Origin of the sequence: Actinacidiphila alni (assembly GCF_900112845.1) — a bacterium.
Classification (GTDB): Bacteria; Actinomycetota; Actinomycetes; order Streptomycetales; family Streptomycetaceae; genus Actinacidiphila; species Actinacidiphila alni.
Map to the genome: position 1 here is coordinate 1 of NZ_FONG01000015.1, position 57,671 is coordinate 57,671.

The 57,671-nt window shown below is 73.2% G+C and carries 44 protein-coding genes and 1 pseudogene (1 of these 45 running past the window's edge); 15 read left to right on the forward strand and 30 right to left on the reverse strand.

Annotated elements, in window-relative coordinates:
- From BM076_RS36180 to BM076_RS23365, 6 genes are all read right to left on the reverse strand, one after another.
- The coding region (locus BM076_RS36180; protein WP_245796250.1) for a transposase at positions 1-252 on the reverse strand (252 nt) is incomplete at its 3' end.
- 37 nt (positions 253-289) lie between these two features.
- Complete coding sequence (locus tag BM076_RS23345; RefSeq protein WP_093715762.1) at positions 290-706, reverse strand: (deoxy)nucleoside triphosphate pyrophosphohydrolase; 417 nt, start codon at positions 704-706, stop codon at positions 290-292.
- Between the two features lie 39 nt (positions 707-745).
- Complete coding sequence (locus BM076_RS23350) at positions 746-937, reverse strand: hypothetical protein (RefSeq protein WP_093715643.1); 192 nt, start codon at positions 935-937, stop codon at positions 746-748.
- Positions 934-1,401, reverse strand: coding sequence for an RpiB/LacA/LacB family sugar-phosphate isomerase (locus BM076_RS23355; protein WP_093715644.1), 468 nt, complete (start codon positions 1,399-1,401; stop codon positions 934-936). Before BM076_RS23355 ends, BM076_RS23350 begins: the two co-directional genes overlap by 4 nt.
- Before the next feature lie 191 nt (positions 1,402-1,592).
- A complete protein-coding gene (locus BM076_RS23360) occupies positions 1,593-2,345 on the reverse strand; it encodes a GntR family transcriptional regulator (protein ID WP_093715645.1) in 753 nt (250 codons plus the stop codon).
- Between the two features lie 77 nt (positions 2,346-2,422).
- A complete protein-coding gene (locus BM076_RS23365) occupies positions 2,423-3,454 on the reverse strand; it encodes a DUF4190 domain-containing protein (RefSeq protein WP_093715646.1) in 1,032 nt (343 codons plus the stop codon).
- 81 nt (positions 3,455-3,535) lie between these two features.
- Between BM076_RS23365 and BM076_RS23370 the strand changes: the two genes are divergently transcribed.
- The 4 genes from BM076_RS23370 (at position 3,536) to BM076_RS23385 (ending at position 9,206) form a co-directional block, all read left to right on the forward strand.
- Positions 3,536-4,912 carry a glycoside hydrolase family 18 protein gene (locus BM076_RS23370; protein ID WP_093715763.1) on the forward strand — a complete coding sequence of 459 codons (1,377 nt, stop codon included), beginning with the start codon at positions 3,536-3,538 and terminating at the stop codon, positions 4,910-4,912.
- A gap of 336 nt (positions 4,913-5,248) precedes the next feature.
- Complete coding sequence (locus BM076_RS23375; protein WP_093715647.1) at positions 5,249-7,387, forward strand: hypothetical protein; 2,139 nt, start codon at positions 5,249-5,251, stop codon at positions 7,385-7,387.
- 102 nt (positions 7,388-7,489) lie between these two features.
- Positions 7,490-8,398 (forward strand): RICIN domain-containing protein, encoded by a 909-nt coding sequence (locus BM076_RS23380; protein WP_093715648.1) that lies wholly within the window; start codon positions 7,490-7,492, stop codon positions 8,396-8,398.
- A gap of 133 nt (positions 8,399-8,531) precedes the next feature.
- Complete coding sequence (locus BM076_RS23385; RefSeq protein WP_245796265.1) at positions 8,532-9,206, forward strand: S1 family peptidase; 675 nt, start codon at positions 8,532-8,534, stop codon at positions 9,204-9,206.
- Between the two features lie 68 nt (positions 9,207-9,274).
- Here BM076_RS23385 and BM076_RS23390 read toward each other — a convergent pair whose 3' ends face one another.
- The 3 genes from BM076_RS23390 to BM076_RS23400 form a co-directional block, all read right to left on the reverse strand.
- The gene (locus tag BM076_RS23390; RefSeq protein ID WP_093715650.1) at positions 9,275-17,026 is read right to left on the reverse strand and encodes a hypothetical protein; all 7,752 of its coding nucleotides are present in this window, start codon (positions 17,024-17,026) and stop codon (positions 9,275-9,277) included.
- Positions 17,027-17,099: 73 nt separating this feature from the next.
- Positions 17,100-21,257: a type VII secretion protein EccCa gene (eccCa, locus tag BM076_RS23395; RefSeq protein ID WP_245796251.1), complete on the reverse strand. Its 4,158-nt coding sequence runs from the start codon at positions 21,255-21,257 to the stop codon at positions 17,100-17,102.
- Positions 21,258-21,360: 103 nt separating this feature from the next.
- Positions 21,361-21,789, reverse strand: a complete 429-nt coding sequence (locus tag BM076_RS23400; protein WP_093715652.1) for a WXG100 family type VII secretion target — start codon at positions 21,787-21,789, stop codon at positions 21,361-21,363.
- A 156-nt stretch (positions 21,790-21,945) separates the two neighbouring features.
- Here BM076_RS23400 and BM076_RS23405 point away from each other — a divergent pair, with 156 nt between their 5' ends.
- Entirely contained in the window at positions 21,946-22,566 is a 621-nt protein-coding gene (locus tag BM076_RS23405; RefSeq protein WP_093715653.1) for a hypothetical protein, read from the forward strand.
- A gap of 25 nt (positions 22,567-22,591) precedes the next feature.
- Here the strand turns inward: BM076_RS23405 and BM076_RS23410 are convergent, their stop codons facing one another.
- The 9 genes from BM076_RS23410 to BM076_RS23455 all read right to left on the reverse strand — a co-directional run bounded on the left by BM076_RS23410 (position 22,592) and on the right by BM076_RS23455 (position 34,522).
- Entirely contained in the window at positions 22,592-22,915 is a 324-nt protein-coding gene (locus BM076_RS23410; RefSeq protein WP_093715654.1) for a hypothetical protein, read from the reverse strand.
- 130 nt (positions 22,916-23,045) lie between these two features.
- Positions 23,046-25,805: a right-handed parallel beta-helix repeat-containing protein gene (locus tag BM076_RS23415; RefSeq protein WP_093715655.1), complete on the reverse strand. Its 2,760-nt coding sequence runs from the start codon at positions 25,803-25,805 to the stop codon at positions 23,046-23,048.
- A gap of 106 nt (positions 25,806-25,911) precedes the next feature.
- Positions 25,912-27,258: an EsaB/YukD family protein gene (locus tag BM076_RS23420; RefSeq protein WP_093715656.1), complete on the reverse strand. Its 1,347-nt coding sequence runs from the start codon at positions 27,256-27,258 to the stop codon at positions 25,912-25,914.
- A 75-nt stretch (positions 27,259-27,333) separates the two neighbouring features.
- A complete protein-coding gene (locus tag BM076_RS23425) occupies positions 27,334-27,648 on the reverse strand; it encodes a WXG100 family type VII secretion target (protein ID WP_093715657.1) in 315 nt (104 codons plus the stop codon).
- Positions 27,649-27,668: 20 nt separating this feature from the next.
- Complete coding sequence (locus BM076_RS23430) at positions 27,669-28,034, reverse strand: WXG100 family type VII secretion target (protein ID WP_093715658.1); 366 nt, start codon at positions 28,032-28,034, stop codon at positions 27,669-27,671.
- A 109-nt stretch (positions 28,035-28,143) separates the two neighbouring features.
- Entirely contained in the window at positions 28,144-29,379 is a 1,236-nt protein-coding gene (locus BM076_RS35765) for a hypothetical protein (protein ID WP_107416981.1), read from the reverse strand.
- Positions 29,376-32,882 (reverse strand): hypothetical protein, encoded by a 3,507-nt coding sequence (locus BM076_RS35770; protein WP_107416982.1) that lies wholly within the window; start codon positions 32,880-32,882, stop codon positions 29,376-29,378. Before BM076_RS35770 ends, BM076_RS35765 begins: the two co-directional genes overlap by 4 nt.
- Positions 32,883-33,177: 295 nt before the next feature.
- Positions 33,178-33,582: an effector-associated constant component EACC1 gene (locus tag BM076_RS23450; RefSeq protein ID WP_093715662.1), complete on the reverse strand. Its 405-nt coding sequence runs from the start codon at positions 33,580-33,582 to the stop codon at positions 33,178-33,180.
- Positions 33,583-33,685: 103 nt separating this feature from the next.
- Positions 33,686-34,522 carry an oxidoreductase gene (locus BM076_RS23455; RefSeq protein WP_093715663.1) on the reverse strand — a complete coding sequence of 279 codons (837 nt, stop codon included), beginning with the start codon at positions 34,520-34,522 and terminating at the stop codon, positions 33,686-33,688.
- Positions 34,523-34,670: 148 nt separating this feature from the next.
- Between BM076_RS23455 and BM076_RS23460 the strand changes: the two are divergent.
- A pseudogene (locus tag BM076_RS23460) lies at positions 34,671-35,572 on the forward strand (LysR family transcriptional regulator).
- 19 nt (positions 35,573-35,591) lie between these two features.
- On the opposite strand, the gene BM076_RS23465 reads toward BM076_RS23460, so the two are convergent.
- Both BM076_RS23465 and BM076_RS23470 read right to left on the reverse strand, forming a co-directional pair.
- A complete protein-coding gene (locus tag BM076_RS23465; protein ID WP_093715664.1) occupies positions 35,592-36,707 on the reverse strand; it encodes a sensor histidine kinase in 1,116 nt (371 codons plus the stop codon).
- Positions 36,700-37,449: a response regulator transcription factor gene (locus tag BM076_RS23470; protein ID WP_218160110.1), complete on the reverse strand. Its 750-nt coding sequence runs from the start codon at positions 37,447-37,449 to the stop codon at positions 36,700-36,702. The genes BM076_RS23465 and BM076_RS23470 overlap by 8 nt, the downstream gene beginning before the upstream one ends.
- An 87-nt stretch (positions 37,450-37,536) precedes the next feature.
- Here BM076_RS23470 and BM076_RS23475 point away from each other — a divergent pair, with 87 nt between their 5' ends.
- A complete protein-coding gene (locus BM076_RS23475) occupies positions 37,537-38,727 on the forward strand; it encodes a lipid II:glycine glycyltransferase FemX (RefSeq protein WP_093715665.1) in 1,191 nt (396 codons plus the stop codon).
- A gap of 467 nt (positions 38,728-39,194) precedes the next feature.
- On the opposite strand, the gene BM076_RS23480 is transcribed toward BM076_RS23475, so the two are convergent.
- On the reverse strand, positions 39,195-40,562 hold the full coding sequence (locus BM076_RS23480; RefSeq protein WP_093715666.1) for a UDP-N-acetylmuramoyl-tripeptide--D-alanyl-D-alanine ligase: 1,368 nt from the start codon (positions 40,560-40,562) through the stop codon (positions 39,195-39,197).
- Between the two features lie 184 nt (positions 40,563-40,746).
- Here BM076_RS23480 and BM076_RS23485 point away from each other — a divergent pair, with 184 nt between their 5' ends.
- From BM076_RS23485 to vanX, 3 genes are read left to right on the forward strand one after another with little or no spacing between them, the layout of a single operon-like run.
- Positions 40,747-41,772, forward strand: coding sequence for an NAD(P)-dependent oxidoreductase (locus BM076_RS23485; protein ID WP_093715667.1), 1,026 nt, complete (start codon positions 40,747-40,749; stop codon positions 41,770-41,772).
- A complete protein-coding gene (gene vanA / locus BM076_RS23490) occupies positions 41,765-42,841 on the forward strand; it encodes a D-alanine--(R)-lactate ligase (protein WP_093715668.1) in 1,077 nt (358 codons plus the stop codon). The genes BM076_RS23485 and vanA overlap by 8 nt, the downstream gene beginning before the upstream one ends.
- A complete protein-coding gene (vanX, locus tag BM076_RS23495) occupies positions 42,838-43,446 on the forward strand; it encodes a D-Ala-D-Ala dipeptidase VanX (protein WP_093715669.1) in 609 nt (202 codons plus the stop codon). Before vanA ends, vanX begins: the two co-directional genes overlap by 4 nt.
- A 24-nt stretch (positions 43,447-43,470) precedes the next feature.
- Here vanX and BM076_RS23500 read toward each other — a convergent pair whose 3' ends face one another.
- The 6 genes from BM076_RS23500 to ychF form a co-directional block, all read right to left on the reverse strand.
- Positions 43,471-44,127: a response regulator gene (locus BM076_RS23500; RefSeq protein WP_093715670.1), complete on the reverse strand. Its 657-nt coding sequence runs from the start codon at positions 44,125-44,127 to the stop codon at positions 43,471-43,473.
- Entirely contained in the window at positions 44,124-45,512 is a 1,389-nt protein-coding gene (locus BM076_RS23505) for a sensor histidine kinase (RefSeq protein WP_245796253.1), read from the reverse strand. Before BM076_RS23505 ends, BM076_RS23500 begins: the two co-directional genes overlap by 4 nt.
- 134 nt (positions 45,513-45,646) lie before the next feature.
- Positions 45,647-47,857, reverse strand: coding sequence for an MMPL family transporter (locus tag BM076_RS23510; RefSeq protein WP_093715671.1), 2,211 nt, complete (start codon positions 47,855-47,857; stop codon positions 45,647-45,649).
- 199 nt (positions 47,858-48,056) lie between these two features.
- The gene (locus BM076_RS23515; protein WP_093715672.1) at positions 48,057-49,475 is read right to left on the reverse strand and encodes an ATP-binding protein; all 1,419 of its coding nucleotides are present in this window, start codon (positions 49,473-49,475) and stop codon (positions 48,057-48,059) included.
- A gap of 143 nt (positions 49,476-49,618) precedes the next feature.
- The gene (locus BM076_RS36185; RefSeq protein ID WP_143120623.1) at positions 49,619-50,605 is read right to left on the reverse strand and encodes a hypothetical protein; all 987 of its coding nucleotides are present in this window, start codon (positions 50,603-50,605) and stop codon (positions 49,619-49,621) included.
- Positions 50,606-50,904: 299 nt separating this feature from the next.
- A complete protein-coding gene (gene ychF, locus BM076_RS23520; RefSeq protein ID WP_093715673.1) occupies positions 50,905-51,993 on the reverse strand; it encodes a redox-regulated ATPase YchF in 1,089 nt (362 codons plus the stop codon).
- 194 nt (positions 51,994-52,187) lie between these two features.
- On the opposite strand from ychF, the gene BM076_RS23525 reads away from it, so the two are divergent.
- On the forward strand, positions 52,188-52,754 hold the full coding sequence (locus BM076_RS23525) for a DUF6542 domain-containing protein (RefSeq protein ID WP_143120624.1): 567 nt from the start codon (positions 52,188-52,190) through the stop codon (positions 52,752-52,754).
- On the opposite strand, the gene ppgK is transcribed toward BM076_RS23525, so the two are convergent.
- Together ppgK and BM076_RS23535 are read right to left on the reverse strand one after the other, a co-directional pair.
- A complete protein-coding gene (ppgK, locus tag BM076_RS23530; RefSeq protein WP_093715675.1) occupies positions 52,675-53,412 on the reverse strand; it encodes a polyphosphate--glucose phosphotransferase in 738 nt (245 codons plus the stop codon). The genes BM076_RS23525 and ppgK overlap by 80 nt on opposite strands.
- A 30-nt stretch (positions 53,413-53,442) precedes the next feature.
- Positions 53,443-54,432 carry a 4-hydroxy-3-methylbut-2-enyl diphosphate reductase gene (locus BM076_RS23535; RefSeq protein ID WP_093715676.1) on the reverse strand — a complete coding sequence of 330 codons (990 nt, stop codon included), beginning with the start codon at positions 54,430-54,432 and terminating at the stop codon, positions 53,443-53,445.
- Between the two features lie 97 nt (positions 54,433-54,529).
- On the opposite strand from BM076_RS23535, the gene xseA reads away from it, so the two are divergent.
- The 3 genes from xseA (at position 54,530) to BM076_RS23550 (ending at position 56,840) form a co-directional block, all read left to right on the forward strand.
- Positions 54,530-55,744, forward strand: coding sequence for an exodeoxyribonuclease VII large subunit (gene xseA / locus BM076_RS23540; protein ID WP_093715677.1), 1,215 nt, complete (start codon positions 54,530-54,532; stop codon positions 55,742-55,744).
- A gap of 76 nt (positions 55,745-55,820) precedes the next feature.
- Entirely contained in the window at positions 55,821-56,093 is a 273-nt protein-coding gene (locus tag BM076_RS23545; protein ID WP_093715678.1) for an exodeoxyribonuclease VII small subunit, read from the forward strand.
- A 153-nt stretch (positions 56,094-56,246) separates the two neighbouring features.
- Positions 56,247-56,840 (forward strand): malonic semialdehyde reductase, encoded by a 594-nt coding sequence (locus BM076_RS23550; RefSeq protein ID WP_093715679.1) that lies wholly within the window; start codon positions 56,247-56,249, stop codon positions 56,838-56,840.
- A gap of 27 nt (positions 56,841-56,867) precedes the next feature.
- On the opposite strand, the gene BM076_RS23555 is transcribed toward BM076_RS23550, so the two are convergent.
- On the reverse strand, positions 56,868-57,407 hold the full coding sequence (locus BM076_RS23555) for a DUF4245 domain-containing protein (RefSeq protein ID WP_322936168.1): 540 nt from the start codon (positions 57,405-57,407) through the stop codon (positions 56,868-56,870).
- Between the two features lie 171 nt (positions 57,408-57,578).
- On the opposite strand from BM076_RS23555, the gene glpX reads away from it, so the two are divergent.
- On the forward strand, positions 57,579-57,671 hold the 5' portion of the coding sequence (gene glpX / locus BM076_RS23560; protein WP_093715681.1) for a class II fructose-bisphosphatase. Its footprint extends 939 nt past the window's final position; only the first 93 of its 1,032 coding nucleotides appear in the window; it begins with the start codon at positions 57,579-57,581; the stop codon falls past the right edge of the window.

Genomic DNA, 57,671 nt, shown 5'->3' on the forward strand with positions numbered 1-57,671 from the left:
GTCGGCCTGGGCCAGCAGTGCGGTGAAGACCTTCTCCCAGGTCCCGTCCGCGGCCCACATCCGCAGCCGGTTGTGAGCGCCCTTCCACGATCCGAAGTGCTCGGGCAGATCCATCCATGGCGTCCCGGTGCGGTACTTGAACGCGATCGCGTCGATCACCTGCCGGTGATCCCGCCACCGCCCACCCCGCCGAGGCGTCCGATCAGGCAGCAACGGCTCAATCCGCGCCCACTGCGCATCAGTCAACGACACACCCAGACCAACGATCCGATGATCTGAAAGAAACGCCCTAGGGGGTGCCCTCTTCCGCGGGGGCGGAGATCATGGACTGGGTGAGCCAGGAGACGGCGGGGCGGTCAGGGGCGAGCCAGTCCAAGGAGAAAGCGTCCTCCGGGGTGACCCAGCGGAGCGCGTCGTGGTCCTGGAGAGGCGAAGGCTCGCCCGAGAGGAGGCGGGCGGTCCAGACGTGGAGGACGTAGCCGGGGGCGAGGGGCCAGGCCCCGGGTACGCGTTCGAGCGGCTCGACCAGCACGCCCAGCTCTTCCCGCAGCTCACGCACGAGAGCGGAAGGCACCGTCTCGCCGGGCTCGACCTTGCCCCCGGGAAGCTCCCAGCGCCCGGCGAGCGCGGGCGGCGCGGTGCGCCGCGCGGCCAGCAGCCGCCCGCCGTCGAGCACGGCCCCGGCCACCACGACGCGTTCGTCCATGGGCAGCAGGATACGGAAGCGGCGCACGGGCCAGGAGGATCAGGACGAGGGGACGGCGCGTGGTGTGAGCCGCTCGATGACATAGCGCCGCTGCCGCTGCTCGCGGCCGAGCCGGCCGCCCAGCCGGTCGACGACACGCTCGGCCTCGGCGCGGGTGGCGTACCGCCCGACGCGGTAACGGTTGCCGCTCTCGTCCTGCCGTATCAGCAGCCACACCAGATCGGTCGTCATCGGTCCCGGCCCCCTCGCGCCACGCCCGCTTCCACTTCGGCGAGATGCGCGACATTGTCGCGGTCGTCGGCGTCCTCACTCGCCGCGGCGTCGAACCAGGCGTCGAGGATCTCGCCGAGCACCGGCCCGGAGACCGAACGCAGGCTCAGCGCCAGCGCGTTCGCGTCGTTCCAGCGGCGCGCGCCGCGCGCGGTGTAGGCGTCGGCGCACAACGCGGCCCGTACGCCCGGGAGTTTGTTCGCGGCGATCGACGCGCCCGTGCCGGTCCAGCAGCAGACGACGGCCTGATCGGCCGTTCCGTCGGCGACCGCGCGGGCCGCGGCCTCCGCGCTCCAGGCCCAGTCCTTGCGGTCCCCGGGGCGCAGTGCGCCGTACGAGAGGACCGTGTGACCACGTCGGCGGAGTTCGTCGACCACTTGTCCGGCCACCGGTTCGTCCATGTCCGAGGAAACGGCGATGCGCATATGCCCGACCCTACGCCCGAGGTTCACGGGACGGGTACGGATTGACACGAAGAGGTACCGTTCCGGCCAGGTGTTCGACCAGAAGTTGACCGTAGGTCACACCCGGGAAAGGCTCCCGACGGTTACGCGGGCGTACGCCGGTGCCCGAACCGGCGCTTTCCGTACGGCGGTTGACGGATCGTCAACGACGGTCAGCGGACCGGCAGATGGTAGACGGCGCGGTAGCGCTCGGCCGGGATGACGACGTCCGCGGTCTCCACCGGCTGTCCCGAGCAGTAGTAGGTGCGCCGGATCTCGATGACGATGTGCCCCGGCACCCCGCCGAGCGCGGCGGTCTCCTCGGCCAGGCCCGGGCGCGCGCCGACCTCCTCGGCCATGTGGTCCACCACGAGGTCGATCGCGGCCATCCGCTCGACGACGCCCTGCCCGCCGACCGGCCCCTCCTCGGGCAGCAGGACGGGGGTGCGGGCGGTCAGCGCCAGCGGCTCCCAGGAGGTGGAGAGCATCGAGGGCTCCCCCTCGGTGCGGAAGAGGTAGTGGGTGCGCATCACGCGGTCGCCGGGCTCGATCCGCAGCCGCTCGGCGACCGCGGGCGAGGCGAGGTCCTGGACACTGCGCGACTCCCAGGTGCCCTTGAAGCCCTCGTCGGCCTGTTCCTGCCGGTAGGGGCTCGCGGTCCCGGCCGGCCGGTAGCCGCTGCGGATGATGCGGCGCGGGCGCGGCCGTTCGCGTACGTAGGTGCCGGAGCCGGACCTGCCCTCCACGAAGCCCTCGGCCATCAGCACCTTGCGCGCCTCCAGCGCGACGGTGTCGGAGACGCCGTACTCGGTGCGGATACGGGCCTGGGAGGGCAGCCGCGCGTGCGGCGGGAGCGTGCCGTCGAGGATCTTGCGCCGCAGGTCGTCGGCGACGCGAAGGTAGGCGGGCTGCTCACCGAAAGGCACGTGCCCCTCCCAAGGGGTTGACTGTCTGCGACAGCTTGACAACCGTCGGTGCCTGCCCGCAAGCCCTCCCCCGAGCGTCACACTCCGAATCCCTTGCTGGGTCCCCCGTCCTTCACCGAGCCGGTCACCTTGCCGTCCGTGGCGCCGAAGAAGCAGGTCACGGAGTGGTCGCCGCGCCGCCAGCCGTCCGGCGGCGGCATGTAGTAGTAGATGTCGACGCTGTTCTCCCAGGGCACCCCGGCCGCGTATTCGTCGGCGAGAGAGGCGCACTTCGATTCGGCGATGGCCGAGATCGCGTCCACGCCGGGGTAGCCGCCGCCGGATCCGGGCTCGACGCCGAAGATCGCGAACGCCTCCGCGTCGTGCTTCTCCGCGCACTTGACGACGTCGACGGTGGTGGAGCGCTCACCGTCGCCGCGGTAGTCGCCGAGGGAGCTGTCGACGGTGTTGAAGCACTGGCCGACCTCCAGCCGGTCCACCCGGGTGTTGCCGTCGTCGAGCACGCCCAGCACACCGAGGGTGATGACCAGCGCGAGCCCGAGGGTGCCGATGGTGCTGAGCACCAGGCCCGCGACGGCCAGCCCCTTGCCGCGCTCGCCGCGCCGCTTGATCTGCTTGAGGCCGACCAGGCCGAAGATCGCGCCGAGCAGCGGGATGCAGGTGAAGGACGTGACCAGCGAGGCGATGGCCATGCCGTTGGTGTTGGTCGGCGGCGGCGGGTACCAGCCCCCGGGGTAGCCGGGCGGCCCGGCGGGGCCGGGGTTGCCGGGGTGGCCCGGATACGGCCGCTGCGCGTACGGATTGCCGCCGCCCGCGCCGCTGCCGTACGGGCCGCCCGCGTACGGGTTCCCGGTGCTTCCGGGCTGCTGCGGCGGCGGATTGTACGGGCCGGGAGCGCCGTACGGCTGACCGCCCTGCGGCGGCCGGTCCTGGCCGGGGTACGACGGCTGTCCGGGGCCCGCGTACGGCGGTGTGCCCTGCTGGTCGTACGGCTGTTTCGCGTACGGCGGCGGCCCGGCGTACGACGACGGCGGCGCGTCGTGCGGCGGCTGCTGCGGCGGCGTGTCCTCGGGGGACGGCGGTGGCGGAGGCGGCGGAGGTATGTCCACTCCCGGATCCTACGGTCCGGGTCAAACGGGTTGCGCCGTCCCCCTTGACCGTTATTGGTCCAGACCAATACCTTCGCGCGCATGCGTCGAAGAATTCTCGGCCGTATGGCCGCAACCGCAGCCACCCTCTCCGTCGTCGCCGTCCTGCCCGCCGTCACCGGCGGCTCCGCCGCCCAGGCGCACGACCGCGGCCACGGCTCCTCCGCCTCCTCGTACAAGAGCGTCGGCTACTTCACCCAGTGGGGCGTCTACGGACGCAACTACCAGGTGAAGAACGTCCAGACCTCGGGCGCGGCGGCCAAACTCACCCACCTCAACTACGCGTTCGCCAACATCGGCGCCGACGGCAAGTGCTTCGAGGCCAATGTGCCGGGCGAGGGCGACGCCTGGGCGGACTACCAGCGCCCGCTGGACGCCGCGTCCTCGGTGGACGGCACCGCCGACACCGCCGAGCAGCCGCTCGCGGGCAACTTCAACCAGCTGCGCGAACTCAAGGCCGCCAACCCGAAGTTGAAGGTGCTGATCTCGATCGGCGGCTGGGGCTGGTCCACCCACTTCTCCGACGCGGCCCGTACCGCCGCCTCGCGCAAGGCCCTCGTCGCGTCCTGCCTGGACATCTTCATCAAGGGCAATCTGCCGCTGCTGGACGGCAAGGGCGGCCCGGGTTCGGCCGCCGGACTGTTCGACGGCGTGGACATCGACTGGGAGTGGCCCGCCTCCTCCGGTGACGTCGACACCGTCTACCGGCCCGAGGACAAGAAGAACTTCACCGCGCTCGCGGCCGAATTCCGGCAGCAGCTCGACGCGTTGGGCCGCAAGGCGCACAAGCACTACGACCTGAGCGCCTTCCTGCCCGCCGCCCCCGCCAAGATCGACGCGGGCTTCGAGGCGAGGAAGATCTTCAAGTACCTGGACTTCGGCACCGTCCAGGGCTACGACTTCCACGGCCCCTACGAGGCCACCACCAACCAGCAGTCCGCGTTGAAGGCGCCGCGCAACTCGCCCGTGCCGCACGACTTCAGCGACACCCAGGCGGTCGGCGACTGGCTCAAGCGCGGCGCGCCCGCGCGGCAGCTCGTGCTCGGCGTGCCCTTCTACGGCCAGGGCTGGACCGGCGTCCCCGACGGCGGCACCGCGGGCCTGTTCCAGTCCTCCACCGGCCCCGCCCCCGCCACCTGGCAGGCGGGCAACGAGGACTACCACGCCCTCAAGGCCCTCGCGCAGTCCGGCACTTACACCGTCCACCGCGACGTGCGCAACGGTTTCGCCTGGCTCTACGACGGCACCAACTTCTGGACCTACGACGACCCGCAGGTCATCGCCCAGAAGACCGCGTACATCAAGCAGGCCCACCTCGGCGGCGCGATGATGTGGTCGCTCGACGGTGACACCTCGGACGGCGAACTGATCAACGCCGTCCACCAGGGCCTGGCCCCGGCGCGCCACCACCACTGGTGACCCGCCGCCGGCGGTAGCCGCCGGCGCACCGCCCTGACCGGCCCGGCCCGCCCCGACGCCCGGTGCTCCCCCGCCCTCCCCCTCAGCGGGCGAGCACCGGGCCTTTGCGTGCGGGCGGAGCGCCGCGGACGTCCTTCCGCGAAATCGGCTGCCATTTTTTCGCGAATTGGCGGAACCAACCGGACGAAAATCCCATCCGCGCGACCGCGTGTCCCGCCGCGCCGAACTCCGGCCGCACACACGGCTTCTCCTGTGCAAATGCACGGCGGCCGCGCAACGGCCGCTATTGTCCGGGCGGTCACCCATTGCCGAATGAGTGGGTCTAACATCGACCCGATGCGGATATCCCCCACACCACCGCCGGCCGATTCCCACGGCCACGCGCTGGCGGCACGGCGGCGCGCGGTGTTCACCGGCCGGGTCGCCGAACTGCGCCTGCTGCGCGAGCTGATGCTCAGCGAGCGGCGGGCCTGTTTCGTGGTGTGGCTGCACGGCATGGGCGGCTTCGGCAAGAGCAGCCTGCTGCACCGCTTCGCCGACGAGGCGGCGGCGCACGGCAGGGCCGTGCGCACGGTCGACATGCGCGTCACGGACGCGACCCCCGAGGCGTTCCTGGCCGCGCTGGCGGCGCAAGGGCCGCCGGAGGAGGCGCAGTTGCTGCTGATCGACTCCGGGGAGGCGCTCGGCGGGCTCGAACAGTGGCTGCGCGACGAATTCCTGCCGCGCACACCCTCGCAACTGCTCGTGGTGGTCGGCAGCCGGCGGCCCCCCGCGGCCGAATGGCGCGCCGACGCGCAGTGGTGGCAGGCGCTGCGCCGGGTCGAACTGCGCGACCTGGACACCGCCGAGGCCACCCGGCTGCTGCGCAAACGGGACGTCCCCGAGGCGGCCGTCCCCGGCATCCTGCGGGCCGCGCACGGCGTGCCGCTGGCCCTGGCGCTCTTCGCCGACGCGCGCGGCGCCGAACCGGAGGCCGCCGCATGGGAGTCCGCCGGACCGGAAGCCGCCGGGTCGGAAGCCGCCGGACCTGAAGCGGCCGAACCGCCGGGCGCCGCCTGGGAGTTGGCGGACTCCCCCGACCTGGTGCGCGAACTGCTGCACCTGCTGCTGCGGGAGACCCCCACGGCCGCGCGGGCCGGCGCGCTGCACGTCCTGGCGCTCGCCCGCGCCACCACCGAGGATCTGCTGCGGCACGCGCTTGAGGTGCCGCCGGACCGGGCCGGTGAGCTGTGCGGCTGGCTGCGCGGACAGTCCTTCGTCCGCAGCACCGCCGACGGTCTCGTCCCGCACGAACTGGTCAGGGAGGCGCTGCTGGCCGATCTGCGCTGGCGGGACCCGTCGGCGTACGAACGCCTCTTCGTCCGGCTGCACACCCACCTGACCGAGCAGGCGGCGGGCCGCACCGGCAGCCGCTGGGCGTACGGCGCGGGCCTCGCCCATCTGGGCCGGTCCGGCCGGGTCGCGCTGCCGGCGGTCGACTGGCGCGGCACGGACCGGCTCCGCTCGCGCGCCGCACGCGCCGAGGACCTGCCCGAGGTGCTGGCCGCGATCGGGCGGGAGCACGGCGCCGCGGCCCGCGCGCTGGCCCGGCAGTGGTGGGACCGGCAGCCGGCCGCCTTCGTCGTCACCGAGGACGGCCGCCGCGGGATCACCGGCGTCCTCGTCGCGCCCTGCCTCGGTCCGGCCGCGGCCGGGCCGCCCGACGACCCGGTGGCGCGCGCCGCCCTCGCCCACACCGCCGGCCGGTGGCCGCTGCGGCGCACCGAACGGCTGCTGCTGGCCCGGTGGAGCACCGGGGACGCGGTGGCGACGGCGGGCGCGCTGACCACGCTGTGGGCGACCACGCCCGGCCTCGCGGTGAGCTGGACCTGCGCGGCGCCGGACCGGCCCGGCCTGGCGGCGCTGCTCGACCTGTACGGGCAGCAGCGGGTGGCGCCGGGCGGGACGGCGGGCGGACCAGCGGGCGGTGAGGAACCGTACGGAGAAGGGCCGTTGTCCTTTGTGCAGGACTGGCGCGGTCTGCCCTTCGACCGGTGGGCGGCGGCGCTGCGGGCCCGGCTGCTGGCCGACGAGCCGGTGCCGGGCCCGGCACCGGCGGACGCCGCGGCGGAGGCGGCCATGCCGTGGCCGGAGTTCGCGGACGCCGTCAAACACGCCTACCGCAGCCTCCAGGATGCCCGGGAACTCGCCGGGAGCGCGCTGCTCGACACCCGCCTGGTGACACCGGACGCGGACGCCGCGGCGCTGCGCAGAGTCCTCACCGAGACGGTGGTGCACCTGCGGTCACAGCCGGAGCAGCGGCAGTTGGGCACCATCCTGGAGATCACGTACCTGAGCGGGCCGCGCAGCCAGCAGGCCGCGGCCAGCCGGGCGGGGCTGTCCTTCAGCACCTACCGGCGGCGGCTGTCCACCGCGCTGACGACGGCCGCGGAGGTGCTGCGCGAGCGCGAGCGGTACGGACCCGTGCCGCGGTGAGCCGGGACCGCGGCGGGCCCGGCAGAGGACGGCGAGGGCAGCGAGGCATGAACGGGCCCGCGTACAGGGGCTGTTGGACCGATCGGAAGCAGGGAGCGGGCGTTGAGCGAGAGTGACCGGGACGAGACGGAGCGGCGACGCCGGGCGCGGTTCATCGACGCGCTGACGGCGCACACCCGCCAGCCGGGCGAGCACTCCCGGCTGGGCACCAGGGTCGCGGGCGCCACGGCCGTACTGGCCCTGGCGGCGGGCGCCACCCTGGGGCTCGGCGCGTGGCGCAGCTACCAGTCCGACGAGCACGACAAGAAGCAGGAGCTGGCGGCGCGGCAGGCCGCCGCGTACTCGAACATCACCGCGTCCGCGTCGGCGGCCTCCCCGACACCCACGCCGAAGGCGACGACGACCCGGCCCAAGCCCGAGAAGAAGCCCGTCCCGCACACCACGTCGCCCAAGCCGCGCATCACACACACCGCAGCACCGCCGAAGAAGAAAAAGGCCGCCGATCCCGACAGCCAGAAGCCCAAGGACCTCACCGCGCACAACCGCAAGGTCGTGCTGTGGAACGCCCTCAGCGGCCAGTGCGCGGACATCCCGTACTACGGCCCGGGCAAACTGGGCCTGGCGATCGAGCAGTTCACCTGCGACACCACCGACGCGGACAACCAGAGGTGGAACATGACGGTCCAGGTCCGCGGCGGCGGCCCCGGCGGCTCCGATCTCGTGCAGTTCGCCAACACCAAGGACGGCCTGTGCATCGACCTGCCGGAGCGCGGGCCGCAGCCGGGCGGCACCGACCTGTCCGAGGCGAACTGCACCGGCACCGAGGCCGACAACCAGCTGTGGTGGTTCGCGTCGGCGGGTGACGGCACCGTATGGATCCGCAATTACGCGAGCAACCACCAGTGCCTGCGCGTCGAGGGCTCCGACAAGAAGGCCGCCGCGGCGCGGCTGGACATCGGCACCTGCGCGGCGAAGGACGACACCCGCTGGCTGGTGGTCACCGTCAAGTGACCGGCCGGGCCGTACGCTCTCGTCCGTACGACAGGCATCGGCCCGAGGTGAGGATCTGTTCCGGATGGCACGTCCCGTACGCCGTGTTCGTGTGCCCCTGCTGACCGCGCTGCTGGTGGTGACCGGCCTGCTGATGTCGTCCGCGCCCGCCTCCGCCGTCATCGGCGGAGCCCGGAGCCACTACGGACCGTGGGCGGTGCGGATGCTCGTCGACGGCAGGCCGACGTGCACCGGGACGGCGGTCGCCCGCCGCTGGATCATCACCGCCTCGCACTGCTTCTTCGAGCAGGCCGAGCCGGTCGCCGACAAGCGGATCACCTTCCGGGTCGGCAGCCTCGACGTGCGCGAGGGCGTCACGGTGCGGCCGGTGCCCGGCGGCCGGGTGGGCAGCGCGGACGCCGACATGATGCTCGTCGAGGTCCCGGCCATGAACGTCCCCACGGCGCGCCTGGCCATCGCGGCGGTACGCCCCGGCCGGATGGTGCGGCAGTACGGCTGGGGCGCCACCTGCACCGGGGACGAGAACAGCTGCCAGTCGCCCGTGCTCAAGCAGGCGGACCTGCGGGTGCTGCGGCCCGACGACCCCAGGTGCGAGGGCTTCACCGCGCCGGGCGGATCGGACTTCTGCATGGTCAAGGTGTCCGGTATCCCGGCGGGCGGCGACTCCGGCGGACCGGTCATGAGCATCTCGCCGCAGGGCACGCAGACGCTGCTCGGTGTCTTCGACGGCTCCGACCGGGAGAGGATCGCCGGGGCCGGCGACGTCTCCCGGCAGCTTTCCTGGATCCGTTCGGTCATCCGGCGCTGAGCCCGCCCGGCGGGCGGGGGCAGGACCGACCGGCGCCCGCGGGCCGCGGGCGCCGGTCCGCCGCTGCCTCAACGCGGCGTGCCGGGGCGGGGGTCGGCGCCGAAGAACACCTCCGGGCCGGGGGCCGGTGCCGCGGCGGAGGCCCGCGGTACCGGGACCGACGCCGTGACGGGCCGCCGCTCGGCGGGCGCGGCCGGCCGGGCGGGTTCGGTCGCCGCCCAGTGCGCGGTGTGGGGGGCGGGGTCGTCCAGCCGCAGGATCACGACGGGGCGGCCGTCGGCGGGCCCCGCCGTCCACGGGGTGCCGTCCGGCGGCAGCACGGTGAGGTGCAGACCGAGTACGGCCGCCGCCACCGCGAGCAGCAGCCAGCCCGACGTGGCCGTGCCCGCGCCGCCGTCCGTGCCCGCGCCGCCGCCGGTACGCAGGGCGCCGACCGCGTCGTACGCGGCGCTGCCGGGGTCGTCCGGATCACCGGGGTCGCCGGGTGCGCCGCGCACCAGCGGCGCCGTGCCGCCGGGACGTGTCAGCCCGGAGAGCAGCGGCCACAGCCCGCGCTCCTGCGGCGGTCTGCGCAGGTCGGCCGCGAGCGCGTCGGCCAGCGCGTCCCGCAACTCCCGCGCGCCGGCGGGCCGGCCGTGCCCCACAAGCCGCCCGCTCTCCCCCGGCGCGACGGCCGTCAGCACATTGGTCAGCGGATCGCCCTGGTCGAGGATGTGCAGCGGCACCAGACCGCGCCCGGCCAACTGCTCCCGCGGGGACGCGGACACGGCGTCGGGTACGGCGGCGGGGACCGGGGTTGGAGCCGGGTCCGGTGTCCGGATCGGGGCCGGGGCCGGGGACGGGTTCGGCGTCGCGGCCGGGGCCGGGTTCGGAGTCCGCCCAAGAGCCCGAGCGGGAGCCGAAGTTGCGGCCGAAGTCCGCCCACGAGCCTGAGCAGGAGCCGAAGTCGGGGCCGGGTCCGGTGCCCGGACCGGGGACGGGGTCGGGGCCGTTGCAGGAGGCGGGGCCCAGAAGCCGTCGCGGGGCAGCACCGGGACGTGGACGACGCGAGCGCCGGAGGAGGAAGCGGCGGGCACCATGTGCAGGCCCACCACCGAGGGCAGCGGGCGGTAAGCGGTCGCGAACGGATCGAACTCGTCCCACATATCGGTGACTTGCTCGATGTTCTGGACGCGGCCGATCCACCCGTCGTCCCCGCGCAGGATCGCGCCCGTCGGCGTATGGATGAAGTCGTCCCCGTAACTCCGCCAGCCGTCCGGCGACAGCTCCGTACCGTCCGGCAACCGGATCCGTCCGCCCGGATCGACCTCGTACCCCAGCGGACGGGACGAAGTACCCGTGCTCTCCGGCGGCAGCGGCAGGTCGAAGGCGCGGAAACCGCCCGCGGCGTCGCCGGTGGCGCCCCGGGGCGCCACCGGCACCGGGCCCCGTACCAGGGCCGTACCGACGCGCGGCTCCGTCAGGACGACCTCGCGGCCGACCGGCCACTGCTCCCGGATCGGGTCCCGGCCCACGTCCGGCGAACCGCCCCGCAGACCGCCGCCACCGTCCCAGCGCACGTCCTCCATCTCGTCCCGGGGATCGTCCCAGGGGTCGGCCGCCGGACCCGGCCGGGTCCCGATGTCCCGCCGGGGCATACGGTGCCGGCGGTACGCGTCCCAGCCGGGGGTGTCCGGGTAGCGGTACGGGTCCTGCACCGCGGGCGGCATCCGGTGCTCGTAGATGCTCGGCCGGGCCAGCACCACTTCCGGCGGCAGCGGCGCCCGGCCCTGCGGATAGCTCCGCTGGAGGCCCTCGAACGCCCCCGGCGCGAACGACGTATGGCCCTCCGCCATGTAGTCGCGGCCGTCCGGCAGCAGCTCCACCGCGCGCGGGGTGATCCGCGGTCCTGCCGGTGTGGGCACCAGGAACGGGAAGGAGAAGGCCGGGTCACCGGCCATGACCGGCGTCGCGTTCAGCTGCCACGCGTCGAGGATCACGATGTTGTACGGGCGGTCCGGATAGCCCACCGCGATGAACACGTGGTCGGTGTACGGGGCGATGGGGTTCTCCGGATCCTCGCCCGGGCCCCGGTTGAGGTCCGCGTACCAGATCCTCACGCCCTCCGGCAGCTGCCGCTGGTTGAGCAGGGTGTACGCCACGGCAGCGTGCTCACCGCAGTTGCCCGTCGCCACCGCCTGCGCCTGGGCGGCGCTCTGCCCCAGCCGCGCCCGGAGGTTGAGCGCCGGGGCCCGCGGCACACTGCGGGCGTGGTGGTTCAGTTCGAGGTTCGCGCCGCCCGACTGCGCGACCGGGGTCGCCTGGTTGGCCTGGCCCCGGTGCAGGATCGCGGACGTCTGCTGAAGGACGTCCTGCGCCACCTCCAGCAGCCGCACCTCCTCCGCCAGCGGCGTACGGATGAGCGTTCCGGACAGTCCGCTGCGCGCGGACGGCCGACGCCCCGGCACCGAACGCGGCGCGTACCGCGGTCCCATGCCGGAGGCCGCCCGGATCGGCGCGTCCCGGCGGCTGACCAGCCGGCCGGCGCCCGGCACCCGCGGCGCGGGCCGGGACGACGCCGGCCTGGCCGCGGGCGGGCGGGCGCCCGCCGCGTAGCCGGACGACGAGGACCGCGGTGGGTCCAGTTCCATGGCGTCCAGCGCACGCCGGTGCCGCTCCTGCGCGCTCCGCCGCGTCTCGTGGATGCGCCGCCGCCGCTCGTGCTCCAGATACCGGTCGGACCGGTCCGCGGGGGACGTATGAGAGGAGTGCGAGGAGTGCGAGGAATGGCCGGAGTACGGGCGGAACGGGGAGGAACCGACCGGCGTGTCGTACTCCCGAGGGGGCGGTGGCATGCCCGGGCCGTCGTCCACCTCCATCACCTCGGTGTAGTGACCGCCGCCACCGCCGCTGGACCACCCGTACGACGGTGAACCGCCGAGCAGCCGGAACGGGCGTCCGGCGACCAGGGTCTGAGCGATCGCCTCGCCCCGCGACCGCAACGGCGTCCGCTGCCGCCAGTCGGGCAGGGCGGCGTGCAGATCCGGTACGTCCGACGCCCGCACCGGCGGGTGCGTCGGGTCGAGCCGCCGCAGCTCGCGGTTGATGTCCACGGCCAGCACGGTCCGGTCGAAGTCGCTCAGGCCCGACGTCCCGGACGGGTGCGCGGCCTCTTCGGCGGACGGGGCCGGGTTCGGGGATGTGGTCGGGGTCGGGGATGTGGTCGGAAGGTCGCGGGGCCGGACCGGGATGTGCACGGCGTGCCCGCCGAGGTCCTCGGGCACCATGTGCAGTCCGGTGTCGGACAGGACGGGTGTGTGGGCGGTCGCGGCGGGATCGAAGTGGTCCCACATGTCGGTGATCTGCTCGATGTTCTGGACGCGGCCGATCCACCCGTCGTCCCCGCGCAGGATCGCACCCGTCGGCGTATGGATGAAGTCGTCGCCGTAACTCCGCCAGCCGTCCGGCGACAGCTCCGTACCGTCCGGCAGCCGGATGCGTCCGCCCGGGTCCACCTCGTACCCCAGTGGACGGGACGAGGAACCCGTCCCCTCGTGGGGCGGCGGCAGGTCGACGGGCCGGTAGCCGCCGCGCGCGCCCTCGCCGGTCGCGCCCCGGGGCGCTTCGGGTACGGGACCGCGTGCCAGGCCGGTCCCGGAGCGGGGCTCCGTCAGGACGACCTCGCGGCCGATCGGCCACTGCTCTTGGACCGGGTCCCGGCCCACGTCCGGCGAACCGCCCCGCAGACCGCCGAACCCGGGCCCCTGCCCGAACCCGCGGTCGGGTCCGCGGCCGAACCCGCGGTCAGGACCGCGCTCGAACCCGCGGTCGGGGCCACGCTCGAACCCGCGGTCACGGCCGCTTCCCGGTGGGCGCTCGTGGCCGTGCCTGCGCTGGTCCAGATATCTGTTCCACTCGGGTGAGTCGGGGAACCTGAACACGTCGGAGCCGGGCATCCGGTGCTCGTACATACCGGGCTGGCCCGGCATCGCGCCCACGGGCACCGGCTCGTAGCTGTAGTGCATGAAGTCGAGCGAGCCCGGGTCGAACGAGGCGTACCCCTGGCCCAGATAGTCCCGGCCGTCCGGCGTCAGTTCCACCGCGCGCGGGGTGATCCGCGGCGCCTCCGCGGGACCGACCAGGAACGGGAAGGAGAAGGCGCGGTCACCGGCCATGATCGGCCTGGCGTTCAGCTGCCACGGGTCGATGATCACGATGGTGCGCGGCCGGTTCGGGAAGCCCACGGCGATGAACACATGGTCGGTGTACGGCGCGATGGGGTGTGCGGGGTCCTCGCCCGGCCGCAGGTTGAGGTCGACGTACCAGATCCTCGCGCCGGGGGGCAGCTGCCGCTGGTTGAGGTAGCTGAAGCTCAGGGCCGCGTTCTCGCCGCAGTTGCCGGTCCCCACCGAGTGCGCCTGGGCGGCGCTCTGCCCCAGTTGCTCCTGGAGGCTGCTCGGCGGTATCCGCGGCACGCCGCGGGCCTGGTGGTTGATCTCCCGGCTCGCGCCGCCGGACGCCGCGACGGCGGACGACTGGTTGGCGGAACCGTACGGCAGGGCCGCGGAGACCTGGTGCATGACGTCCTGGCCCACGTCCATCAGGTCCAGCTCGTCCGCGAGCGGACGCGGCGGGATACGGCCCGACGGCGCCGCGTGCGCGGGCGGGCGCTGCGGCAGCGGCATCGGCCCCGGCCGCGGACCGACGCCGCGGCGCGGCGGAGGCGGCGGCAGGTCCCGGCCACCGGGTAGCCGCCCCGGCCCCGGCACGCGCGGCGCGGGCCCGAACGACGCTTGCCGGGACGGCGGTTGACGGGAGGACGGCTGCCGCGACGACGGTTGCCGTGACAGGGGCGGCCTGGACGACGACGGGCGCGACGTCGGCGGGCGGGAACCCGGGCCGAAGCCGGACGACGAGCGGGGCGGGTCCAGCTCCATCGGGTCGCCGGCGGTGGGCCGCCGGGAGAAGCCCGGCGCGCGCCGCTGCTGGTGGGCCTGCCGCTGCGCGTCCCTGATCTGCTGCTGGTCGAAGGAGAAGCTGGACGACCGGCGCCGCGGCGGGGCGGGCGGCGGCATGCCCGGGCCGTCGTCCACGTCCATCAGCTCGGTGTAGTGACCTCCACCGCCGGAGTGCCCGTACGACGGCGAACCACCCGGCAACCGCACCGGACGGCCGGTCACCAGCCCTTGCGCGATCGCCTCGCCCCGCGGCCGCAGCGGCATCCGCTGCCGCCAGTCCGGCAGCTCCGCGTGCAGATCCGGTACGTCCGACGCCGACACCGGAGGGTGCGACGGATCCAGCCGCCGCAGCTCGCGGTTGATCTCCTGGGCCAGCACCACCCGATCGAAATCGCTCAGGCCGGAGGACGGGGACGTATCGGATGTCACGGGGGTGCCGGAGGACTCCGAGGTGCCGGACGTCTTAGAAGTGCCGGACGTGTCGTGGCCCGCACCCGAACCACCGCTGTGCGTCTGGGACTTGGGCGCGGAGGAGTGGCTCTGACCGGTCCTGTCACCGCCGGAATTCGTCCGTGGCACCGGCTCGGGCTCCTGTGCTCCCGGCTTCGTCCCCGGCGCGGGCTGCTTCCCGTCCGGTGGCGGTACCGGGGTGGGCTCCTTGGTGTTCGGCCGCGGCTCCTGGGTGTTCGGCCCCGGTGCCGAGGCGGGTTCCTTCGCGCCAGGCGTCGGGGGCGGCGTCGGCTCTTTCGTGGTCGGCAGCGGCGTCGGCGTCGGCTCCTTCGAACCCGGCACCGGAGTCGGCGTAGGCGTCGGCTCCATGGTGTCGGGCTTGGACTCGCTCGCGGGCTGCTTCGTGTCCGGCTTCGGCTCGGGTGCGGGCGTCTTCGTCTCCGGCGCGGGCACCTTCGTGCCGGGTTCCGGCTCCGGCTTGGCGTTGTCGGTCTTTCCGCCGGGGCGCGTGCCCGGGTCGGCGCCCGGGTGGTTCGCGGGGTGTTCCGCGGGCGGCGGCGTCTCGGTGTAGGTCTGGCTGCCGTGGCCCTGGTTGGGGCGCAGATTGCCCTCTCCCGTGCCGCCGCCGGGGCCGCCGTGGGACGGCGACTTCGCGCCCGGAACGTCGTCGAGCGTGGCGGGCCGGTCGTAACCGGGGCCGTGCTGTCGCGAGGGCACCTGCGGTGCGGCGCCTCCCGGCCCCTCCCCGCCCGGGGCCTTGGGCGCCGGTTCGGGGCGCGGCGCGGTCGTGCCCCACGGGTCCTTCGGCGCGGCGCCGAGGCGGTGGCCGGGACCGGAGAAGTTGGAGCCGTCGCCAGTGTGCGCGCTCGTCTTCGTCCCGGGCCCGGGTGTCGGCTCTGGCTGGGGATCGGGGTGCCCGTACTTCGGCTGCCCGTACGGATTGTCCGGCGCGGAGCCCAGGGTCCGGCCAGGACCACGGTCCGGCACCGGACCGTCCCCCGAATGCGTCTTCGTCCCGGGCGTCGGGGCCGGATCGGGCTGGGGATCGGGATGCGCGTACTTCGGCTGCCCGTACGGATTGTCCGGCGCGGAGCCCAAGGTCCGCCCAGGACCACGGCCGGCCGACGAACCGTCCCCCGAATTCGTCTCGGACTTCGGCTCGGGACGCGCGTACTTCGGCTGCCCGTACGGATTATCCGGCGCGGAGTCCAACGTCCGCCCAGGACCACGCCCCGCCGACGAACCGTCCCCCGAAACGGTCTCCGTCTCGGGCTTCGTCTCGGGCTTCGGCTCCGGCTTCGGTTCAGGACGCGCGTACGTCGGCTGCCCGTACGGATTCTGCGGATCCACACCCAGCGTCCGCCCAGGACCACGCCCCGCCGACGAACCGTCGCCCGAAACCGCCTTCGGCTCGGGCTCCGGCTTCGGTTCGGGCTTGGGCTCCGGCCTCGGCGCGGGTCGCCCGGACGTCGACGACCCGTCCCCGTTCTGCCCGGAGCCGACCTTGTGGCCGGGCCCGTACTTGGCCCAATTGCCGTCCGCAGAACCGCTGTTGGTGGAGAGGGTGTCCCTGCCGGAAATGTTGTGCGTGTCCAGGCCGCCGGGCGGCGGCACCGGGTGCTCGCCGCCGCCGGTGAGCCGGGTGGGCGTCGGGACGACGCCGTGGCCGTCGCCGCCGACCGGGACGGGGTCGCCGCCGTGCGGGTTCGGCTTGGGGACGGTGACCGGCGGTGAATCGCCGCCGTGCGGGCCGGGTTTGGGCACCGAGTGCGGGCCGCCGCTGCCGTAGTGCCAGCCCGCCATGCCGCCGTCGTGCAGGCCGAAGGCGCCGCCGAGGCCCATGCTCAGGCCCTCCGCGCCCCAGTCGACGTCGTAGTGGCCGCCCGCGATGGCCGCGCCGGCCTCGCCGACGGCGATGTCGAAGCCGAGGTTGAAGGCCGCGCCGACGACGGCGCTGCCGACCGCGCCGACGACCGTGCTGCCGACGGTGCCGAGCCGTCCGGCGATCGTGGCCAGAACGGGGATCAGCCGGGCCAGCAACTGCCCGATCATGGTGAGCAGACTGCTGAGCAGCGGCCCGAGTCCGATCAGGACGAGCCCGGCGATGATGCCCAGGATGTTCGCCCACATCTCGGCGTTGAGCTGCTTGGCGTACTCCTCGGCCGCCTTGTGCAGTTCGTCGCCGTACCGGTTGATCGTCTCGCCGATGGTCCAGGCGGTCTCGGCGGCGTCGTCGACGGTCTTCTTCAGGCTGTCGTTCCAGGCGCGGCGCGCCTCGTCACCGGCGGCGCCGGTCATGCCGAGTTCGCCGACCTGCGTGGTGACGGCGCCCTGGCGCTCGTGGAGGTCGTCGCCGAGCTGGATCCAGGCGTTGCCCAGGGCGTAGATGTCGTCGAGCTTGATGGTGCCGAGTACGGAATTCGCGTCCGCCATGGTGGTCCCGCCTTCCCTGGGCGTCCTGGCCTGCTGGGCTCGCTGGTGTCCGGTGCGCCGACCGGCGAACGGCCTACGTCTGCACGGATTCCGTGCGTACGGACTCCGTGCGTACCGACTCCGCGTGTCCGGACTCCGTCACCACGGATTCCGCCGCCACGGTCCCTGCCGGCACCGGCCCGGCCGCTGCGCCCCACTGCTCGTCGTCCGGTACGTCCCGGGGGTCGACGGCGACCTGGACGAGGGTGGGTTCATGGCCGCGCCGGACGAGCGTGCCGCGGCCGGGCGGCCGGAGGTGGGCGCGCTGCTCGCCGATCAGCACGCCTTCGCGGTGATCGCCGGAGAGCAGCAGCGCGCCGGCGCCGATCTCCTTGAGCCGGCTCAGCAGCGGGTCCGACAGCAGGGCGCGCCCCGCGCCCCCGACCCGGCGGGCCAGGACCAGGTGGAAGCCCAACTCGGCGGCCTGCGGGATGAATTCGGCGAGCGGCGCCAGCGGACCGCGCCCCATGGCGCCGGCCGCCAGGTCGTAGTCGTCGGCGACGACGTACAGCTCCGGGCCCTGCCACCAGCCGCGTTCGGCGAGCTGGGCGGGGGTGACGTCGGCGGGCGGGATGCGCGAGCGCAGTGTCTCGGCCAGCGCCGCGGTCTGGCCGGCCACCAGGTCGGCGCTGCCGCCGCGGGCGCCGATGTACTCCTCGGGCAGCACGTCCAGCAGGCTGTGCCGGTAGTCGACGACCATGAAGCGCAGGTCGCGCGCGCTGTGCCGGGCGGCCAGGCCGCGCATCCAGGAGCGCAGGAAGGTGGTCTTGCCCGCCCCGGAGTCGCCGAAGACCACGAAGTGCGGTGCGCCGGAGGTCAGATCGAGGCCGACCGGGCGCAGGTCGGACTCGCGCAGCCCGATGGGCACATCGCGTTCTCCGATGCCGGGGCCGTGGCCCTCCCAGCGGTCGGCGGGCGCGGGGGCCCCGGCGGCGGCCAGTTCGCGGACGGTGAGCCGTTCGGGCAGCACCCGCAGCGCGGGCGCCGCGGGCCGCTGCCAGCTCGACGCGATGCGGGCGACCAGCCGCCGTTCGGCGTCGGCGATCGACTCGGGCTCGTCGAGGCCGTCGAGCCGGGGCAGCGCGATGTGGTGGCTGAGACCGGGCGAGGCCAGGCCGCGGCCGGGCAGGCCCTGTCCCATGGCGCGTGCGGCCGGGCGGCTGATCTCGGACTCGGACGGGTCGTTGAGCCGCAGTTCGAGGCGGCCGGGGATGTTGTCGCGCAGGCTGATCCGGATCTCCGCCCAGCGGTTGGCGGTCACCCACAGGTGGATGCCGACGCCGAGGCCGCGGGCGGCGATGTCGGTGAGGGCGGCGACGGCGTTGTCGTCGGTGGTGTGCAGGGCGGCGAGATTGTCGACGACGAGCACGACGTCGGCGGAGCGCACACCGTCGGGCAGGTCGCCCGCGGCACGCCGGGAGCGCAGGTCGGCCGCGGACTGGATGCCGAGGTCGCGGAACATGTGTTCGCGCGCGGTGACCAGCCGGCCGACCTCGGCCAGCACCCGCCGTACCCGTTCCTCGTCGCGGCGGCCCGCGACACCGGCCACATGGGGCGCGGCGGCCAGGCCGTGCAGCGCGCCGCCGCCCATGTCGACGGCGTAGAACTGCAGTTCGTCGGGGGTGTGGGTGAGCATGGCGCTGAGCATCGCGGTGCGCAGGAAGGTGGATTTCCCGCTCTGCGGGGCGCCGACCAGGGCGATGTGCCCCTGACGTCCCGTCAGGTCGATGACGAGCGGCAGCTGTTCCTGACGGGCGGGGATGTCGAGCACACCCGCCGGGAATTTCAGCGCGCCCGCGAACGGCCACATGGCGCAGCGCAGGCCCAGTTCGGGGTCGGTCTCCGGTTCGCCGAGCAGCGAGTCCAGGGTGAAGCGGGCGGGCAGTGGCGGCAGCCACACCTGGTGGCCGGGGCTGTCCTGGGTGAGCATCCGCTCGACGGCGATCTCGAGTTCGGTCGCGCCGCCGTCCTTGGTCCACTCCCAGCGGACGGCCTCCGGCTCCTGCGGGGCGGCCGGCGGGAGGTCGCCGTGCACCGCGAAGGGCACGGGCTCGGCCGCGACGGCGGTGCTGTCGGTGTCGCGTTCGCGATAGGGCGCCGAGACGTGCGCGACCCGGAAGCGTTCGTAGACCGACTCGTCGACCTTGAGGTAGGCGGAGCCGGGGATCGCGGGCAGCGCGTAGGCGTCGGGGGTGCCGATGACGGCGCGGGACTCGGCGGCGCTGAAGGTGCGCAGGCAGATCCGGTACGACAGATGGGACTCCAGGCCGCGCAGCCGGCCCTCCTCCAGTCGCTGGGTGGCCAGCAGCAGATGCATGCCGAGCGACCGGCCGACCCGGCCGATCTGCACGAACAGGTCGATGAAGTCCGGCCGCTGGGAGAGGAGTTCGCCGAATTCGTCGACGATGACGAGCAGATACGGCAGCGGCTCCAGCGGCTTGCCGTGGATGTCGGTGCCGCCGGCGGCCTGCCGTATCTGGTACTCGCGCACCGAGTCGACGTTGCCCGCCTCGCGCAGCATCCGCTGCCTGCGCTGCTGTTCGCCCTGGAGGGCGTTGCGCATCCGGTCGACCAGCGCGAGATCGTCGGCGAGATTGGTGATCAGGCCGGAGACGTGCGGGAGTTCGGTGATGCCCGCGAAGGTCGCGCCGCCCTTGAAGTCGACCAGCACGAAGGCCAGATGTTCCGGCGCGTGCACCATCGCCATGCCGGTGACCAGAGTGCGCAGCAGTTCGCTCTTGCCGGAGCCGGTGGCGCCGACGACCAGTCCGTGCGGGCCGATGCCGCCCTGCGCGGACTCCTTGAGGTCCAGCACCAGCGGTTCGCCGGCGCCGGTCACACCGATGGGGACGCTGAGCAGGTCACGCTCGTCGGGGGCGCGCCGTTTGGCGGCCGGGTCGAAGGCCGCGATGTCGGGGAAGCCGAGCATTCCCGACAGCGAGACGTGCTCGGACAGGACCTGTTCGCGCTCGCCGGAGAGCATCAGCGGCGCGAGCGCGCGGGCGGTGGCGGTGAGCACGGCGGGCTCGACGGTGTCGGCGGCGCCCTTGTCGACCGCCGCGTGCAGGGCGGGCGCCCGGCCCTCCAGAACGAGGCCGCCGCGGATGTCGGTGCGGGCCCGTACGTCGACCCGGCCGGGTTCGCTGCCCTCCTCCTCGACCAGGCACACCACGTGCAGGCCGAGGTCGGGGCCCGCCTCGGTGAGCAGGGCCGCCAGCAGGGCGGAGCGCGCCCAGGCCGCCTCGGGCTCGTAGTCGTCGAGGAACACCACGAGGTGGCGGCGGGGGCTGGTGTCGCGCTGGGTGACCAGGCGGCTCATCCGCTCGGCGCGGGCGGCCACGGCCTGGTCGAGGGTGCTCTGCAGATACTCCTGGAGTCCGGCGAGGTCATCGGCGAGCATCGGGACGGCCTCCTGCTCGCGGACCGGCGCCTCCTGGTCGGGGTGCTGGGCGTGCGGCAGCCATTTCGCCCAGTCCCAGGCGGAGTTGCCGCCGGTCACGACGGCGATCCGTACGTCGTCCGGGGCGTGCAGGACCGACAGCTGGAGCAGCAGGGTCTGGGCCAGTTCCCTGGTCCGGGGGCGCGGGCCGAGCAGGCTGACCACGCCGGAGGCGCGCAGGTCGAGCCAGGCGGCCTGGCCGGGCACCGTGCCGTACGCGGCGACGAGTTCGGCGGCGGCGTGCCGGCACTGCGTGTCGACCTCGACGGTCGGATCGTTCTGCTCGGGCATCCGCAGCGCGTCGGCCGCCGGTACGGTGCCGGTGCCCAGCCGCAGGCGGAGGAAGTCGTCGTCACCGGGGCGGCGTTCCCAGACCCGGCGGCGCTGGCCGGCGATCGCCCACAGCCGCTGCGGGTGCGGGTGCCGCCACGCGTCGGCGGCCCGCTGGCCGACCCGGGACCGTACCGCCTGCCTGCGGATCCCGGCCAGGTACTCCACATAGCGTTCGCGCTGCCGGAGTTGGTTGCGCCGCCTGCTGCCCCGCAGTTGCATCCGGACCCCGATGGTGATGCCCACGGACACCACGACGAAGGCGATGCCCAGCAGGATCATCCACGCCTTGCCGTAGGCGACCATGTACGCGGCCATGCTCATGCTGGACAGCAGCGGAAGCAGGAGCATCAGCCAGCCCGCCGCGCCCTGCGGCTGCGGCCGTTGGGGCGGTGCGGCCAGTTTCGTCACACCCTCCGGCATCGGCGGGGGTGTCATGCGGACGGGGCGGTGGAAGGGGATTCGACTCACGGTGGCTGCCTAGCTGGCTGGTGGGGCGCGGGGGGCGGGGGCTGGGGCGGTCCGCTCAGCCGGGGAAGGTCATGGTGACGGCCGTCTTGTTGGTGTCGGTGACCGCATCGGGTTTGTCCTTGCTGCTCCCGGAGGTGTCGGCGAAGTTCTTGAACAGGTCGGTGATGCCGTCCTCGGCCGCGCTGTAGTTGGCCGACACCATGCCGACGCCGTCGGCCAGCGTCGGCAGGACGCCCTTGCTCGGGTCGTCCTTGGTGCCGAAGAGTTCGGTCATCACCCGGACCCACTCCTTGTTGAGGTCGTCCGCGTCGCTGGCGGCCTTGCCCTGCCAGGCGACGCGCAGCCCGCTGAGGGTGTTGTTGATGGTGACGAGGCTGTCCGAGACGGCTTGGCCGAGGTCGTGCAGATTGCCGGCGACGGTGTTCATGCCGCTCGGGGAGATCTTGAGGACGGAGACGTCGTAGTTGGTGCTGTCGTCGGCCATGGACTCGCCTTTCTCGACCGGGAGTTGGGGCACACACGGTGCCGGTGCCGAAGAGGCGCAGGTGACGGCTGTGGTGACGATCCCCTGCTGACAATTCCTCATATAAGTGGTAAACCTGGCGGCGGTACTGTGCGGCCGCCGGACGAGGGAGACACCGTGACCAAGCCGATCACCTCGAAGTACGACCCGACGCCGCTGCCCGAGACGACGGACGACGGCTCGACCCCCACGCCGTCGCCCGACAACGGCAAGGACCTCAGCTCCCTGGTGCCGGAGACGCACGTCGCCTGGGACGTGCCGCCGTCCTTCAACACCGACCCGAAGGACCTGGACGGCGGGGGTGGCGACCCGAAGCAGATCACCGAGCCGTCCGGCGACCTGAGGATCGACCTGGGCGCGCTGCGCACCGCCGAGAAGGCGATGCTCACCGAGGCGCGCGCCGCGGTCGCGAAGTACGAGGAGCTGCGCGCCAAGGTCGAGGCCGTCAAGGGCCATGTCTTCGGGCAGGGCGCCCAGGACCCGAACGACCACAGCGGCTACACCTCGCTCGCGGCCGGGTACGACCCGCAGGAAGGCAAGACGCACGACAATCCGTTCGCCGCCAGCGGCGCGACGTTCGCCGCCGAGATGAACCCGGCACAGGAGCGGGCGCTGCTCCAGATCGGCTCCACGCTGGAACGGCTCGGCGAGTACATCGCCCTGCTCAACCACTCCGGGCAGGTCTACGCCGAGACCGACCGCAACTCCCGCTTCCCGGACCCGCCCGCGGCGGGCTGAACCCCGCCGCGCGGCCCGGCGCCGCTCAGCCACCGGACGACCCGTCGGTGAGGTTGTCGTGGTTGGCGTGCTCGGCGTTGTGGTAGTTGGTGTAGCTGGTGTTCATCCGGTGGAGGATGTCCGTCAGCAGCGCCTCCAGGTCGTGCTGGCTGCGGTGGTACCACGCGGTGATGGACTCGAAGGAGCCGTGCGACGGGCTGGCCCAGTGGTCGCCGACCTCCTTCATCTTGGCGTCGATCGACGCCATGTGCGCCGAGATCGTCGTGTGCTCCTTCTTCACCACCCCGATCGCGTCCTTCAGCGCCGCCAGGTCCGCGAGCCACTCCTGGAGCGTCGGTTCTTCCGCCATCGTCACCGCACCTGCCTTTCACCCGGTCCGTCGTCGTACGGGGCACGCCGCCGGGCCACCGGCAGCCCGGTCGCGCACCGTCCGGTCACGCGCTGTCCGGTCACGCGCTGCTCGGCCGCGCACCGCCCGGTCACAGGGCCTCCGCCGGCGGGAGGTCGGCGGGCAGCAGCGCGGTCAGCAGCCCGTCGTCGGCGGCGGCCAGATCGGCGACGCTCAGGCCGAGTTCGGCGACCCGCTGGGCGTGCCGCTCGGTCATCCGCTGGAAGACCTGCCGGGCGCTGCGCCCGTTGCCGAACTGCTCGCCGCGCGGCACCGTCGCGAAGTAGTCGTGCAGCGCGGCGGCGGTCTCCGGCGCGACGGTGTACTCGTGGCTGCTGGCCTGGTGCTCCACGATCCGCACCAGCTCCGGCGCCGAGTAGTCGTCGAAGTGCAGGGTGCGGGTGAAGCGGGACGCCAGGCCCGCGTTGGACTCCAGCAGCCGGTTCATCTCGGTGGGGTAGCCCGCCACGATGACGACCACCTCGTCGCGGTGGTCCTCCATCAGCTTCACCAGCGTCGAGACGGCCTCCGCGCCGAAGTCGCTCAACTGCCCCTGCGGCACCAGGGAGTACGCCTCGTCGATGAAGAGCACACCGCCGAGCGCCCGCCGGAAGACCGCCGTCGTCTTCGGCGCGGTGTGCCCGACGTACTCGCCGACCAGATCGCCTCGGTCGGCCTCGACCAGATGGCCGCGGCTGAGCAGGCCGAGCGCCGCGAGGAATCCGCCGTACAGCCGGGCCACCGTGGTCTTGCCGGTACCCGCGTTCCCGGCGAAGACCAGGTGCCTGCTCAGCGGCGGCGGCGCGAGCCCGGCGTCCTGCCGGACCTTGACCATCTGCATCAGCTTCGTCAGCGTCACCACGTCGCGCTTGACGCCGTCCAGGCCCACCAACCGGCCCAGCTCCGCGTGGAGTTCCTCCAGCCGAGCCTCCGCGGAGCCGTCCGCCTCGGCGCCGCCGGCGCCCTCCGCGGAGCCGGCGCCGGGTGAACCGGTCCCGGAGGAAGGGAGGTTGGGGCGGCCCGTCGGCGCCGCGCCGACGCCCGGCGACAAGGGGGCGGCGAGGGTCGGCAGCAACGGCTCGGCCACGTCCGCGACATGGCAGTCCACCGCGTACACCTCGGCGTCGGCGTCCCGCAGCAGGTCGGTGTCGGTGCCGTCCACGACGCAGCGGCGCAGCTCGAACCGGGAGCGGGCACCGGCGTAGACGGCGGGGAAACGGCTCTTGGTGAAGTGGCAGTCCTCGTACCGGCCCGCTCCGCCCTCCTCCACGTACAGCGCGTTCTTCGCGGCCGACGCGACCGTGAGACCGTGCACGGCGGGCCGGGCCCCGGCGCGTACGACGACGCCGCTGCCCCGGGACTCGCGCACCTCGCCGCCCGTCACGACGGCCGTGCTGTCCTCCTCCAGCAGCAGACCGGTGATGCCGCCGGTGACCGTCACGTCCTCCAGCCGGGCGCCGGTGCCGGGGCCGACGCGTACGCCGGTCTCGCCGCCGGCGGTGACGGCGCAGCCGGCCAGCAGCGGCCGGTGGGTGGTGGACAGCCGCACCCCCTCCCGGCCGCCATCGATCCGGCAGTCGCGCAGCGCCGCGTCGCCGCCCTCCACGGACACGCCCGCCAGCTCCACATCGCTCACCTCGCAGCCGTCCGCGAGGAGTTCGGCCCGCTCGGTGACGCGCACCCCGTACTCGGCGGAGCCGCCGACCGCGCCGTCGGTCACCGTCACGCGCGCGGCGCCGCCGAGGTGCACGGCGGTGTACGCGGTGTCCCGTACGGTGCAGCCGGTCAGCGCGACCTCCGCGTCGCCGGTCGCGTACAGCCCGTTGGCGCCGGTACGGGCGAAGGTGCAGTCGCGGGCGGCGGCCCGTGCGGTGGCGCTCACCACGAGCGCGGTGTCGGCGCAGTCCACGGCGCGGACCGACACGAGTTCGGCGAGCGCCTCGCCCGTCACCAGGACCGCGGCGCCGGTGGTGTGGTGGACGTGGCAGCCGTCCAGCAGCACCGCGCTGCCGTCCTCGGCCAGGACGCCGCCGCCCGCGGTCCTGAAGATCTCGCAGTCGTGCAGGCGGACGCCCTGGGACACCTCGCCGCGGGCGGCCTCGCCGCCGGCCCCCGCCGTACGGAAACCGTCGCCCGCCGGGCCGGTGACGCGGCCGGCCGTACCGCGCGTCCACACGCCCCTGCCGCCCGCCTCGTACAGCCGGGTCGCGCGCAGCACCGCGGTGGCATGGCCCTCCACCAGGACGGCGGCCCGGCCGCTGTCGCGGATCTCGCAGCGGGTGAGTTCTGCGTGCGCGCCCGCGGCGACCACGACGCCGCGTCCGGTGGCGCCGTCCACCAGGGAGTCGGTCAGCTCGGCGGCGGCCTCGTCCTCCACGACCAGGCCGTCCCCGGCGCAGCCGCCGACGGTCAGCCGGTCCAGGGTGGTGCGGCTGGTGCCGGTCAGCCGCACCGCGGCACCCTCGGCCTGCCGCACGCTGCACCCGCTCAGCACGGGCGCCGCGGCCCCGGAGACCTCGACGCGGCCGCCGGTGATCTCGCAGTCCCGCAGCACTGGTTCGCCGCCGCGCACCAGCACCCCCGGCTCGCGCGGCGCCGGGGAGATCAGGGCGAAGCCGCGCAGTTCGGCGCGGCCCGCGTGCACGGTGACGGCCGGGCCGCGCGGCGCGACCAGCCGCACCACGCCCTTGGCGATCAGGGTGACATCCTTGTCGAGCACCAGATTCTCGGTGTACGTGCCGCTCTGCACGGTGATCACGGCGCCGGCCTCGGCGCCCCTGACCGCCGCCGCGATGGAGCGGTGGCTGCCCCAACTGCCGGGCGCCACACGCTGCGTGCCCGCTCTCACCACGGCCGCCGCCGATCCGGGGCGGGCGACCCCACGGGCATCGGCGCCGGCACCGGTATCGGCACCGACGCTGGCACGGATATCGGCGCGGATGTCGGCCGTGGCGCGCTCACAGGCCGCTCCCCCGGTTGGCCAGCCAGCCGAACAGGCCGAAGACACCGGCCGCCAGCGGCAGGCTCACCACGACGAGGAAGGTGGCGGCGGACCCGGCCCACGCGGGGCGCTCCTGCTCGACCGGGCGCAGGGCCGCACCGAAGGCGAGGAAGAGCCCGACCGCGACCAGCACCACCCCGGCGGCGAAGGCGGCCATCGGACCGGCCGCCCGCGAGTCGACCAGATAGCCGGGCACCCGTACGGCCAGGCCCAGCAACCCCACCACCCCGGCGGCCAGTTGGGGCACCACCGCGGTCAGCACACGGACCGAGCCCGCCTGGAAGAGCAGCCCGACCGAGACGCACGCCACCAGCACCAGGCCGTAGACGCCGTCGAAGAACGTCAGGGTGAGCAGGGCGGCGGCGAGCACGGTCCCGGTCACGACGCTCAGGAAGGTGAGCAGTCCGTTGCCCCGGCGGACGACGGCCGCCACGTCCGCGTCGTCCAGGGCCGCGGCGCCGGTGTCGGGGCCGTCCGGCACCAGGACCGCGATCTGGCTGGTGATCCGGGGCAGCAGCCCGGTCACCAGGAACAGCGCCGTCGCCACCACGGCCGCCGAGCCGGCCGGCCCCGCGTGCAGCGCGGCCAGCGGCACCACGAACAACGCGGCCGCCAGCGCCAGCAGTTGGAGGATCACCGTGGACGGCGCGGGCAGCGCGACCACCGCGGCGAGCGCGCCGAGCACCGCGCCACCCGCCGCCAGCATCGGCGTGATCACCGCGCCGTGCACCGGCAGCCCGAGCCCCGTGCAGGCCAGCAGCGGGCAGGCCGCCAGCGCCAGGAGCTGCCGCATCGCGCGCGGCAGCGGCCAGTTCTTGCGCTCGGCGTACCACGCGATCAGCGCGCAGCACAGCGCGGCCGGGCCGAACAGCAGCGCCCACAGGCCCGCGACCCGCTGGGCACCGAACCAGACGGCCGCGCCGACCATGAACAGCAGCCCGGCGCCCAGCACGCACTGGGCGCGCCTGCGGGCGCTCCACAGGCCGCTGTCCTCCTGGGCCCCGGCGATCTGCTCGTCGAGGTCGGTGACCGTCAACTCGCCGAGTTCCGCCGCCCGTTGGTCGAGCAGGTACAAGGTGGCGCCGTCCACGATGCCCGCCGCCGCGAGCGAGTCGTCCAGCGCCAGCGACGGGCCGCCGGGCTCGGCGAGCGACCAGACCGCGGGCATGGCCTCGGACTCGGACTGGCCGCACATGGAGGCGAGCCGGGGGACGTACTCGGCTATCGGGGCCTGCGCCGGGAGGGCCAGGTCGACCCGCCTGCGTTCGCCGACCACGGTGACCCGGCAGCGTTCATCGGGCACGGACGTTTCCTTCGGTGTCGTACGGTGCGGCCGTTCGGCCGCGGGTGTTCACGGGGGTGGCCGCGGACCGTGGACTCAGTGCCGCCAGGTGGAGATGTTCGACCACTCGGCGTCGCTGTAGTTGTTCCAGTTGACCTGCATGGCGTGCGCGATCCGGCCGAGCACGCCGTCCGGGCCGAACAGGCCGTCGGCCGCCAGGTCCCACTCGTTCTGCATGTCCTGGTAGTACGTGGCCGCCTGGCTCTCCCGCCAGGCGTCCGTCAGTGGCGCCAACTGCGTTTTCAGCGCCTGGAGTTCGCCGGAGATCTCACCGGCCCTGGCGTTCAGCGTGCTGCCGGCCGCCGCGAGCCCCTCACCGACGTAGATCGGTGTGCCATCGATGTTGGCCATCAAACCCTCCTCGGCAGGGGTCAGTTGAAGTTGGTGCCGGACGGCGCCTTGGGCAGGTCCTCGCCGAGCGCGGCGAGGTTGGTCAGGTTCTGCTGCTCGGACTGCTCGTAGTTGACGTAGTTGCCCTGGAGCCCCTTGGAGATGCCCTCCAGGGCGTCGTGCAGCATCCGTGCGTAGATGTCGTACTCGGCCATCAGCGTCTGGAACTGGTTGTGGGCGATGCCCTGCCAGCTCGCTTCCAGACTGGCCACATAGGTCTTCAGCTCCGCCAGCTGCGTGGAGATCTCCGCCGCCGTCGAGGCCGTGTTGTTGGAGGCGTTCGCCAGGTATTCGGGAGTCACCCGGTACGTCACGCCGCCGACGTTCACAGAAGGCTGGTCAGCCATGGTGCGGTCCGCCCTTCTCGCGTTGCCCCGGCAGTCAAGCACCGCGGCCGGCCGGGCCGGCCGCGGTGAGCAGCACGTGGGCAGCTTCTGAACACAACTGCCTCGCGCGTCATACGGTGAAGCGCACCGCGTCGAGCCAGCGCGAGGCGTCCAGCGTGCCGCCGAAGATGTAGTTGTCGGGGGTCTGCGGGGTGTCGCAGCCCATGCCCTGCCACGGGCCGCCCTTGCTGTACGTGTTCTGGCAGACGGTGCCCTTGGCGCCGTCCACGCTGATGCCGAAGCCGCCCAGATTCGGCGCGTCCTGCGAGGGCGTTCCGAGCGTCAGATCGGTCCCGTCCGACACGGTGATCCATGGCTTGTCCCACCAGCCCTCTTTCTGCCGGTACGCGCTGCCGGAGGTGCCGTGGGTGCCGGCCACGGCGATCTGGATGGCCTTGACGCTGCGGTTGTCCGCCTCGGAACCGGCCACCGCGCCGTCGCAGACGGCGAGTTGCCAGCCGAAGTGCGCCACGTACACCCGGTAGCAGATGTGCTTGCCGGGGTCGCGCGCCGTCAGCCGCAGGACGGCGGCCGAGGCGGAGTGGTCGTCGCCGGGCATCTGCGGGCCGGGTCCGAGCGGGATAGGCGCCTTCTGCGGCGCCGGGGCACGCCGGGTGCCCGGGGTGGCCGAGGCGGGCGGCTTCGCCGGCGTCATCGGCGTCCCGGTTCTGGCGGCCGCGTGCTTTGTGGGCTTGGCGGTCGGCGAGGCCGTCGTCTTCGTGGGCGTCGGCGTGGGCGTGTGCGTCGGGGTCACCGGCGGGCGCGTGGCGCTGCTCGCGCTCGCCGCCACCGCCGCCACGTCGTCCTTCTTGTGCCCGGACCCGCCCGCCGCCCAGGCCGCCAGCGGCACCGCGAGCAGCACCACGCCGACGAGGGCGGCGGCGGCCAGCAGCGGCTTCCGCGAGGGCGGCCCTGAGGGCGGTTCCGCGGGGGCCGCGACGACGGTGGTGGCGGCGGCCTTTCGGGGGGCCTCGCCGGAAGTCTCGGCAAGCGTCTCGGCCGGTGCCGCGGCGAGTGCCTCGGCCGGCATGACGGTCGTGGCCCCGGGCTCGGTGCCGGACGTGGTGCCGGACGTCGCCTCGGATGCCGTGCCCGACGCGGGGCCGGGCCCGGCCGCCGGCGGGGTGCCGCCGACCGGGGTGGAGGAGGTGCCGGGGCGCGACGAGGTCTCGGCGCGGGGCGTCGCCGGTGTCAGCGACGCGTCCGGGCCCGCCGCGACCGGTCCCAGCGTCACCGCCCGGCGCACGGAGGGGCCGCCCTTGGGCCGCGGAGTGCCTTCGGGCTCGGGGCGGGTCTGGCTGCTCATCGTTCTCCTTCGGGCTGGTCGATCGGTCGGGGGTGCGGGCGCGCCTGCGGCGGGTGCGTGGGCGGCGGCCGATCGTCGCCTCCTACGGGCCCGGCGCACCGCTCGGGCCAGCTCCGTTCCGCACCGGCGGGCAGACCCGCGTCGAGGACGGCCTTCAGATGGCCGAGGGCGGCGAGGTCGCGGGGGCTCAACTCCCGTGCCCCGTCCATGTACGCGGTCGCGTGCGCGGGCAGCTCCCGCAGCAGCACGACGGTGGTTCCGGCGGGGGCTTTCCAGGTGCCCAGCACCCGGAAGCCGGTGCCCGGCGCGAAGACGATTCCGTCCGGCGTCCGCCGCCCGGCGCTCGACCAGATCGCGTAGCGCGGGGTAAGCGTGCCGTCCCCGGCCGGGGGCCTGGTCAGCGCCGCGACCGGCGCCGGGTCCTGGAGCAGTGCGCCCGCCTCCGGGCCGCCGCCGTCCGCGGCACCGCCGCGCAGGGCGATTCCCCGGTACGAGGGCAGCCGGCGCAGTCCGGACGCGACGCACGCGGCGTACGGTCGCAGCCACTCCTCCCCCGCGCGCAGCCCGCGCACCAGCTCCCGGTGGTGCAACGGCCCCTCCTCCGCAGTGAGATACGCGTGCACCGCGGCCAAGTCGGCCCGCGCCGCCTCCCGTTCGCCCCCGCGCAGGCCCGCCACCGCGGCGAGCATCGCGTCCGCCCCCCGCGCGTGCCGCTCCCACTCGCCCCCGGCCATCCCCCGAAACCCCGCCCGCTCCCCCGCCCCGCTCACATACCCGGGCCCCACCGCCGGCCCCTCCCCCAACGGCCCTACGGCACCCACCCGTTCGGCCGCGGCCCGGGGCCCGGCTCCCGGCGCGGCTTCCCGACCGACACGCGGCATCACCGGCGCGGCGGAGGACGGTATGCGGACGGGCGCGGCCCCGGAAGCGCTATCCGGCGTCGGGCCGGCCCCGGAAGCGGCGTCGGCCGCCGGACCCGACGCGGAAGCGAGATCCGGCGCTGGCGCTTCACCCGGACCAACCTCAGACTCTGGCTCCGAACCGAGGCCGGAATCGGGGCCCGGCACCGAACCCGCCCGGACGGCACGATCCAGCGCGGACGCCTCACCCGGGCCGGCTTTCGACCCCGGTCCAGGTCGCGGTTCGAGCGCGGCGCCCGGCCCCGACCCCGCGCCGGGCGTGGGGTCCGGCGCAGGCGCGAGGTCGCGTGCGAGCGCCGGGACCCGGCCGAGGTCCGGGGCGGACAACGATGCCGGGCCGGACGACGGTTGCCGTACACCGTCCGGTACGGACACCGGCCCCGGTTCCGAACCCGCGCCGGGTATGGGGTCCGGCGCAGGCGCGAGATCACGTGCGAGCCCCGCGACCGGGCCGCCGTCCAGCGCGGACAACGATGCCGGGCCGGACGCGGCCCGAGGCTCAGGCACGGCGTGCGGAACGGACATCGGAGCCGCGCCGGGCGACGACTGCCGTACACCGCCCGGAACAGGTACCGACCCCGATTCCGGTACCGCGTCGGGTACGGGGTCCAGCGCAGGCGCAAGGGCGCGTGCGGGCCCCGCGACCGGGCCGGGGTCCGGGGCGGACAACGATGCCGGGCCGGACGACGACTGCCGTACACCGCCCGGTACGGGCACCGGCCCCGGTTCCGAACCCGCGCCGAGTGCGGGGTCCTGCGCGGGCGCGAGGTCGCCTGCGGGCCCCGCGACCAGGCTGCTGCCCGGGGCGGACAACGATGCCGGACCGGGCGACAGCTGCCGTACACCGTCCGGAACGGGCACCGGCCCCGGTTCCGAACCCGTGCCGAGTGCGGGGTCCGGCGCAGGCGACAGGTCACCTGCGGGCCCCGGGCCCCGGGCAGAGTCTGGGGCGGACAACGATGCCGCGCCGGGCGACGGCTGCCGTACACCGGTCGGGGCCGGGGCGGGCTTCAACTCCGGTGCGGGGTAAGGGAGAAGGGCCGGGGCGGGGGTGGGCGGCTCGTGGGTGGTCGTGCGGTGGTGGGGGACCTCGGGGGCGGGGCGCGGCTTGGCTGCCGCGGGTGGTTGGGGGGCCGGGCCGGGGGCCGTGACGTAGCGGATGCCGCGGACACCGTGTTCGGCGGCCAGGCGGCGCAGGTCCGCCTCGCCGCCCGCGGGGCGGCCGCGGACCAGGAGGGTGGTCCTGGCGCGGCCCGCGGCGCCGAGGCCGGTCAGGAGGCGGGCGAGGGCGGACAGGAGCGAGCTGTCCAACCGCCGGCCGGGGGCGCCGAGTTCGACCGCGCAGGTCTCCGGGTCGACGGCGGTGCCGACGAGCGGGGGCCGGGGGGCGCCCTGGGCCCACAGGGCGAGGCCCGAGCGGGTCACGACGGCCTGCCAGCCGTCGGTGAGCCGTACGGTGCCGGGCTCCGTACCGGCCGGGAGCCAGTCCGGGGCGTGGCTGCCGAGCAGGCGGGGCAAGGGAGTTCGCGCGCCCTTCGGCGTCGGCAGGCAGGCGACGGCCGTGACGTACGGCTGCCAGGTCGGTTCGCCGTCGCGGCCGATGAGCGTCGGCCGGGGCGGTGCGCCGGGCGGCGCGTGGTCGGCGAGCAGCGGCAGGCCCGTCAGCACGTCCACCCGGTCGCCCAGGGCGTCGGCGACGGCGTGGGTGAGCCGCAGCAGGTCGACGAGGCCGCCCGGGGCGAGGCGGGCCCGGGCGCGGTGCTCCGCGGGCAGCGCCGCGAGGACCGCGGCCACCTCGTCCGCGGCGACGTCCTCCGCGTGCGGGGTGCCCACCAGGACGGTGGCGTGGCCCGGGTCGAGCGGCACGGCGAAGGACAGGTCGTCGGGGCGCGGCCCGGCGGCGTCGGCCGGGCGGATCAGCACGCCCGCGGGTATCTGCTCCACGACGCAGCCGCCCGAGGTCCGCTCCGGGACCCGGCCGACGGCCCGCTGCCAGTCGGGGACGGGCGCGCGCGGGCCCTGCTGGGCGGGCGGCTCGCCGGGCGCGAAGCGCCACCAATTGCCCTTGCCGCGCGCGTCCCCCCGGACGAAGAGGCTCCCACCGGGAGTGATCAGCACGACGCCGTCCGGCGCGAGCACCTCGAATCCCCAGTCGTCGGCGATCCGGCGGGCGGTGCTGGGGCGGCCCGGCCGTTCGGCGCCCGCGCCAGAGAGCACGAGCCGGACCCGGCGGGTGCCGCGGTCGCGCAGCGAGTCCAGCAGGGCCGCGAGCCGCGGCCAGTGCCGGCCGCCGTCCGGGTCCGCCGAGCCGACGAGCACGGTGACGGTGTCCGCCTCGGCCCCGAAGGTGTGCGCCACTTCGGCGAGGGCGGCCATCGGGAAGGAGTCGTCGTCCACCGAGCGGACGAGAAGGACGCCGTCGATGTCCTCGACGGGCGGTGCGGCGGCGGCCGCCCGCGGCCCGGAAACGGAGGCGGAAGCGGAAGCGGAAACGGAAACGGTGGCGGAGGCGTGACCGGCTCCGGGAGCGGTGTGGTCCGCGCTGCCGCCCCGCCGGGACAGCCGGGAGGACCAACGGCTCATGCGTCACCCTCCCCTAGCGTGCCGACACATGTGACGGCGCCCTCGGCCGCTCCAAGACGGCCCGCCCCTGCCCGACTTCCCGGTTCCGCACCCAACTACCGCATCCGGTAGCGCATCCGGCTCCAGTACCGCATCCGATTCCGGCCGACCCGATCCGCATCGCCCGGGCGACGGCCCCCCGCTCGCCCCCGTAGAGCGGCAACCGGCCCTATTGGTTGGGTCATTCAGGCGACCAGATATACCAGACGTCACTTCAATGGCCATCCGTACCACCAGGCGTGGCCGGCGGCCGGCTCTACGACGCCCCGTCAACGTGCCGGTCGGCGAGCAGCTGGATCAGGCGGGAGCGTTCGGCGGCCGTCGCGTCCGGGAGAGTAATGCGGTCGCCGCCGATCTCCAACTCGACCGTGGTGTCGGGGTGTTGGCGGGAGAGCCACGCGGAGACGGCGGTGATCAGGGTGGTGAGGACACCGCCGGAGGCGGCGAGCGTGACCAGCAGGGTCTCCCAGGTGGTCGGGTCGCCGGGCTTGGCGCCCCGCGGGGCCGGCGCGGCGGCCGGGCGGACGTCCTCGACGTCGGTCTCCAGGAGTTCGGCGCGCAGCGCCCGCGCCGCGCGCTCGATGTCCTCGGCGTCCGCCGCGTCGTCGCCGGCCCCCTGCCGTACTCGTACCGTCAGTACGGTCACCCGCTGCTCGTCCACGTCGCTGCCCCGTCCCTCCGCCGTCCGGTGGGCGGCGCCGGTCCGGCGCCGCGCCCACCACATTGTGGGGGCGGCGGGCGTGCGGCGGGCCGCCGCCAGGGGATCAGTCGGCGAAGGACGTCGCCCGTGTCCGCTTCTCCCAGGCGGCGATGTCGTCGCGGACCTGGTCGAGGTGGGCGGCCACCGCCGTCACGCCGTCGTCGCCGAGCGGCAGGTGCAGCGGGGTGTCGTCGGCGTCGAGCGCGGCGAGGATGAGGGCCGCGGCCTTGGCGGGGTCACCGGGCTGGGTGCCGTCGCCGGAGGCGGCCATGGCGCGGGTGACGCCGACGGTGGCGGCGTAGTCGTCGTAGTCGTCGATCTCCGCGCTGGTGACGGCGTTGGCCATCAGCGAGGTGCGGAAGGCGCCCGGCTCGACCACCAGCACCTTGATGCCGAGCGGCGCGACCTCGTCGCGCAGCGCCTCCGACATGCCCTCCAGGGCGAATTTGGTGCCGCTGTAGGCGGCGAAGCCCGCGAAGGACATCTGCCCGCCCATGCTGCTCATCTGCACGACCGCGCCCGAGCGGCGCTCCCGCATCGACGGCAGCACGGCCCGTACGAGGGCGGCGGGCCCGAAGACGTGCACGTCGAAGAGCGACCGCAGTTCGGCGTCCGTGGTCTCCTCGAAGGCGCCGATGTGGGTGCGGCCGGCGTTGTTGACCAGGACGTCGATCCGGCCGTGCCGGGCGAGGACGTCCTGGACGGCGGCGTCGATCGCGGCCGGGTCGGTGACGTCGAGGGTGAGCGCCTCGACCTGGTCGGGGTGCGCGGCGACCAGGTCGTCCAGCGTCGCGACGCGGCGGGCGGCGGCGATCACGACGTCGCCCGCACCGACCGCGGCCTCGGAGATCGCGCGGCCGAAGCCGCTGTTGGCGCCGGTGACGAGCCAGACCTTGTTCATCGTTTCTCCGTGGTGTGGTGATCCGTAGGGCCGGTGGTGATCCATAGGGCCCGTGGTGATCCACAGGGCCTGTGGTGGCCTGGGATCCAGCCTGCCGAGGCCGCCGTTGCCCGTCCAAGACCTGTCGTGATAACCCATGGTTATGGCGATGGCGGTGGATGTGCACGGACGTGACCTGCGGTATTTCCTGGCGGTGGCCGAGGAGCTGCACTTCACGCGGGCCGCCGAGCGGCTCTTCGTCTCGCAGCCCGCGCTCAGCAAGCAGGTCAGGGCGCTGGAGTCGCAGCTCGGCACCCCGCTGTTCGTCCGCGCCCCGCGCGGTGTCTCGCTGACCGCCGCGGGCGCCGCCCTCGTGCCGCACGCGCGGCGCGTACTCGGCGCCTGGGACGAGGCGTGGGCGGCCGTCGAGGAGGCCGGGGCGGCCGAACGCGGCACGCTGACGGTCGGGATGAGCACCAGCCCCGGGCGCGGCGGGCTGCTGCCCGCGATCAGGTCCCGCTTCACCGCGGCCCATCCGGAGGCCACCGTCCGTCTGCGGCAGGTGAGTTGGGACGACCCGACGGCGGCAGCGATGTCGCCTTCGTCTGGCTGCCGTTGCCGGGGCAGGAGCGGTACGACAGCCTCGTCGTCGCCGAGGAACCGCGGCTGGTCGCGCTGCCTGACACCCACCCGCTCGCCGCCCGTACCCCCGTCGGCGCGCCCGTCGACTTCGCGGACCTGCTCGACGAGCCCTTCCTCGCGCTGCCCGCCGCAGCGGGCCCGCTGCGCGACTACTGGCTCGCCACCGACGCCAGGGCCGGCCGCCCCGCCCGGATCGGCGCCGAGGTGGCGAGCACGGAGGAGACGTACGAGGCGCTCGTCGCCGGTCTCGGCGTCGTCCTGCTCGCCGCGGGCAACGCGCCGCTGGTCACCCTCGGCGGCGTCACCACCCGCCCGGTCCGCGGTGTCTCCCCCAGCCGTTTCGCCCTCGCCTGGCCCCGGGACACCCCGCGCCCGCTGGTCCGCGGCTACGTACGCGCCTGCCGGCGGGCGACGGCGGCGCGGCCGTGACGCGTCCTCGGCCGCGGGCTCACTTCTCCTGCTTCTCCTGCTTCTCCTGAGCCGCCGCAGGGAGTTCGACCGTGATGCGCAGGCCACCGTCGCGGCGCGGGGTGAGGGTGAGGGTGCCGTCGTGGGCGTGGGTGATGGACCGGACGATGGCCAGGCCGAGGCCGACGCCCGCCTGGTCGGTGTGGACGCGTTCGGTGCCGCGCTGGAACGGCTCGGTGAGGGCCGCGACCAGGTCGGGCGTGAGCTTGTCGCCGGTGTTCTCGACGGTGAGGAGCGCCGTCCCGGGCCCGACGGCGGTGTGCACCCGCACCATGGCGCCCGCGCCGCTCACGGGGTCGGGACCGCTCAGATTGTGGACGATCGCGTTGTGCACGAGATTCGTCGTCAGCTGGAGCAGCAGCGGCTGCGAGCCGAGCGCCGGGGCGATGTCGCCCGAGGTGCCGAGCGTGACGCCGCGTTTCTCGGCGAGCGGCAGCAGCGTCTCGGCGGCCTCGTCCACCAGCAGGGACAGGTCGACGGGTGCGCGGGTGAAGGAGCCCTGGTCGGCGCGGCTGAGGATGAGCAGCGCCTCGGTGAGGTCGATCGCGCGGGTGTTGACGGCGCGCAGCCGGTCGACGAGTTCGGCGTTGTCGCGGTCCGGGTCGTGCCGGGCGACGTCGAGCAGGGCCTGCGAGATCGCCAGCGGGGTGCGCAGCTCGTGCGAGGCGTTGGCGGCGAACCGCCGCTGCTCGGCGTCGTGCGCCTCCAGCCGGGCGAGCATCGTGTCGAAGGCGTCGGCCAGTTCGCGGAATTCGTCCCACCGGCCCGGCAGCCGGACCCGGTGGGACAGCGATCCGTGGGTGGCCAGCCGGGTGGCCTCGGTGATCCGATGCAGCGGCGCGAGCATCCGCCCGGACAGGATCCAGCCGCCCGCAAGGCCGAGGACCAGCAGGAACGCCAGTACGGCGACCGTCGTCGGGCCGAATTCGCGCAGCAGCGCGCGGCGGCTCTCCACGACCACGATCAGCCCGGGGTGGATGCGGTAGAAGAGCGACACCCACATGACGCCGAGCAGCACCACACCCGCGAACATCAGGAACGCGGCGTAGCTGATGGTGAGTTTGAGGCGGACGCTCAGGCCGGGCGCCCTATCCACGGCCGCCGCCCGCCCGATCTCCGCCCGCTTGATCCCCGCTCTCTTGATCTCCGGCCGCCTGATCTCCGCTCTCCTGGCCCGTACCCGGGTCGATGCGGTAGCCGACGCCCGGTACGGTCGCGATGATCCAGGGCTCGCCGAGGCGCTTGCGCAGGGCCGAGACGGTGATGCGTACGGCGTTGGTGAACGGGTCGGCGTTCGCGTCCCAGGCCCGCTCCAGCAGCTCCTCCGCGCTGATCACCCCGCCCTCGGCCGCGACCAGGACGTCGAGCACCGCGAACTGCTTCCTGGTCAGCGCGACATAGCGGCCGTCCCGGTAGACCTCGCGGCGGAACGGGTCCAGCCGCAGCCCGGCGATCTCCCGTACCGGCGGCCGGTTGTGCGCGCGCCTGCGGTCCAGGGCCCGCAGCCGCAGCACGAGTTCCTGGAGTGCGAAGGGCTTGGTGAGGTAGTCGTCGGCGCCGATCTCGAAGCCGCTGACCTTGTCGTCGAGGCGGTCGGCCGCGGTGAGCATCAGGATCGGCAGGCCGCTGCCGGAGGCGATGATGCGTCCGGCGATCTCGTCGCCGGAAGGACCCGGGATGTCGCGGTCGAGCACGGCGATGTCGTACGTGTTCACGCTCAGCATTTCCAGCGCCGTATTACCGTCGCCCGCGATGTCGGCGGCGATCGCCTCCAGCCGCAATCCGTCGCGGACGGCTTCCGCCAGAAATGGTTCGTCCTCGACGATCAGCACACGCATGCTTTTCATGCTACGAGGCGGCGCATATCGTCGGCATATCGAAAAGCCCATACGCGGCGGCAACACCCCACTGCCTTGGCTGGGCGCATGTCCAACGGTTCCCACAGCGCACCCGCCCCTGCCCCCGTACCCGTACCCGTACCCGTACCCGTAAGCCTGACCGTCGCGCCGATCAGCGCGGCCGAGCATCTGGCGTACGTACGGTCGCGGCGGTCGGTCAGTTTTTTGCAGACACCGGCCTGGGGGCGGGTGAAGACCGAATGGCGGGCGGAATCCCTGGGCTGGTACGGGCCGGGCGCCCGGCTGACCGGCGCCGGGCTCGTCCTGCACCGGCCGGTGCCGCGGCTGGACAATTTCACGCTGGCCTACCTGCCGTGGGGCCCGGACATCGACTGGTCCGGCGACATCGACGCGTGGCTCGCCCCGCTGGCCGCCCACCTCAAGGCACGCGGCGCCTTCGCGATCCGGCTCTGCCCGCCGGTGGCCACCCACACCTGGAGCGCCGCGCAGGTCAAGGAGGGCATCGCCGACCCGGGCGTCCGCCGGCTCACCGACCTGCCGGGCGAGCCGGACCCGGTCGGGGTCCGGGTGACCGAGCGGCTGCGGGCGGGCGGCTGGCTGCCGCAGAGCCCGGAGGACGGCTTCGGCGCCGGGCAGCCGCAGTTCACGTACGAAGTCCCGCTCGCCGGGCGGAGCGAGCAGGACGTGCTCGGCGGCATGAATCAGCTCTGGCGGCGCAACATCAAGAAGGCCGCCAAGGAGGGGGTCGAGGTCACGGTCGGTTCCGGCCCGGCGGACCTGCGCGCCTTCCACGAGCTGTACGTCCACACTGCCGCGCGGGACCGCTTCACGCCCCGGCCGCTGTCGTACTTCACGACGATGGCCGCGGAGATGAGCGCGGAGGACGCCTCCCGGTTCACCCTTTACCTCGCCCGGCATCAGGGTGACCTCGTGGCCGCCACCCTCATGGTCCGCGTCGGCGGCCACGCCTGGTACACCTACGGTGCCTCCTCCACCGCCAAGCGCGAGGTGCGCGGTTCCAACGCTCTTCAGTGGGCCATGGTCCGGGCCGCTCTTGCCTCCGGCTGCGACACGTACGATCTTCGCGGCATTACGCCGACGCTCGACGTGGACGACCCGCACGTGGGTCTGGTCCAGTTCAAGGTCGGTACCGGCGGGCGCGCCGTGCGCTACGTCGGTGAGTGGGATTTGCCCTTGCGGCCCCTCGTCCACCGGGCCTTCGACCTCTTCATGCGCCGCCGCGCCAGAAGCCTCTGACCCGCGCGTGCGGAGGACGGTGCCTGATCCCCTGCCGGGGGCGCCTGAGGTCTCCTGCGGAGGACGGTGCCCCGTTAGGGGCGCGGGGAACTGCGCGCTCAGCCCACGCGCGCCTTCAGGCGAAAAACCGCCCCCAGCGGGGCAGACGCTGTTTGTTTTGCGACCACCGGGCCGGTGGGGGCGGGCCGCGCAGTTCCCCGCGCCCCTATCGGGCACCCACTTCCGCCAGCGCAGCGCGCGTCCCCGCGCCCCTAAAAGACCTGACTCACCGCACTCCGCAGGAGATCGGGCACCCCCGACAAGGGATCACGCACCGCACTCCGCAGGAGACATCAGGCACCCCACCCCCGGAGGGGCACCGCACTCCGCAGGAGATTACGCACCCATCCACCCCGGCAGGGGCACCGTCTTCCGCCGGAGGGGGACGTATTCCGCAGGGTGCGGGGGCGGCGGGGTGGGCCCCGGGGTTATGCCAGGGCAGCGGCAACTTCGTCGAGGCGGGCGCCCCGGGAGCCCTTGACGAGGATCACGTCGTCCGGGCGGAGGCGGGCCCGGAGCCAGGCGACGGCGGCGGCGCGGTCGGCGAGGGGCACCGCCCGGGCGCCGGCGCCGTCGGCGATGGGGAGGGCGCCGGCCCCGACGACGGCCACGACATCGGCCCGCGCGGCGGCGTACTCCCCCACGGCCCGGTGCGCGTCAGCACTCTCCGCCCCGAGTTCGAGCATCTCGCCGAGCACGGCGATCCGCCGCCCGCCCGCGACAGCGGCCAGCGCGTCGAGAGCCGCCCGCGTGGAATCGGGATTGGCGTTGTAGGAGTCATTGAGCAGCCGCGCCCCGCAGGCGAGCCCGCGCAGCTCCATGCGCCACTTGGACAGGGCCGCCCCGGCAAGCGCCGCCGGGGCGGCGTCGAGCGGCACCCCGACGGCCAGGGCCGCCGCCACCGCGGCGGACGCGTTGAGCGCGAGGTGCGCGCCGGTGAAGGGCAGCGCGACGGACGCGGAACCGTCGGCGGTGCGCAGGGTGAAGGAGGGCCGGCCGAGCGGGTCGAGCGCGAGGCCGCGCACGGCCACGTCGGCGTGCCCGGCCCGCCCGAAGGTCCGCACCGGCCCGTCGGTGAGGGCGCGCATGGCGACCACGCGGGGATCGTCGCCGTTGAGGACGGCGGTGCCGCCGGGCGCCAGGCCGCGTACCAGCTCGCCCTTGGTCCTGGCGATGGCCGCGCGCGACCCGAACTCGCCGAGGTGGGCCTGCCCGACATTGAGGACGACGGCGACGTCCGGCGCGACCAGGCCGGTCAGCGCCGCGATGTCGCCGACGCGCCGGGCGCCCATCTCCAGGACGAGGAAACGGGTGTTCCTGTCGGCGCGGAGCATGGTGAGCGGCACGCCCAGCTCGTTGTTGAGCGAACCGGCGGTGGCGACGGTCGGCCCGGCGGTCGCCAGGACGGCCGCCGTCAGGTCCTTGGTGCTGGTCTTGCCCTGGGAGCCGGTGAGCGCGACAACGGTGAGGCCGCCGCCGGGCCGGCCGTCGCGTTCGGCGCGCAGCCGGGCGACGGCGTGGGCGGCGAGCGCCTGGAGCGCGGCCCGCGCGTCCGGCACTACGACGGTGGGCAGCGCGGTGGGCCGCGTCCCGAGGACGACGGTCGCGCCCGCTTCGCCCGCCGCCGCGGCGTGGTCGTGGCCGTCGGTGTGCTCGCCGGCGAAGGCGACGAAGAGGCCGCCGGGCTCGGCGGCCCGGCTGTCGAGGACGGCGGGCGCGCGGACCTCGGCCGCCGCGTCGCCGGCCACCGTGCCGCCGACGACAGCGGCGATCCCGCCGGCGGTGAGCGGAATCATGCGTGGGCGGCGCGCGGGCCGCGGAAGACGTCGGAATTCATGCCGTGCAGTCAAGGCGGCGCGGTGTTGCCCGCCCGTATCCGATTTCCGATACGCGGACCATATCTTACCCGTCGGTAACGTATTGCCGGTATATCGGAATTCCCATACGCACCGGCAACGCGCCGCCGCCTTCACTGGGCGCATGACCACCAGCGAACCGATCTCGTCGCCCGCCACGGGAACCACCGCGGGAATCACCACGGGAATCACCGCCTACGGATGCGGCCGCGACGAGGCCGCGCTCTTCCGGGAGCTGGCGGCACGCCACGGCGTCACGGTGACCGTCACGGACGCGCCGGTCTCGGCGGCCAACTCCGCCCTGGCGGCCGGGAACCGGTGCGTGAGCGTCGGCCACAAGACACCCGTCACGCATGCCGCGCTGCGCGCGCTGGCCCGGGCCGGCGTCGCGTACGTCTCCACCCGGAGCATCGGCTGCAACCACATCGACGTCGCGTACGCCAAGCGCCTCGGCATGTGCGTCGGCAACGTCTCCTATTCGCCCGACAGCGTCGCCGATTACACGCTGATGCTGATGCTGATGGCGGTCCGGCACGCGAAGCCGATGATCCGCCGCACCGATGTGCACGACTACCGGCTGCACGAGGTCCGCGGCCGGGAACTGCGCGATCTGACGGTCGGCGTCGTCGGCACCGGCCGGATCGGTACGGCCGTCCTCGGCCGGCTGCGCGGCTTCGGCTGCCGGACGCTGACGTACGACAGCAGGACACCCGACGGCGGAAGCGCGGCCGGGCACGTACCGCTGGACACCCTGCTGCGGCAGAGCGACATCGTCACCCTGCACACCCCGCTCACCGCGGCCACCCACCACCTGCTGGACCGGCGCCGCATCGGCGCGATGAAGCGCGACGCGTACGTCGTCAACACCGGGCGCGGCGCGCTGCTCGACACCGCCGCCCTGGTCGAGGCGCTGGAGAGCGGCCGGCTCGGCGGCGCGGCGCTTGACGTCCTCGAAGGCGAGGAGGGCGTCTTCTACGCCGACCGCCGCGATACGCCGATCGACAGCAAAGCGCTGCTCCGGCTCCAGGAGATGCCGCAGGTGCTGATCAGTCCGCACACGGCCTACTTCACCGACCACGCCCTGCGCGACACGGTCGAGAACTCCCTTGCCAACTGCCTGACCTTCGAAAGCGGGAATCCACATGACTGACACCACGGGGAAGTTGAAGCTCGGCATCCTCTTCGGCGGCGCCTGCGAGGAGCACGCCGTCTCCGTCAAGTCCGCGCGGGAAGTCGCCGCGAGCCTGGACACCACGAAATACGAGCCCTACTGGATCGGCATCACCAAGGACGGCGCCTGGCGGCTGTGCGACGGCCCGCGCCCCGACTGGGAGACCACCGGCTCCCGCCCCGCCCTGCTCTCGCCCGACCGCGCCGTACGCGGCCTGCTCGTCCTCGAACAGGGCCGTTACGGCACCGTCGGCCTCGACGCCGTCCTGCCCGTGCTGCACGGCAGATTCGGCGAGGACGGCGCGATCCAGGGCCTGTTGGAGCTGTCCGGCATCCCGTACGCGGGCTGCGACATCCAGAGTTCGGCGCTGTGCATGGACAAGTCCCTGGCGTACGCGGTGGTCGCCGCCGCGGGCATCGCGACCCCGGACTTCCGGACCGTCACCGCGGCCTCGGACGCCCTCGACGACGGCTCCGAGGGGCTCGGCGCCGGCCGGCTCACGTATCCCGTCTTCGTCAAGCCCGCCCGCTCCGGCTCGTCCTTCGGCGTCAGCAAGGTGACCCGCGAGGAGGACCTGGCGGGCGCGGTGCGGGAGGCGCGGCGGTACGACAGCAAGGTGCTGATCGAGGGCGCGGTCGCCGGCAGCGAGGTCGGCTGCGCCGTGCTGGGCGTCGACCCGGACCTGATCACCGGCGAGGTCGACCACATCGCGCTGTCCCACGGCTTCTTCCGTATCCACCAGGAGGACGCGCCCGAGACCGGCTCGGAGAACTCCACCCCGATCGTGCCCGCCGACATCCCGGCGCAGGCGCGTGCCCTGGTCCAGGAGACGGCCAAGGCCGTCTACCGCGCCCTGGGCTGCCGGGGTCTGGCGCGGGTGGACATGTTCCTCACCGAGGACGGCCGTGTCGTGCTCAACGAGGTCAACACCCTGCCCGGCCTGACCTCGTACAGCCGCTACCCCCGGATGATGGCCGCCGCCGGGATGCCGCTCGGCGACGTGCTGGACCGGATCATCACGCTCACGCTCGCGGGGAAGGACCGATGAACGACGACTTCGCCTTCGTGGACGAACTGGTCCCCGGCATACGCTGGGACGCCAAGTACGCGACCTGGGACAACTTCACCGGCAGGCCCGTCGACGGCTACCCCGTCAACCGTGTCGCCGGCACCCGGGCGCTGTGCGCGGCCCTGGAGAAGGCGCGCGACAAGGCCGAATCCCTCGGCTTCGGGCTGCTGTTGTGGGACGGCTACCGCCCGCAGCGCGCCGTCGACCGCTTCCTGGACTGGTCGCGGCAGCCGGAGGACGGCCGCACCAAGCCGCGGCACTACCCCCGTATTGCGCGGCCCGAGATGTTCGAGCGGGGCTATGTGGCCGCCAAGTCCGGCCACAGCAGGGGCAGTACGGTCGACCTGACGCTCTTCGACCTCGCGACCGGCGAACTCGCCGCCATGGGCGGCGGCCACGACCTGATGGACCCGGTCTCGCACCACGGCGCGCCCGGCGTCCCCGCGGCCGCGGCCCGCAACCGGACGCAGCTGCGCTGCGTGATGGAGTCGTGCGGCTTCGCCTCGTACGCGTGCGAGTGGTGGCACTACACGCTCACCGACGAGCCGTACCCGGACACGTACTTCGACTTCCCGCTGGGATAACGGGAGTTCGGGGTCCGGCGCGGGTCAGCAGGGCTTCACCAGACCCGCGTCGTAGGCGAAGATCACCGCCTGCACGCGGTCCCGGGCCCCGATCTTGCCGAGCACCCGGCTCACATGGGACTTGACCGTGGACTCGGCGAGCGAGAAGCGTTCGGCGATCTCGGTGTTGCTCCAGCCGGTGGCCATCGCGGTGAGCACCTCGCGTTCGCGGTCGGTCAACGCGGCGAGCCTGCGCTCCTGTTCGGCGGTCCGGCCCGGGATCCGGTCGGCGAAGGCGTCGAGCAGTTTCCGGGTCAGTCCCGGCGCGATGACGGCGTCGCCCGCGGCCACCGCCCGTACGCCCGCGATCAGTTCGTCCGGCAGGGCGTCCTTGAGCAGGAAGCCGCTGGCGCCGGCCCGCAACGCCGCGTAGGCGTACTCGTCGAGGTCGAAGGTGGTCAGGACCAGGACGCGGGAACGGCCGCCGGACCGCACGATGCGGCGGGTGGCCTCGATGCCGTCCATGCCGGGCATCCGGACGTCCATCAGTACGACGTCGGGGCGCAGTTCGGCGGTCATGCGCACCGCCTCCGCGCCGTGCGTGGCCTCGCCGACGACGGCCACGTCCGGGTGCTGCTCCATCAGCATGCTGAAGCCGAGCCGTTGCAGGGCCTGGTCGTCGACGATCAGAACGGTGGTCATGAGGGGCGCTTCTCCGTGGATGCCGATGCCGTGGATGCCGATGCCGTGGACGATGGGGGGCTCACCATGCCGGTGGCGGTCGCGATGGCGCTCGCGGCAGCCGACGTGGTCGCCATCAGGAAGCGGGCCCGTACGGTCCAGCCGCCCCGGTCGTTGGGCCCGGCCGTCACCGTCCCGCCGTAGAGCGCGGCCCGTTCGCGCATGCCGACCAGACCGCGGCCCTCGTCATTGGGGCGGGCGGTGCGGGCCGGTCCGCCGTCCTCGACGGTGAGGCGTACGGCGGCGCCGTCGGCGGCCAGCGTGATCCGTACGGCCGTGCCGGCCGCCGCGTGCTTGAGCGTATTGGTCAGCGCCTCCTGGAGGACGCGGTAGACGGCGAGTTGGAGGCCGGACGGCAGGTCGGCCCAGGCGCCCTCGGTGTGCAGGGTGACGGCGGGGCCCGCGGCGCGGACCCGTTCCAGCAGCGCGTCCAGGTCCCGGAAGCCGGGCTGCGGCGCGAGCGGTGTGCCCTCGGCCGCCGCCCGGTCGTCGTCGCCGATCACCGCGAGCAGCCGGCGCAGTTCGGCCAGCGCGCCGCGCCCGCTGTCGGCGATGATCCGCAGCGTCTCGGCGCCCCGCTCCGGTTTCGCCTCGGTCAGTCCCGCGGCGCCGTTCGCGAGGCCGACGATGACGGCGAGGGTGTGGCCGAGGATGTCGTGCATCTCCCGGGCGACGCGGGCGCGTTCGGCCGCGGCGGCGAGCCGGGCCCGCTGGTCGCGCTCGACCTCCAGCTGCACGGCGCGTTCGTGCAGCGCGCTGATGTACGCGTTGACCACTCGTACGACCAGGCCGGCGGCGGCGACCGCCACCACCAGGGCCGCCTGGACCAGGGCGACCACCCAGGTCTGGAGGCTGGTGTTCTCCGCCTCGCCGCTGACCGCGACCGAGACGGCGGTCTGCGCGACCGCGATCCCCAGGCAGACCGCGAGCTGCACGGGCCGCCCGGCCCGGCCCACATTGAGCAGCGCCACCACCCGCGCGACCTCGGACCCGGTGTGGGCGTCCAGGGCGAGGGCGACCGCGGAGACGGCGGAGGTGACGGCGAAGACCGCGATCGGGCGCTGCTGCCGCCACAGCAGCGGGACGCAGAAGGCGACGGTGAGGGCGAGCAGCACCGGCACCCCCGGGCCGCCGTCGGCGCCCGCGTCCGACAGCGCCGGGATGCCGATCAGGGCGCAGAACAGCGTGACGCCCAGCCGCCGGGCCCACGGCAGATTCCGGTCCACCTGCATCACCCGCCGCAGCATGCGGATGATCAGCAGGTCCGAGCGCCGCCCCGCACCGCCGAGCAGCGCCTCGGGCGCGAACGAGGAGCCCGACGGCGCGGCGGCGGTCGAGGTGGTCACGTCTCCTCCGAAACGGGTGGTCGGTCACGGCCGGGCCGTACGCCCTGCCCTGCTCCGGATGGTACGGCGGCGGCTCAGCCCTTCCCGGTGGGCACGGCGGCGGCTCGGCTCCTTACGCTGGGCACGGCGGCGGCTCAGCTCCTTCCGGTGGCCACGCGCTCGGGCTCCGGCGCGCCGTTCGCGGACCCGTCGTCCAGCACGTGCCGCAGCTTCTCGCCCTCCACGTCCACATTGGGCAGCAGCCGGTCCAGCCACCCGGGCAGCGACCAGGCGCGGCGGCCGAGCAGTGCCATGACGGCGGGCACGATCGTCATCCGCACCACGAACGCGTCGAGCAGGACCGCGGCGGCCAGGCCGAGGCCCATGGACTTGATGATCGACTGGTCGCTGAAGATGAAGCCGGAGAACACCGCGATCATGATGATCGCCGCGGCCGTGACCACCCGGGCGCCGTGCCGGAAGCCGGCGACGACCGCCTCCCTCGGCTCGGCGCCGTGCACATACTCCTCGCGCATCCGGGTCACGAGGAACACCTGGTAGTCCATGGCGAGCCCGAACACCACGCCGATCATGAAGATCGGCAGGATGCTGACGACCGGGCCCGTCTGGTCGACGCCGAAGACGTCCGCGAACCAGCCCTTCTGGAAGACCGCGACGACGACGCCGAGGGTCGCGAGCACGCTCAGCAGGAAGCCGGCCGCCGCCTTGAGCGGCACCAGCACCGACCGGAAGACCAGCATCAGCAGGATCAGCGCCAGGCCGACGACCACGCACAGGTACGGGATCAGGGCGGCGCTCAGCTTGTCGGAGATGTCGATGTTGAGCGCGGTGGTGCCGGTGACCATCACCTCGGCGCCGGTGTCGGCGCGCAGGGCCGCGCCCCGGTCGCGGATGTCGGAGACCAGGTCGACGGTCCGCTGGCTGCTGGGCGACGAGCCGGGCACCGTACGGATCAGTGCCACGTCGCCGCTGCCGTTGAAGGCCGCGGGGCTCACCGAGGCGACGTCGGGCAACGCGTCCAGCATCGCGGCGGTGTCGTGCGCGGCGGCCTTGGGGTCGTCGCTGCCGCGTGCGTCGACCACCACCGACAGCGGGCCGTTGTAGCCGGCGCCGAAACCGTCGCTGATGGTGTCGTACGCGATGCGCTGGGTGCTGCCGGGGGTGGCGGTCGCGTCGCTGGGCATGCCGAGTTCGAGCGACAGGGCCGGGGTGGCGAGCAGCAGCAGCCCGGCCACCGCCGTGACGAGGACCCGGACCGGGTTGCGGAGCACGAATTGCGACCAGCGCACGCCCATCGGCTCGTGGTCGGCCGAGCGCATCCGGCGCGAGGTGAGCTTCCCGGTGGCGATCCGGGCGCCGGCGAAGCCGAGCATGGCGGGCAGCAGGGTGAGTGCGATGACCACGGCGACGACGACGGCGAAGGCGGCGCCGAGCCCGAGGTCGGTGAGCATCCCGATGCCGATGACGCTGAGGCCGGCCAGCGCGATGATCACGGTGAGCCCGGCGAACACCACGGCGGAGCCGGCCGTGCCGAGCGCCCGGCCCGCCGCTTCCTCCGGCGCGTGGCCGTTCTTCAGCTCGCCCCGGTAGCGGGAGACGATGAACAGGGCGTAGTCGATGGCCACCGCGAGGCCGAGCATCAGGGCCAGGGTGCTCGTGCTGGAGCTGAGGTCGACGACCGAACTGGCGAGGGTGATCGACAGGACGGCCAGGCCCACCCCGAACAGCGCGGTCAGCAGCGGCAGTCCTGCGGCGACCAGCGAGCCGAAGGTGACGACGAGGACGACGGCGGCGATCAGGATGCCGATCAGCTCGGTCGAGCTCTGCCCCGGCTCCTCGGCGACCGCGGTGCCGCCCATGCTGACGTGCAGCCCGGCCTTCTCGCCCTTGGCGGCGATGTCCTTCAGGTCCGTCCGCGCCCGGTCGGTGACGTCGGTGTCCGCGACTTTGTACGTCACCTGCGCGTAGCCGATCGTGCCGTCCTTGGAGACGGTGCCGCCGGCGTACGGGTCGGCGACCGTCTTCACCTGGTCGGCCCTGCCGAGGTCGGCGACCAGCCGTTCGACCTCGGCCTTGTCGGTCCCGGACGTCAGCTTCCGGCCGTGCGGGGCCTCGAAGACCACCCGGGCGGTGGCCCCGTCGGCCGAGGCTTGCGGGAACTGCTCGGTCAGCAGGTCGAGGGCCTTCTGGGACTGTGTGCCGGGGATGCTGAAGGTGTCCGTGGTGCTGCTGGACACGCTCGCGGCGCCGATACCGATCGCGGCGAGCACCGCCACCCACACCAGCAGCACGAGCCGTCGCCGCCGGAAGGAGAACCGGCCCAGCCGGTACAGATACGTGGCCACGGAAGTACCCCCGGGGGTGCGCTGCGTACGGGAACGGGCCGCCTCGCGACCCGTGCTCCACGCTAAAAACACCCCGCCGCATTCCCGTGGTCCCCCAGAGGTGAATACCCCGCCCCGGCCAGTACCCCGGTGCCGACCCCGGGTCATCCCCAGGTCGTACGCGCCGCTCCGGCTCCGCAGGGCGGGTGACGGCCGCCGCTCACAGCGGCCAGGCGGCCAGCAGATCGCCGGGGCCGTAGGCCGCGTCGAGGCCCGGAGCGTCGATGCCGCTGCGGGAGACCGCGACGACGGGTACGGGCTGGTCGGTGAGGGCGGCTCGGTGCCGATGGAGAGCCGCCAAGTCGTGCCGGTCGAAGGGCGATCGCTCCAGCCACTTGATGGAGCCCACGAAGAGCAGTTCCTTGGCGATGGGGGCGCGGTCCGCACCGATGATGTCGATCTCGACATCGTTGGTGCGGGTCCAGTAGCCGCCCACCGCGGGGGCCGCGGGGAGCCGGTCGTCGGGCAGCGTCCGGGCGAGCGCCTCGCGGACGAGCGGTTCGACCGCCCGGCCGCGCCAGCCGGTCCAGTTCTCCCGGATCCGCGCCAACGTCAGATCGCCCCGGCCCCGCTCGATCTCCTCCATGGCGGGACCGAGCAGGTGCAGCCAGAACCGCAGGTAGGGATCCGTCACCCGGTAGCGGCGGTCCTTCGACGGACGCAGCGACACGGGCAGCTCCGCGGCGACGATCCGCTTGTCCGTCAACAGCTCCAGTGCCCGTTGCAACGGCGTGGCCCCGATGCCGCCGGCCGCCCGCGCGATGTTGGTGAAGGTCCGCTCACCACTGCCGATGGCCGCCAGCACCGTACGCGCCTGGGCCTGCGGGGGGAACTCGGCGGCCAGTGATCGTTCGGCCGACACGAGCAGCGCCGAGACCGGGTCGCTCAACGCCTCGCCGAGGAAGTCCCACAGGCCCGCGCCCTGCGGCCACTCCGCGCAGATCAGCGGCAGCCCGCCGGTCACCAGCGCGGCGTCGAAGGCATCCGCCGGATCCAGCCCCAGCATCCGCCCGACCTCGGCGGGATTGAGCGGTCCCAGCACCATTTCCTGTCCGCGCTGGTGGAACGGGCGCCCATAGCTGTTCAGCGCCTCCATCATCGACAGGTCGGACCCGATGAGGACGAGCAGCACCGGCCTGGTCTCCAGCACCCGGTCCCAGGCCCGTTGCAGCATCCCCTCGAAGGCGCCGTCCGCGTCCATCAGATACGGCACCTCGTCGATGACCAGCACACTCGCCCGGTCTGCGGGCAGCGCCGCGGCCAGCACATCGAACGCGGCGTCCCAGCTCTCCGGCCGCGCGGCGGCCACAAGCCCCGCCAACGGCAGCGTCGACGCCTGGGCGTCCCGGGCCAGCCGCGCCAGATCGTCCCTGGGGGACGCGCCGGTCGCCGCATAGAACAAGAACGGCGCCCCGGAGCCCTCCGCGAACCGCTCGACCAGTCGCGACTTGCCCACCCGGCGCCGCCCGCGCAGCATCACGCACCGCCCGGGCCGCTCCCCGCCGACCCCTGCCGCCACCTTCCGCAGCTCGCGCTCCAGCGTCGCCAGCTCCTGCCGCCGGCCCACAAAATCCACCACGCCTGCCGACCTCCACGCATGAGACTAACAATAATGTTAGTAACGCCGAGGTTAGCGCAAAGCCGCATCATTGGCCATACCGGGCCTGATCTGCGGCAGAGAACCGACCAGCCACTCAGCCGCTGGCGCACCGCCCGACGGCCTCAGTTGCCGCCGGCGTGAATCGCCCCGTTTTCTACATCATCAAGGTGAACGACGACATCGGGGATGGACAGTGAATACATCAAGGCTTCCGTAGGCACATGGATGCCTCCTTTTATACGCGTTGTCAGACAGGGGAAAGAGCCTGCGCTCACCATTCGATAGGCAGCGGATTTGGCGATCCCCAACGCTTCGGCAGCAGCCGGGAGGGCCACGAATTTAGGATACAGCTCAGAGGTGTGGTAATAATAATTGCGGCCACTTACCCACGTACGTGCCAGCATCAGTTCCGTCACGAGGGCGCTTCGGATTCCCTGACGACGTCCTGCGCGAAGATCCTCATGGTAGCGGTTGACCACTTCAATGAGGCCGCACCTCTGCCATAGCGCCCCGGTGCGCTCGCCCCGGATCTGCTCGGCGACAGCCGGATCCCTCGGATCGATGTTACGGATGACCGAAGAAGCCCTCGTCGCGGACTCCACAGAGGCCTCGTCCAACACAGCAAAAATATCCATGCCGTCGGCCGGGCTCTCGTGCTTGTGGATATTCGCACCCCGATAGGCCGCGTTGTTGGCCGCCTTGAACATCAAAGTTGGAACCTCCCGGTAAGGAACACCCCTCGCAGTCTCCTCCCAGGCATTGAGGGCAGCTTCAAACATATCCGACCGAACATCCTCCACATCGCGATAGAAATCTCGGGATATCGACCGTGAGCGCGCACGAAGGAAAGGAACGAGACAATCCATGACGATCATCCGCCACTTGTCGTCATTGCGCATGTCGGATATTCGCCCCATGGACACCATGGATTCCCACATCTGGGAGGGTTTGCGCGCCGCTCGCGCCGATACAGCACGGGAGCGGAATTTCTCATAGCCATAGTGTTGTTTGGCCTGACATTCCCGCACGTCGCCCACATGGGGGCAGACCAGCACCTCCCCGCACCTGCGATGAACATACTCCGCCAAACAGTCGAAGACGTCAGGCACGGTCCGTCCTCCGAGGTCCAATCGCTGAGGTGCAGGAGCATAGGGCGCGCCGCCCAGTAACTCGACCCGAGAACAGATAAATGCCAATTATGTTCGTCATCGGCAAACGTGAGCGACAATCACGGCAGAGGCTGGCCAGTTTTCTTCGGACCGCGCTTCATATCTCAAGACCACCCGGGACACCGGTCCACCGCTTACGACGCTCCAGCACGGTGACGCAGAAGGGGTCGGACTCGAGAGAGTCCGACCCCTTCTGGCCTGCATGTCTGCCCAACCAGCGGCGCAACGAAAGGCGTTCGCTACACGTTGAACCGAAACTCAACGACGTCCCCGTCCTGCATCACATAGTCCTTGCCCTCCATCCGGGCCTTGCCCGCTGCGCGGGCGTCGGCTACGGAGCCGGTGGAGACGAGGTCGGCGAAGGAGATGACCTCGGCTTTGATGAAGCCCTTTTGGAAGTCGGTGTGGATGACGCCGGCCGCCTCGGGGGCAGTGGCGCCGCGCTTGATGGTCCAGGCGCGGGATTCCTTGGGGCCGGCGGTGAGGTAGGTCTGCAGGCCCAGGGTTTCGAAGCCGACGCGGGCGAGGGTGGACAGGCCCGGTTCCTGCTGGCCGACGGACTGGAGGAGTTCCAGGGCCTCGGCGTCGTCGAGTTCGACGAGGTCGGATTCGAGCTTGGCGTCGAGGAAGATCGCCTCGGCGGGGGCGACCAGGGCACGCTGCTCGTTCTTGAAGTCCTCGTCGGACAGCTCGTCCTCGTCGACGTTGAAGACGTAGAGGAAGGGCTTGGTGGTGAGCAGGTGCAGCTCGTGCAGGAGGGCGCCCTGCTCGGTGCCCTTGGTGATGCCCCGGGAGAAGAGGGTGTCGCCGGCGGCGAGGATCTCCTGGGCGGCCTCGGCGGCGGCCAGCACGGCGGCCTTCTCCTTCTGGAGGCGGGCCTCCTTGGTGAGCCGCGGGATGGCCTTCTCGACCGACTGGAGGTCGGCGAGGATCAGCTCGGTGTTGATGGTCTCGATGTCGTCCTTCGGCGAGACCCGGCCGTCGACATGCACCACGTTGTCGTCCTTGAAGGCCCGGATGACCTGGCAGATCGCGTCGGACTCGCGGATATTGGCCAGGAATTTGTTGCCCAGGCCCTCGCCCTCGGAGGCGCCGCGGACGATGCCGGCGATGTCCACGAAGTCGACGGTCGCGGGCAGGATGCGGGCCGACCCGAAGATCTCCGCGAGCGTGGTCAGGCGGGGGTCGGGGACGCCCACGACTCCGACGTTCGGCTCGATCGTGGCGAACGGGTAGTTGGCCGCCAGCACGTCGTTCTTGGTCAGGGCGTTGAAGAGCGTCGACTTGCCGACATTGGGCAGGCCGACGATTCCGATGGAGAGCGACACGTGGAGACTTCCCGGAGCGGTGAAGGGGTGGAGGGCGACGGCGACCAGTCTACGGGCCCGCGCCACGCACCCCCGGCCGCCGGTCGAACACCGGGCCGGACCCGACCCGGACCCGGCCCCGAAGCCGACCCCGTACCGGTCCAAAGGCGTGTCCCGCCGTGCGATCACCCGACTGCCGTGCCTACTGTAAGTAGGTGGACCAACACAGTGCGCGTACGAGTGCCGCCCCGGGGCCCGGCGGAGAAGCCGCAGTCGGGGTGTACCGCGCCCCCCGGCCGGGCGGTCAGGCGGGGGCGGCGGCCGCGGTGCGGCTGGCGGCGGCCCGGCTGCGTACCGCCCAGCGGCCCAGACCCCGGCTGACGGGCCTGGGCATCGGGCTGCTGACCACGGCCGTGACGGTCGCGGCGGCCGGCCTGGACGCCCTGCTCTTCGACGGGCCCGGCGTCTTCTTCGGGCTGGTCTTCGTGGCGGTCAGCGCGACGGCGGCCGTCTACGTACGCCCGTACGACCTGGTGGCCGCCCCGGTCGCGGCGCCGATCGCCTTCGCGGTGGCCATCGCGCTGACCGCGGACAGCGGGGGCGGCGGCCTGGCCGGTCATCTGCTCGGCGTGTTCACCGGTCTCGCGCTGATGACCGGCTGGCTCTACGCCGGTACGGTGCTGGCCGCCGCGATCGTGGCGGTCAGAGCTTTGCGGCTGCCATCGCGGCGCCCACGATCCCCGCGGAATTCTGCAGCTCGGCAGGGACGATCTCGGCGCTGATCCCGTGGATCAGCGGCAGGAACTTGTCGGGCTTGCGGCTGACCCCGCCGCCGATCACGAACAGATCGGGCGAGAAGAGCATCTCCACGTGCGCGAGGTACTTCTTCAGCCGGTGCGCCCAGTGCTCCCAGCTCAGGTCCTCGTCCTCGCGCGCCTTGACCGAGGCCCGCTTCTCCGCGTCGTGCCCGTGCAGCTCCAGGTGGCCCAGCTCGGTGTTGGGCACCAGGTGGCCGTCCACGAACAGGGCGCTGCCGATGCCGGTGCCGAGCGTCAGCATGATCACCGTGCCGCCCCGGCCGCGGCCCGCGCCGAAGGTCATCTCGGCGACGCCCGCCGCGTCCGCGTCGTTGAGCACGACCACCGGCAGGCCGAGCCGGTCGCCGAGCATGCCGCGCGCGTCGAGCCCGACCCAGCCGGAGTCGACGTTGGCCGCGGTCCGCGTGGTGCCGTCCACCACCACGCCGGGGAAGGTCACGCCGACCGGTCCTGACCAGCCGAAGTGCTCGATGACCTGGTGCACCCCGTCGATCACCGATTCCGGGGTCGCGGGTTGCGGGGTGTCGATCTTGTACCGCGCGTCCGACAGGGCGCCCTGGTCGAGATCGACCGGAGCCCCCTTGATTCCCGTACCACCGATGTCCACACCGAACATATTCATGGCCCCCAGGTTAGAGGTGACGGGAAAAAGTCACCTCTTGGCGGATTCCCCGGCGGCGGCCTCGGCACGCAGATCGCGGCGCAGTTCCTTGGGCAGCGAGAACTGGATGGACTCCTCGGCGGAGGTGACCACCTGGACGTCGGCGAAGCCGCGCGCGGCCAGCCAGTCCAGGACGCCGTCGACGAGGATCTCGGGGACGGAGGCGCCGGAGGTGACGCCGACGGTGGTGACGCCGTCCAGCCAGCCCTCCTCGCACTCCTCGGCGAAGTCGACCAGGTAGGAGGCGCCGGCGCCGGCCTGGAGGGCGACCTCGACCAGCCGGATGGAGTTGGAGGAGTTGCGGGAGCCGACGACGATGACGAGGTCGGCGTCCGCGGCGATCTGCTTGATGGCGACCTGGCGGTTCTGCGTGGCGTAGCAGATGTCGTCGCTGGGCGGCGAGAGCAGGTTGGGGAAGCGGTCCTTGAGCGCGTCGACCGTCTCCATCGTCTCGTCCACCGACAGCGTGGTCTGGGAGAGCCAGACGACCTTGGACTCGTCGCGGACCTTGACGTTGGCGGCGTCGGCGGGGCCGTCGACCAAGTGCATGTGGTCGGGCGCCTCGCCCATCGTGCCGATGACCTCTTCGTGGCCGTCGTGGCCGATCAGCAGGATGTCGTAGTCGTCCTTGGCGTACCGGACGGCTTCCTTGTGGACCTTGGTGACCAGCGGGCAGGTGGCGTCGATCGAGGCGAGGCGGCGCTCTGCGGCCTCCTCGTGGACGACCGGGGCCACGCCGTGCGCGGAGAAGATGACGATGGCGTTCTCGGGCACCTCGTCCGTCTCGTCGACGAAGATCGCGCCCTTCTTCTCCAGCGTCTGGACGACGTATTTGTTGTGCACGATCTGCTTGCGCACATAGACCGGGGCGCCGTACTGCTCCAGCGCCTTCTCGACGGTGATCACGGCCCGGTCCACGCCCGCGCAGTACCCGCGGGGGGCGGCGAGGAGGACGCGGCGGGCGGTCGTAGCAGCAGTCATGGGTCCATCGTACGGGGACGCCGGTCGCGGCCGCGGGGGCGTGCGGGGGCACGGCGGTTGTGCCGGTCCGTCGGTGGTGACGGTTACGCTGCCGGGCATGGCTCTGAACACCTCGGCGGACACGCCGATCCCGGTCGGTGAGGTGTCCCGGCTGATCGGCGGCTGGATCGACCGGCTGGGCGCGGTGTGGGTGGAGGGGCAGATCACCCAGCTGTCGCGACGGCCGGGCGCGGGCGTGGTGTTCATGACGCTGCGCGACCCCTCGCACGACGTGTCGATCACCGTGACGTGCTTCCGCGGTGTCTTCGAGCAGGTCGCGGACGTGGTCGGCGAGGGCGCGCGGGTGGTGCTGCACGCCAAGCCGGAGTGGTACGGGCCGCGCGGCCAGCTCTCGCTGCGCGCGGTGGAGATCCGCCCGGTCGGCGTCGGCGAACTGCTCGCGCGGCTGGAGCGGTTGAAGAAGACGCTGGCCGCCGAGGGCCTGTTCGCGCTGGACCGCAAGCGGCCCATACCGTTCCTTCCGCAGCTGATCGGCCTGGTGACCGGCCGCGCGTCGGCGGCCGAGCGGGACGTACGGGAGAACGCGCGGCTGCGCTGGCCCGCCGTCCGCTTCGAGGTGCGCAATGTGCCGGTGCAGGGCGCGAGCGCGGTGCCGCGGGTGATCGAGGCGGTACGGGAGCTGGACGCGCATCCGGACGTGGACGTGATCGTGGTGGCGCGCGGCGGCGGCAGCGTCGAGGATCTGCTGCCGTTCTCCGACGAGGAGCTGGTGCGGGCGGTGGCGGACTGCCGGACCCCGGTGGTCTCGGCGATCGGGCACGAGCCGGACTCCCCGCTGCTGGACCTGGTGGCCGACCTGCGGGCGTCCACGCCCACCGACGCGGCCAAGCGGATCGTGCCGGACGTCCGGGAGGAGCTGGCCCGGGTGCGGCTGGTGCAGGACCGGGCGCTGCGGGTGATTCGCGGTCTGATCGACCGGGAGGAGCGCGGGCTGGAGGCGGCGCTGAGCCGGCCGTCGATGGCGGCGCCGTACGGGATGATCGACGGCCGTGCGGCGGAGGTGGCCGGCCGGGTGGACCGGGGCCGGCGCACCCTGCGCCATCTGCTGGACCGCGCAGACGCCGACCTGTCGCACACCCTGGCGCGGGTGGTGGCCCTGTCCCCGGCCGCGACGCTGCGGCGCGGATACGCGGTGCTGCAACGGGAGGACGGCTCGGTGGTCCGCGACCCGGCGGAGGTGACGGCGGACGAGGCGCTGCGCGCGCGGGTCGCCGAGGGCGACTTCGCGGTCCGGGTCACCGGGCAGGGGTGACGTCCCGCACAAGGTGAGGGTGACGTCGGGGTCCGCGTCACCGGAGCTGTCCCACCCTCGCCCTAGGCTTGCCCCCATGGCAGACCAGGAGAGCACCGGCACCACCCTCGGGTACGAGCAGGCCCGCGATGAACTCATCGACGTCGTGCGCCGGCTGGAGGCGGGCGGCGCGACGCTGGAGGAGTCGCTCGCGCTGTGGGAGCGCGGCGAGGAGCTGGCGAAGGTCTGCCGCCGCTGGCTGGAGGGCGCGCGGGCCCGGCTGGACGCGGCGCTGGCTGCGGAGGACGGCGCCACCGACGACGACGGGACCGCCGCGAGCGAGGAGGAGGGCGAGGACGCGGCCGGATAGGGCCGCTCCGCAGGTCAGAAGCGTACGAGCGTGACCGGAGTCACACATTCCACCGGGAATGGTTGAACATTCACTCAGGTTGAGTCGTGGTGTTCGACGCGCCGACCCCCCGGCGCGCTCCCCTCGTACGCCCGATCGACCTGAGGACACCGCATGACTCTGCTGCTCGACACCGCCACCCAGGACCTGCTCTTCCGCGAGGCCCGCACCGCGAACACGTTCACCGAGGAGCCGGTGACCGACGAGCAGGTCCAGGAGATCTACGACCTGGTGAAGTACGCGCCGACCGCGTTCAACCAGCAGCCGCTGCGTGTCGTCCTGGTCCGCTCCGCCGAGGGCCGCGAGCGCCTGGTCCGGCACATGGCCGACGGCAACAAGCCGAAGACCTCGACCGCGCCGCTGGTCGCGATACTCGCCGCGGACAACGAGTTCCACGAGGAGCTGCCCACCGTGCTCCCGTCCTTCCCGCAGGCCAAGGACGTCATCTTCGGCGAGCGCCCGGTCCGCGAGCAGTCCGCCGCGCTGAACGCCGCCCTCCAGGTCGGCTACTTCATCATCGGTGTGCGCGCCGCCGGCCTGGCCGCGGGGCCGATGACCGGCTTCGACGCCGAGGGCCTGAACAAGGAGTTCTTCGCCGACGGCGAGCACTCGGTGCTGGCCGTGGTGAACATCGGCAAGCCCGGCGAGAACGCCTGGTACCCGCGCAACCCGCGCCTGGAGTACGACCAGGTCGTCACGACCGTCTGACCCGGGTCCTCCCCGGCAGGGACAGCCTCAGTGGCCGCCGCGCTCCTTCAGCGCGGCGGCCATCGCCGTCAGCTCACCGTCCTGCCCGGTGCCCAGCACCACCGTCGTCACGCCCTGCTCCTTGCGGATCAGGGCGTTGTACTTCTTGCCGGTGTAGCGGTCCCAGACCAGGCCGCCGGCGGTGACCGTACGCGTCCCGTCGCGGTGCGCGCCGAAGGTGACGTCCTTGATGTACGGGTCGGCCGCGGCATTGCTCTGCTCGACGGCCACGTACTGGTCCTGGGGGTCGACGAAGCCGATGTGCCAGGTCACGTTCTTCGGGTCGGCCGCGTTGTACGTGACCGAGGTGGCGCGCCAGGTCGCGGGCAGCCCTTCGGGACCCGCCACCTTGTACGGCGCGTCGCGCCGGGCCTGGCCCAGCTCGACGTTGAAGGTGACCGGCTTGGTCGGGTCGGCCTTGGAGTCGTGCGGGATGAAGACGTAGATGACGGCGACGACGGCGCCGATCGCCACCATCGACAGCACCAGGTCCCGCAAGGTCTTGTTGCCACGTTTGTCTGCTGCCACGCAGCCATCGTCCCCCATGGGCGGAACCGTCCCGTACGCCGGGGGCCACGTCCGGGCCGCTGCCGGGCCGGTGCGCTCATGTGACGTGCACCCTGCTCATATTCGCGTTGACCCGATAGGGTCGAAGGACCCTCATATTCCGGCCGTCCTCGTACAGAAAGGTGCGCTGTGATGACCGAACAGCATTTGCCGCCCCAGCTCGAAGTGAGCCCCGAGGCGCCCGACCGCAACCTGGCCCTGGAACTGGTCCGGGTCACCGAGGCC

Excerpts from the sequence above, each read along its gene's own strand:
- BM076_RS23345 (WP_093715762.1), bottom strand. The coding sequence starts at position 706 with ATGGACGAACGCGTCGTGGTGGCCGGGGCCGTGCTCGACGGCGGGCGG.
- BM076_RS23350 (WP_093715643.1), bottom strand. The coding sequence starts at position 937 with ATGACGACCGATCTGGTGTGGCTGCTGATACGGCAGGACGAGAGCGGC.
- BM076_RS23355 (WP_093715644.1), bottom strand. The coding sequence starts at position 1,401 with ATGCGCATCGCCGTTTCCTCGGACATGGACGAACCGGTGGCCGGACAA.
- BM076_RS23370 (WP_093715763.1), top strand. The coding sequence starts at position 3,536 with ATGCGTCGAAGAATTCTCGGCCGTATGGCCGCAACCGCAGCCACCCTC.
- BM076_RS23375 (WP_093715647.1), top strand. The coding sequence starts at position 5,249 with ATGCGGATATCCCCCACACCACCGCCGGCCGATTCCCACGGCCACGCG.
- BM076_RS23385 (WP_245796265.1), top strand. The coding sequence starts at position 8,532 with ATGTCGTCCGCGCCCGCCTCCGCCGTCATCGGCGGAGCCCGGAGCCAC.
- BM076_RS23390 (WP_093715650.1), bottom strand. The coding sequence starts at position 17,026 with ATGGCGGACGCGAATTCCGTACTCGGCACCATCAAGCTCGACGACATC.
- eccCa (WP_245796251.1), bottom strand. The coding sequence starts at position 21,257 with ATGCCGGAGGGTGTGACGAAACTGGCCGCACCGCCCCAACGGCCGCAG.
- BM076_RS23400 (WP_093715652.1), bottom strand. The coding sequence starts at position 21,789 with ATGGCCGACGACAGCACCAACTACGACGTCTCCGTCCTCAAGATCTCC.
- BM076_RS23410 (WP_093715654.1), bottom strand. The coding sequence starts at position 22,915 with ATGGCGGAAGAACCGACGCTCCAGGAGTGGCTCGCGGACCTGGCGGCG.
- BM076_RS23425 (WP_093715657.1), bottom strand. The coding sequence starts at position 27,648 with ATGGCCAACATCGATGGCACACCGATCTACGTCGGTGAGGGGCTCGCG.
- BM076_RS23430 (WP_093715658.1), bottom strand. The coding sequence starts at position 28,034 with ATGGCTGACCAGCCTTCTGTGAACGTCGGCGGCGTGACGTACCGGGTG.
- BM076_RS35765 (WP_107416981.1), bottom strand. The coding sequence starts at position 29,379 with ATGAGCAGCCAGACCCGCCCCGAGCCCGAAGGCACTCCGCGGCCCAAG.
- BM076_RS35770 (WP_107416982.1), bottom strand. The coding sequence starts at position 32,882 with ATGAGCCGTTGGTCCTCCCGGCTGTCCCGGCGGGGCGGCAGCGCGGAC.
- BM076_RS23455 (WP_093715663.1), bottom strand. The coding sequence starts at position 34,522 with ATGAACAAGGTCTGGCTCGTCACCGGCGCCAACAGCGGCTTCGGCCGC.
- BM076_RS23470 (WP_218160110.1), bottom strand. The coding sequence starts at position 37,449 with ATGCGTGTGCTGATCGTCGAGGACGAACCATTTCTGGCGGAAGCCGTC.
- BM076_RS23475 (WP_093715665.1), top strand. The coding sequence starts at position 37,537 with ATGTCCAACGGTTCCCACAGCGCACCCGCCCCTGCCCCCGTACCCGTA.
- BM076_RS23480 (WP_093715666.1), bottom strand. The coding sequence starts at position 40,562 with ATGATTCCGCTCACCGCCGGCGGGATCGCCGCTGTCGTCGGCGGCACG.
- BM076_RS23485 (WP_093715667.1), top strand. The coding sequence starts at position 40,747 with ATGACCACCAGCGAACCGATCTCGTCGCCCGCCACGGGAACCACCGCG.
- vanA (WP_093715668.1), top strand. The coding sequence starts at position 41,765 with ATGACTGACACCACGGGGAAGTTGAAGCTCGGCATCCTCTTCGGCGGC.
- vanX (WP_093715669.1), top strand. The coding sequence starts at position 42,838 with ATGAACGACGACTTCGCCTTCGTGGACGAACTGGTCCCCGGCATACGC.
- BM076_RS23500 (WP_093715670.1), bottom strand. The coding sequence starts at position 44,127 with ATGACCACCGTTCTGATCGTCGACGACCAGGCCCTGCAACGGCTCGGC.
- ppgK (WP_093715675.1), bottom strand. The coding sequence starts at position 53,412 with ATGAATATGTTCGGTGTGGACATCGGTGGTACGGGAATCAAGGGGGCT.
- BM076_RS23535 (WP_093715676.1), bottom strand. The coding sequence starts at position 54,432 with ATGACTGCTGCTACGACCGCCCGCCGCGTCCTCCTCGCCGCCCCCCGC.
- xseA (WP_093715677.1), top strand. The coding sequence starts at position 54,530 with ATGGCTCTGAACACCTCGGCGGACACGCCGATCCCGGTCGGTGAGGTG.
- BM076_RS23545 (WP_093715678.1), top strand. The coding sequence starts at position 55,821 with ATGGCAGACCAGGAGAGCACCGGCACCACCCTCGGGTACGAGCAGGCC.
- BM076_RS23550 (WP_093715679.1), top strand. The coding sequence starts at position 56,247 with ATGACTCTGCTGCTCGACACCGCCACCCAGGACCTGCTCTTCCGCGAG.